This window comes from Streptomyces sp. NBC_00669 (assembly GCF_036226785.1).
Taxonomy (GTDB): Bacteria; Actinomycetota; Actinomycetes; order Streptomycetales; family Streptomycetaceae; genus Actinacidiphila.
The window spans coordinates 5293232-5350902 of record NZ_CP109018.1 but is presented as its reverse complement, the minus strand read 5'-3'; the positions used below and the strand labels follow the sequence as shown (position 1 = coordinate 5350902).

General features: G+C 72.4%; 44 protein-coding genes and 1 pseudogene (2 of these 45 running past the window's edge). 21 read left to right on the top strand and 24 right to left on the bottom strand.

What is annotated here, in order from left to right:
• From OG896_RS22405 to OG896_RS22390, 4 genes are all read left to right on the top strand, one after another.
• On the top strand, positions 1-494 hold the 3' portion of the coding sequence (locus OG896_RS22405; protein ID WP_328465403.1) for an MgtC/SapB family protein. Its footprint begins 226 nt before the window's first position; 494 of the gene's 720 nt are visible here — the last part of the coding sequence; its start codon lies beyond the left edge, outside the window; the stop codon is at positions 492-494.
• A 268-nt stretch (positions 495-762) separates the two neighbouring features.
• A complete protein-coding gene (locus OG896_RS22400; RefSeq protein ID WP_329368023.1) occupies positions 763-1395 on the top strand; it encodes a MarR family winged helix-turn-helix transcriptional regulator in 633 nt (210 codons plus the stop codon).
• Positions 1396-3084, top strand: a complete 1689-nt coding sequence (locus tag OG896_RS22395) for an MDR family MFS transporter (protein ID WP_329368022.1) — start codon at positions 1396-1398, stop codon at positions 3082-3084.
• A gap of 186 nt (positions 3085-3270) precedes the next feature.
• Entirely contained in the window at positions 3271-4098 is an 828-nt protein-coding gene (locus tag OG896_RS22390) for an SDR family NAD(P)-dependent oxidoreductase (protein ID WP_329368020.1), read from the top strand.
• Between the two features lie 74 nt (positions 4099-4172).
• Here the strand turns inward: OG896_RS22390 and OG896_RS22385 are convergent, their stop codons facing one another.
• A complete protein-coding gene (locus tag OG896_RS22385) occupies positions 4173-4958 on the bottom strand; it encodes a COG4705 family protein (RefSeq protein WP_329368019.1) in 786 nt (261 codons plus the stop codon).
• 232 nt (positions 4959-5190) lie between these two features.
• On the bottom strand, positions 5191-5715 hold the full coding sequence (locus OG896_RS22380; protein ID WP_328465408.1) for a hypothetical protein: 525 nt from the start codon (positions 5713-5715) through the stop codon (positions 5191-5193).
• Positions 5716-5905: 190 nt separating this feature from the next.
• On the opposite strand from OG896_RS22380, the gene OG896_RS22375 reads away from it, so the two are divergent.
• Positions 5906-6559, top strand: a complete 654-nt coding sequence (locus OG896_RS22375; RefSeq protein WP_329368017.1) for a TMEM175 family protein — start codon at positions 5906-5908, stop codon at positions 6557-6559.
• Positions 6560-6612: 53 nt separating this feature from the next.
• On the opposite strand, the gene OG896_RS22370 is transcribed toward OG896_RS22375, so the two are convergent.
• Positions 6613-7257 (bottom strand): RDD family protein, encoded by a 645-nt coding sequence (locus tag OG896_RS22370; protein WP_329368015.1) that lies wholly within the window; start codon positions 7255-7257, stop codon positions 6613-6615.
• 220 nt (positions 7258-7477) lie between these two features.
• On the opposite strand from OG896_RS22370, the gene OG896_RS40460 reads away from it, so the two are divergent.
• Both OG896_RS40460 and OG896_RS22365 read left to right on the top strand, forming a co-directional pair.
• Positions 7478-7729, top strand: a complete 252-nt coding sequence (locus tag OG896_RS40460) for a putative leader peptide (RefSeq protein WP_443057141.1) — start codon at positions 7478-7480, stop codon at positions 7727-7729.
• Positions 7730-7963: 234 nt separating this feature from the next.
• Positions 7964-9034: an LLM class flavin-dependent oxidoreductase gene (locus OG896_RS22365; RefSeq protein WP_329368013.1), complete on the top strand. Its 1071-nt coding sequence runs from the start codon at positions 7964-7966 to the stop codon at positions 9032-9034.
• Between the two features lie 61 nt (positions 9035-9095).
• On the opposite strand, the gene OG896_RS22360 is transcribed toward OG896_RS22365, so the two are convergent.
• Entirely contained in the window at positions 9096-9728 is a 633-nt protein-coding gene (locus OG896_RS22360; RefSeq protein WP_329374200.1) for a response regulator transcription factor, read from the bottom strand.
• Positions 9728-11026 carry a sensor histidine kinase gene (locus tag OG896_RS22355; RefSeq protein WP_329368011.1) on the bottom strand — a complete coding sequence of 433 codons (1299 nt, stop codon included), beginning with the start codon at positions 11024-11026 and terminating at the stop codon, positions 9728-9730. Before OG896_RS22355 ends, OG896_RS22360 begins: the two co-directional genes overlap by 1 nt.
• 265 nt (positions 11027-11291) lie before the next feature.
• Here OG896_RS22355 and OG896_RS22350 point away from each other — a divergent pair, with 265 nt between their 5' ends.
• The 3 genes from OG896_RS22350 (at position 11292) to OG896_RS22340 (ending at position 15430) form a co-directional block, all read left to right on the top strand.
• Entirely contained in the window at positions 11292-12029 is a 738-nt protein-coding gene (locus tag OG896_RS22350) for an ABC transporter ATP-binding protein (protein ID WP_329368009.1), read from the top strand.
• Positions 12023-14587 (top strand): ABC transporter permease, encoded by a 2565-nt coding sequence (locus tag OG896_RS22345; RefSeq protein ID WP_329368007.1) that lies wholly within the window; start codon positions 12023-12025, stop codon positions 14585-14587. The genes OG896_RS22350 and OG896_RS22345 overlap by 7 nt, the downstream gene beginning before the upstream one ends.
• Positions 14588-14752: 165 nt before the next feature.
• On the top strand, positions 14753-15430 hold the full coding sequence (locus OG896_RS22340; protein ID WP_329368005.1) for a GOLPH3/VPS74 family protein: 678 nt from the start codon (positions 14753-14755) through the stop codon (positions 15428-15430).
• A gap of 19 nt (positions 15431-15449) precedes the next feature.
• Here the strand turns inward: OG896_RS22340 and OG896_RS22335 are convergent, their stop codons facing one another.
• Positions 15450-16865, bottom strand: a complete 1416-nt coding sequence (locus OG896_RS22335) for an MFS transporter (RefSeq protein WP_329368003.1) — start codon at positions 16863-16865, stop codon at positions 15450-15452.
• 433 nt (positions 16866-17298) lie between these two features.
• On the opposite strand from OG896_RS22335, the gene OG896_RS22330 reads away from it, so the two are divergent.
• Positions 17299-18027, top strand: coding sequence for a GntR family transcriptional regulator (locus OG896_RS22330; RefSeq protein WP_329368001.1), 729 nt, complete (start codon positions 17299-17301; stop codon positions 18025-18027).
• A gap of 60 nt (positions 18028-18087) precedes the next feature.
• On the opposite strand, the gene OG896_RS22325 is transcribed toward OG896_RS22330, so the two are convergent.
• On the bottom strand, positions 18088-19146 hold the full coding sequence (locus tag OG896_RS22325) for a zinc-binding dehydrogenase (protein ID WP_329367999.1): 1059 nt from the start codon (positions 19144-19146) through the stop codon (positions 18088-18090).
• 350 nt (positions 19147-19496) lie between these two features.
• On the opposite strand from OG896_RS22325, the gene OG896_RS22320 reads away from it, so the two are divergent.
• Entirely contained in the window at positions 19497-21902 is a 2406-nt protein-coding gene (locus tag OG896_RS22320; RefSeq protein ID WP_329367997.1) for a phosphocholine-specific phospholipase C, read from the top strand.
• 146 nt (positions 21903-22048) lie between these two features.
• Here the strand turns inward: OG896_RS22320 and OG896_RS22315 are convergent, their stop codons facing one another.
• Both OG896_RS22315 and OG896_RS22310 read right to left on the bottom strand, forming a co-directional pair.
• The gene (locus tag OG896_RS22315; RefSeq protein ID WP_329367995.1) at positions 22049-23953 is read right to left on the bottom strand and encodes a protein kinase domain-containing protein; all 1905 of its coding nucleotides are present in this window, start codon (positions 23951-23953) and stop codon (positions 22049-22051) included.
• Between the two features lie 218 nt (positions 23954-24171).
• The gene (locus OG896_RS22310; RefSeq protein WP_329367993.1) at positions 24172-25488 is read right to left on the bottom strand and encodes an MFS transporter; all 1317 of its coding nucleotides are present in this window, start codon (positions 25486-25488) and stop codon (positions 24172-24174) included.
• A 115-nt stretch (positions 25489-25603) separates the two neighbouring features.
• Here OG896_RS22310 and OG896_RS22305 point away from each other — a divergent pair, with 115 nt between their 5' ends.
• The gene (locus tag OG896_RS22305) at positions 25604-26521 is read left to right on the top strand and encodes a LysR family transcriptional regulator (protein WP_329367992.1); all 918 of its coding nucleotides are present in this window, start codon (positions 25604-25606) and stop codon (positions 26519-26521) included.
• 81 nt (positions 26522-26602) lie between these two features.
• Here the strand turns inward: OG896_RS22305 and OG896_RS22300 are convergent, their stop codons facing one another.
• The 5 genes from OG896_RS22300 to OG896_RS22280 form a co-directional block, all read right to left on the bottom strand.
• A complete protein-coding gene (locus tag OG896_RS22300) occupies positions 26603-27184 on the bottom strand; it encodes an adenylate kinase (RefSeq protein ID WP_329367990.1) in 582 nt (193 codons plus the stop codon).
• A 105-nt stretch (positions 27185-27289) separates the two neighbouring features.
• Positions 27290-28525, bottom strand: coding sequence for a hypothetical protein (locus OG896_RS22295; protein ID WP_329367988.1), 1236 nt, complete (start codon positions 28523-28525; stop codon positions 27290-27292).
• A 64-nt stretch (positions 28526-28589) separates the two neighbouring features.
• Positions 28590-30275 (bottom strand): serine/threonine-protein kinase, encoded by a 1686-nt coding sequence (locus tag OG896_RS22290; protein ID WP_329367986.1) that lies wholly within the window; start codon positions 30273-30275, stop codon positions 28590-28592.
• A gap of 206 nt (positions 30276-30481) precedes the next feature.
• Positions 30482-33196, bottom strand: coding sequence for a glycosyl hydrolase family 95 catalytic domain-containing protein (locus OG896_RS22285; RefSeq protein WP_329367984.1), 2715 nt, complete (start codon positions 33194-33196; stop codon positions 30482-30484).
• Between the two features lie 76 nt (positions 33197-33272).
• A complete protein-coding gene (locus tag OG896_RS22280) occupies positions 33273-33425 on the bottom strand; it encodes a hypothetical protein (protein WP_329367982.1) in 153 nt (50 codons plus the stop codon).
• 374 nt (positions 33426-33799) lie between these two features.
• Here OG896_RS22280 and OG896_RS22275 point away from each other — a divergent pair.
• Positions 33800-33973: pseudogene (locus OG896_RS22275) on the top strand (VapC toxin family PIN domain ribonuclease); the annotation flags it as partial.
• Positions 33974-34043: 70 nt separating this feature from the next.
• On the top strand, positions 34044-35249 hold the full coding sequence (locus OG896_RS22270) for a damage-control phosphatase ARMT1 family protein (RefSeq protein WP_329367980.1): 1206 nt from the start codon (positions 34044-34046) through the stop codon (positions 35247-35249).
• Between the two features lie 103 nt (positions 35250-35352).
• Here OG896_RS22270 and OG896_RS22265 read toward each other — a convergent pair whose 3' ends face one another.
• The 10 genes from OG896_RS22265 to OG896_RS22220 form a co-directional block, all read right to left on the bottom strand.
• Positions 35353-36627 carry an alpha/beta fold hydrolase gene (locus tag OG896_RS22265; protein WP_329367978.1) on the bottom strand — a complete coding sequence of 425 codons (1275 nt, stop codon included), beginning with the start codon at positions 36625-36627 and terminating at the stop codon, positions 35353-35355.
• A 133-nt stretch (positions 36628-36760) separates the two neighbouring features.
• Complete coding sequence (locus OG896_RS22260; protein ID WP_443057264.1) at positions 36761-37417, bottom strand: response regulator; 657 nt, start codon at positions 37415-37417, stop codon at positions 36761-36763.
• Positions 37402-39408 (bottom strand): sensor histidine kinase, encoded by a 2007-nt coding sequence (locus tag OG896_RS22255; RefSeq protein ID WP_329367974.1) that lies wholly within the window; start codon positions 39406-39408, stop codon positions 37402-37404. Before OG896_RS22255 ends, OG896_RS22260 begins: the two co-directional genes overlap by 16 nt.
• 153 nt (positions 39409-39561) lie before the next feature.
• Positions 39562-39759, bottom strand: a complete 198-nt coding sequence (locus OG896_RS22250; RefSeq protein ID WP_328465455.1) for a hypothetical protein — start codon at positions 39757-39759, stop codon at positions 39562-39564.
• 54 nt (positions 39760-39813) lie between these two features.
• Positions 39814-41910: a radical SAM protein gene (locus OG896_RS22245; protein WP_329367971.1), complete on the bottom strand. Its 2097-nt coding sequence runs from the start codon at positions 41908-41910 to the stop codon at positions 39814-39816.
• Between the two features lie 115 nt (positions 41911-42025).
• On the bottom strand, positions 42026-42385 hold the full coding sequence (locus OG896_RS22240; protein WP_329367969.1) for a hypothetical protein: 360 nt from the start codon (positions 42383-42385) through the stop codon (positions 42026-42028).
• 127 nt (positions 42386-42512) lie between these two features.
• Positions 42513-43394 carry a hypothetical protein gene (locus OG896_RS22235; protein WP_329367967.1) on the bottom strand — a complete coding sequence of 294 codons (882 nt, stop codon included), beginning with the start codon at positions 43392-43394 and terminating at the stop codon, positions 42513-42515.
• 125 nt (positions 43395-43519) lie between these two features.
• The gene (locus OG896_RS22230) at positions 43520-44380 is read right to left on the bottom strand and encodes an ABC transporter permease (protein WP_329367965.1); all 861 of its coding nucleotides are present in this window, start codon (positions 44378-44380) and stop codon (positions 43520-43522) included.
• Positions 44377-45342: an ABC transporter ATP-binding protein gene (locus OG896_RS22225; protein WP_329367963.1), complete on the bottom strand. Its 966-nt coding sequence runs from the start codon at positions 45340-45342 to the stop codon at positions 44377-44379. Before OG896_RS22225 ends, OG896_RS22230 begins: the two co-directional genes overlap by 4 nt.
• A 181-nt stretch (positions 45343-45523) precedes the next feature.
• Positions 45524-45886 carry a hypothetical protein gene (locus OG896_RS22220; RefSeq protein ID WP_328465467.1) on the bottom strand — a complete coding sequence of 121 codons (363 nt, stop codon included), beginning with the start codon at positions 45884-45886 and terminating at the stop codon, positions 45524-45526.
• A 358-nt stretch (positions 45887-46244) separates the two neighbouring features.
• Between OG896_RS22220 and OG896_RS22215 the strand changes: the two genes are divergently transcribed.
• The 6 genes from OG896_RS22215 to OG896_RS22190 form a co-directional block, all read left to right on the top strand.
• Positions 46245-48518, top strand: a complete 2274-nt coding sequence (locus tag OG896_RS22215) for a TOMM precursor leader peptide-binding protein (protein ID WP_329367960.1) — start codon at positions 46245-46247, stop codon at positions 48516-48518.
• A gap of 223 nt (positions 48519-48741) precedes the next feature.
• On the top strand, positions 48742-50244 hold the full coding sequence (locus OG896_RS22210) for a SagB family peptide dehydrogenase (RefSeq protein ID WP_329367958.1): 1503 nt from the start codon (positions 48742-48744) through the stop codon (positions 50242-50244).
• Entirely contained in the window at positions 50228-51043 is an 816-nt protein-coding gene (locus OG896_RS22205; RefSeq protein ID WP_329367956.1) for an HlyD family efflux transporter periplasmic adaptor subunit, read from the top strand. The genes OG896_RS22210 and OG896_RS22205 overlap by 17 nt, the downstream gene beginning before the upstream one ends.
• Complete coding sequence (locus OG896_RS22200; RefSeq protein WP_443057140.1) at positions 51040-53412, top strand: NHLP family bacteriocin export ABC transporter peptidase/permease/ATPase subunit; 2373 nt, start codon at positions 51040-51042, stop codon at positions 53410-53412. The genes OG896_RS22205 and OG896_RS22200 overlap by 4 nt, the downstream gene beginning before the upstream one ends.
• A gap of 4 nt (positions 53413-53416) precedes the next feature.
• Entirely contained in the window at positions 53417-56533 is a 3117-nt protein-coding gene (locus tag OG896_RS22195; RefSeq protein WP_329367952.1) for an NHLP bacteriocin export ABC transporter permease/ATPase subunit, read from the top strand.
• Positions 56534-56709: 176 nt separating this feature from the next.
• Positions 56710-57671: the 5' portion of a cytochrome P450 gene (locus OG896_RS22190; RefSeq protein WP_329367950.1), read on the top strand. The gene runs 424 nt beyond the window's last position; 962 of the gene's 1386 nt are visible here — the first part of the coding sequence; it begins with the start codon at positions 56710-56712; its stop codon lies off the right edge, out of view.

The following is a 57671-nucleotide window of genomic DNA, read 5'->3' as shown; positions in this document are numbered from 1 at the left end:
CGTCGCGGGTGGCCGCGCAGATCGTCTCCGGGATCGGCTTCATCGGCGGCGGGTTGATCTTCGTACGCCAGGACGTGGTGCGCGGACTGACCACCGCGGCCGTGGTGTGGATGACGGCCGCGATCGGCATGGCGGCGGGCGCCGGACTGCCGGTGCTGGCCCTGGTGGTGGCCGGGGCGCACTTCCTGATCGTGCTCGGCTTCGCGCCGCTGGCCGCCCGTATCCCCGGCTCGACCCGCTCCCCCGCCTGGCTCCGGCTGGACTACGAGGACGGTCGGGGGGTGCTGCGATCCGCCCTGGAGTCCTGCACGAAGATGGGCTTCAACGTGGTCGACCTGTCGGCGGAGCACGACCACGAACCCGAACACCGCGGCACCGTCACGGTGCATCTGACCGTGCAGGGTCCGCGGCCGGTGGTGGAGCTCGCGTCGGCGCTCGCGGAGATCGACGGCGTGCACCGGGTGAGTACGACCCAGGACGACGCGATCGAGTAGCTTCCGCACGCCCCCGATATCAGTTGCTTGCCTCCAGCAAGTAATATAAGTTGCTGAAGGCAAACAACTGCTTATCGGACAACAGGGGGCGAGGGCGACGGACATCGAGGCCGTACCCGCGACCGACGGCGTCGCGCACGGGACTGACGCGACGCACGGGACGGACGGTACGCGCGTAACGCACCGGCCGGACGCGACGCACCCGGCGGACGCAGCGCACCCGGCACACCCGGCGGACACGACGCACGCCACGCACGAGACCGAGGTCGTGCTGGAGAGTGCCACCGTCGGCGACCAGTTGTCGCGGCTGATGCGGCTGGTCGGCGCGTGGAAGCACCGGGTGCGGGACGAGGGGTGGGGCGACCGGCTGCTGCTGGGACGGCTCGCCGAGGGCGGCCCGCGGCGGGCCACCGACCTCGCCGCCGACACCCTGCTCGACCTGTCCACGGTGAGCCGGCAGATCCGCTCGCTCGTCGAACGGGGCCTGGTCGAGCGGCGGCCGGACCCGGAGGACGGCCGCGGCACCCTGCTCTCCCCGACCGAGCAGGGGCTCGCCGCGGTGGAGCGCTACCGCGCGCAGCGCGACCAGAAGCTGGCCGACGCGCTCGCCGCCTGGCCCGGCCCGGACCGCCGGGACCTCGGCCGCCTGCTGGCCCGCTTCAACGACGACTTCGCCGAACGGCACGTGCGGCCGGTGTGCGCTCCCGCACAAGGACACGGCCACGCCCACGGGCACGCCCACGGCGACCCGCACGGCCACACCCACTCCGGCCCCTCGGGCCACGACCGCGACCCGGCAGCCGGACACGGCGCCGACGCACCGGGCGGCGCGACCGCCCCCCTCCCACTTCCGCACCACCGCCGGGCCCGCACCCCGGGTCAGATCCAGGAGACCACCTAAGTGAGCAGCAGCAGCCGGACCTCACCATCGTCAGGGGCCGCCCCGGAACCCGCGGCCCCCGCGGCCGACCTCGCACCGGGCGGCCTGACCCACCGTCAGATCCTGACCATCCTCAGCGGTCTGATGCTGGGCATGTTCCTGGCCGCGCTCGACCAGACCATCGTCAGCACCGCGATCCGGACCATAGCCGACGACCTGCACGGCCTGAACCAGCAGGCGTGGACCACCACCGCCTACCTGATCACGTCGACCATCGCCACCCCGCTGTACGGCAAGCTCTCCGACATCCACGGGCGCAAGCCGTACTTCATCGCCGCGATCAGCATCTTCATCGTCGGCTCGGTGCTGTGCACCTTCTCCACCTCGATGGTGGAACTGGCGGTCTTCCGCGCCTTCCAGGGCATCGGGGCCGGCGGTCTGATGTCACTGGCGCTGGCGATCATCGGCGACATCGTGCCGCCGCGCGAACGGGCCAGGTACCAGGGGTACATCCTCGCGGTCTTCGCCACCTCCAGCGTGGCCGGTCCGCTGATCGGCGGCTTCCTCGCCGGCCAGTCCACCATCCTGAGCATCGCCGGCTGGCGCTGGGTGTTCCTGGTCAACGTGCCGATCGGCATCATCGGGCTGTTCGTGGTCGCCCGGGTGCTCAACGTGCCGCACATCAAGCGCAACCACCGCATCGACTGGTGGGGCGCGGTGACCATCGTGATCGGCCTGGTGCCGCTGCTGCTCATCGCCGAGCAGGGCGAGGCGTGGGGCTGGCTCTCCGCGCGGGCGGTGCTCTGCTACGCGGTCGGCGTCATCGGGGTGGCCGCCTGGATCTTCGTCGAGCGCGGCATGGGCGACGAGGCGCTGATCCCGATGCGGCTGTTCCGCAACAACGTCTTCAGCCGCACCAGCCTGCTCAGCCTGATCGTCGGCATGGTGATGTTCGGCGGGCTGCTGATGATCCCGCAGTATCTCCAGATCGTGAAGGGCGCGAGCCCGACCAGGTCCGGCCTGGAGATGCTGCCGCTGATGCTCGGCATGATGGTCGCCTCCATCGCCGCCGGCCAGGCCACCTCCAGGACCGGGCGCTACAAGATCTTCCCGGTGGTCGGCACGGCGCTGATGTTCGTCACCATGCTGCTCTTCCACTACCAGGTGCAGTGGGACACCCCGCTGCCCAAGACCATGGCGTTCATGGCGCTGATGGGGGTCGGGCTCGGTCTGACCATGCAGACGCTGGTGATGTCCGTGCAGAACGCGGTGCCGCCGCAGGACATGGGCACCGCCACCGCGTCGGCGACGTTCTTCCGGCAGCTCGGCGGTACCGCCGGCACCGCGATCTTCCTGTCGGTGCTGTTCAGCACGGTCGGCGGCAAGATCACCACGGCGCTGGGCAAGGCGCAGTCGCACCCGGACTTCCAGAAGGCCGTCGCCGCGCATCCGCACGCGCTGTCGCCGCAGAGCGCGAAGTCCGTGGTCACCGACTCGTCCTTCCTCAAGCACCTCGACCCCGCGCTGGCCGCGCCCTTCAAGCAGGGGTTCGCCGACTCGATGCACCTGGTGTTCATCATCGTCGCCGGTGTGGCTCTGCTGGCGTTCCTGCTGATGCTCACCATCAAGGAGGTGCCGCTACGCAGCCTCTCGGGTGCGCAGGCCCGCGCGCAGGCCGAGGCGGAGTCGGCGGCGAGCACGGAGTTGTAGGCGTTCGGGCGTCCCGTCGTCCTGGTTCCCCGCGCACCCTTTCGGAAGGGGGCGCGGGGAACCGCACGTTCGCGGGGTGCCGCACGTTCGCGGAGTGCCGCGCGTTCGCGGGGCGCGCCCTCGGCCATCCGCACACCCCCGTAAATCCGAGACGGAAAGTCTCGTAACAAGAGTAGGCTCGGGACCATGCGGGCCATCGAACAGCAGACGATCATGATCACGGGGGCGACGGACGGCCTCGGCCGGGCGCTGGCCCGTGAACTCGCCGCGCGGGGCGCCACGCTGGTGCTGCACGGCAGGAGCGACCGGAAGGGCGAGGACCTCCTCGCGGAGCTGCGCGCGGCCACCGGCAACGACCGGCTGAGCTTCCTGCGCGCGGACTTCGCGAACCTCGCCGACGTCCACGCGCTGGCCGAACGGGCGGCCGGGCTCGACCGGCTGGACGCGCTGGTCAACAACGCCGGGATCGCCTCCCCCGACCGCCAGGTCAGCGCGGACGGCCACGAGTTGACGTTCCAGGTGGACTACCTGGCCGGCTACGTCCTCGCGGTGCGCCTCGCCCCGCTGCTGGCCCGCTCCGCCCCCGCCCGCATCGTGCACGTCAGTTCGGCCGGCCAGGCGCCGATCGACTTCGCCGACCCGATGCTGACCCGCGGCTACGACGTGATGCAGGCGTACTGCCAGGCGAAGTTGGCGCAGATCATGCTCACCGTGGACCTCGCGGAGGCGCTGGCGCCCCAGGGCGTGACGGCCAACGCGCTGCACCCCGCGACCTTCATGCCGACCAAGATCCTCATGGGCATCGCCCCGCACAGCACCCTCGAAGAGGGCATGCGCAACACGCTGCGCCTGATCACCGATCCGGCCCTGGACGGCGTCTCCGGCCAGTACTTCGACGGCGCCCGCCGTACCCGCGCCGCCCATGACGCCTACGACCCCGAAGCGCGGCGCCGGCTGCGCGAGTTGAGCGAACAGCTGACCGGCGCCCCGTTCCCGGCACCGCCGAGGAACTGACCCCCTGGCGAACCGTCCCGCGGCGCCGCGGCGCCGGTGCGCGTCCGGTTCGTCTCCGGCGCGCGGCCACCGCGCTAGCGGGTGGGAGCGGAGGCCGGGGCGGGGGTCTCGGTGGAGTGGTGGGGCTGGTCGGTGGGGGCGGTGGAGCGCTGGCGGGCGGCGAGCCACGCGACGAGGCCGGCGATGAGGACGGCGAGGACCAGGCTGACCGGGCCGGTGCCCCAACCGAGGCCGCCGTGGGCGGTGGAGGCGCCCATCCAGTCGGCGAAGGAGGCGCCGAGCGGGCGGGTCAGGACGTAGGCGGCCCAGAAGGTGGCGACCGGGTTGAGCCGGAAGCCGAGCCAGGCGACGGCGGGTACGGCGATCAGCGCCGCGAACATCACGCCGGAGGAGAAGTAGCCGAGGTGCAGACCGCCCGCGGTGAGGTCACCGACGGCGGTGCCAAGCGCGAAGGTGGCCAGCACGGTGCCCCAGTAGAACTTCTCGCGCCGCCGGGTGCGGATGCTGTGGATCGACAGGGTGCCCTCGCTGCGGTACCAGGCGATCAGCACGGCCGTGAGGATCACGGCGAAGGCCACGGTGGAGACCGCGTACGGGATGCCCACCACGACGTGCACGACGTCGGCGGCCATCGTGCCGAAGACGCTCACCATGACGATCGCCGACCAGTACGTCCAGGCCGAGTAGCGTGGCGCGCGGAACTGGAGCATCAGCGAGCCGACCAGCCCGAGCAGCCCGATCGCTCCGGCCCCGACCGGGCTCAGCACCCGGGCGAGGAAATCCGAGGTGGTCTCACCCATACCGGTGGTGAGCACCTTCGTCAGCCAGAACAGCACGGTCACTTCGGGTACCTTGCTCATGGCCGCGCCGGCCGCCCTCGCCGCGCCACCGCCGCCGTGTCGGGACCGCTTCACGAAGCCGCCGCCTTCCTGGCGCCACGCGGGCGCCGCCCTACGATCCATGTCTGACTACAGGACTGTAGACGGAAACGCCGCGGCGTTCGTTCCCGGGGGCCTCCCCGGAGCTCGCCGGACCCCCTTGCGCCGGTCGGGGGACCGGCCTGGTCGGTGAGCGGCCTGGTCGGTGAGCGGCCTAGATCCAGTCGAGCCAGAAGAGGAAGACGTTCGCCAGCGCGCCCGGGGCGCCCGCGCCGAAGGCGATCACCAGGGCCTGGCCGATCGCCACGTCGGTCGGGTCGATGCCGGGCTGCCAGCGCAGGCGGGCGTCGAGCCCGGGGATCTCCCGGAAGGGCGAGTACGACCGCAGGGTGCCGTGGGCGGCGGCGATGGGCGTGCCGTCGCGCAGGAGGAGGGCGCGGCGCAGGCCGGTGGGCCGCAGCTCGTAGCCGCGGTCGCCGACCAGGGCGGTGCGGGTACGGCTCGCGCGGCTCATCGACCAGGCCCGGCCGGCGCGTTGGAGGGGTATCGGCCGGCCGTCGAACGTCATGCCGCCGAGGTCGCGGCCGGGCAGCGTCGTCACCGTCGGCACGTTCGGCCCGTCGAGCACCGCGATGACCGACGGCCAGCCGTCGTAGCTGATCCGGAGCTGCCCGAACGGGCTGTCGACGGTGCGGTGCCGGGTGAGGCGGACCTTGCGGCGGCCGCGGAACAGGGACACGTACGCTCAACCCCCCGGTATGAAAAGTGCGGCTCAGTCTGGCACACGGGCCCCTCCCGCCGCAGGGTCCTCGCCGCCCCGCGCCGATCCGCGGTGACACGCCGCGTACGGACCAATGGGCCGGACCCGGGCCGCCCGCACGGGAAGCTCTGGTTCTCCCAGGTACCCGGTGTGCGAGCAAGGCGGTGGCGTGGCGCAGGACAGGCACTCCCTGGGCCGGCTCACGGCCCTGACCGACGGGGTCTTCGCGATCGCCCTGACCGTCCTGGTGCTCCAGATCCCCGTGCCGCGGCTCGCCGACAGCGGCTCCGCCCGGCAGATGCGCACCGCCCTGTCCCGTCTGGAGGGCCAGTTCCTCAGCTACGCGGCCACGTTCGTCATCATCGCCGCCTTCTGGCAGCAGCACCGCCGGCTCTTCCACCTCTCCGCCTGGCACGACGAATGGGTGGGCCGCCTCAACTCCTTCTTCCTGCTGCTGATCGCGTTCCTGCCGTTCCCCTCCGCCCTGGTCGGACGGTACGGCTCCAACGCGGCGGCCGTGGTCTTCTTCAACCTCGCCGTGCTCGCCGTGGCCGCGGTCTTCGTGCTGCTCTGGCTACGGCTGCGCCACGTCGGCCACTTCACCGACTACCTCCCCATCGCCTACGGCCGCTGGGTGCTCGCCCGCACCCTCGCGGTGTCCGCCGCGCTGGCCACGTCGGCCGCCCTCGCACCGTTCGACACCGATGCGGCGACCTACGTGTGGATCGGCATCGTGCCCCTGATGCTGGCGGTGAACCTCCGCTACCGGAAGGCGATCTCCATCGCCAACGCGGCCGAGGACGACGGGGATTCGGAGGGCTGAGCGGGTCGGCGGGCCGGGGGTTCGGCGGGCCGGGGGTTCAGCGGGCCGGGACTTCAGCGGGCCGGGCGGCGGGCTATGGCCGTACGGGCGGCGATGTCGATCACGCTGTGGTGGTAGGGGCGTTCGGTGAGGATGCGGAGGGGGCGGCTGAGGAACGCCACGAGGTTCACCAGCGGGACCAGCCAGCCCACGACCGCGAGGAGGCGCGCCCGCCGGAAGGACTGCTTCCAGGTCGGCCGCTCGTGGCCGTCCCAGAGCCGGACCACGCGCAGACCGGTCAGCAGCAGCCCGGGGGTGCCGCCCCACAGGGCCACGAACACGGCGCCGTAGAAGGTCAGCCAGACGCACCCGAGCAGCCAGAACGCGAGCAGGAAGTACCCCTGGCCGTCCGGGTCCACCGCGTACTGGATTCCGGACGCGAGCGTTCCCGGCGCGGCGAGCGAGATCGCGGCGATCGCCAGGTCGATCACCATGGCGGCGAACCGCCTTCCGGTGGACGCCAGTTCGACGGTCGCGACCTCGCCGCCGCCGACGGGTGCCCGGCCGGCCAGACCCGCGCAGGCGTACGCCGTCCGGGAGCCCTCCGGAGGCTCCGCCGTGAGCGGGTGCCTCATGCGCTGCCCCTCGCGGGCCCGTTCGCGCCGCGCGGCCCGGTCCATCGCGCCCGCGGCGGTGCGGCCGCCCTCCAACGTCTCCATCGTTTCCCGCCCTTGACGTGCACGGCAGTGCGCGCCTCGCACCGCGTTGTCGGCGGGGAGATCCTGACATGATCTTCGCAATGACCACACCATGAGTTCACCAAAGCTGCGCCAACTCGCCATCATCGGGGAACCAAAGAGGCGCCGCTGCCGTCACGGCGACCCGAGGACGCTGAGGCCGTGTTGAGGAAGTCCCTCCCCCTCCCTTCGGCGGGGGGATGTGCTGCGATCTGGGGGCACCTCCCCCGCCGAAGGCTGTCGGGGAGCACCGGACGCCGGTCCCTCACCCACGGAGATCCACACGACAGGCCCCAGCCGGGTGCCGCGCGCAGATGTCACACAGCCGTCACGCGTGCGCGCATTGCCAGCGGTCCGCGGGGCGCATAGCTTGGCGGGTGTGCGGCAAAGGACGAGGCTGGTGACCCGCGTGTACGTCGACCTGTTGCGGTCGGCAAGCGCGTTGTGTCGTTAGGCCCGCAGCCCCCTTCGCCCGTTCCGGGCCGTGCTCGCGCCCGCACCAGCACCCGCGCTTCCGAGATGTCCCCGTCCCCGGCAGCCGCGGTGCCCCCGCTGCGCAACGCACCCGCCCGCGCCCGGGCCGATTCCGGTGCCCCGTAGGGACTTTCCCGGAATCCCGCCGGCCCCGTCGCCGCCCACACGGAAACGCGCGGAAACGCACGATGACGCAACGAATCGGAGTCCCGCCGTGAGTTCGGAATTCCTCTGGTACATCCCCAACACCGTCGAACCCGGCCACCGTGGCGACGACACCACGACCGGCTGGGGCACGCTCGAATTCTCCACCGAACTCGCCCTCGCCGCCGAGGAGCACGGCTGGGGCGGCGCCCTCATCGGCGCGGGGTGGGGCCGGCCGGACACCTTCACCGTGGCCACCGCGCTGGCCGCCCGCACCACCACGTTCAAGCCGCTGGTGGCGGTGCGCCCCGGCTACTGGCAGCCCGCGCACTTCGCGAGTTCCGCGGCCACCTTGGACCGGCTCAGCGGCGGGCGGCTGCTGGTCAACATCGTCAGCGGCCTGGACAGCGCCGCCGCGTACGGCGACGGCGAGAGCGACCCGGCCCGCCGCTACGACCGCACCCGCGAGTTCCTGCGGCTCGTACGCCGGCTGTGGACCGAGGAGAACGTCACCTTCCGCGGCGAGTTCTTCGGCGTCGAGGACTCCACGGTGAGCCCGCCGCCGTACGGTGCCGAGGACGGCAGGACCCCGCGGCTGTACTTCGGCGGCGCCTCCGCGGCGGCGGAGCGGGTCTCGGCCGCCGAGGCCGACGTCCAGCTCTTCTGGGGCGAGCCGCTCGACGGCCTGGCCGAGCGGATCGACCGGCTCAAGGCACTGAGCGCCTCGCTCGAACGGCCGCACGCCCCGCTGGAGTTCGGGCTGCGGATCACCACGCTGATCCGGGACACGACCGAGCAGGCGTGGCACGACGCCGAGGCGAAGGTCGCCGCGATGGCGGACCGGCCCGACACCACGGCCGCCTACTGGCACAGCGCCGTCGGGCAGCGCCGGCTGCGCGAACTCACCGAGCGCGGCGAGGTGTTGGACTCCTGCCTGTACACCGCGCCCGGCCGCGTCGGCGGCGTCGGCGCGGGCAGCAGCTGGCTGGTCGGCTCGCCCGACGACGTGGCCGCGGCGCTGCGCAGGTACGGCGAACTCGGCATCACCCACTTCGTACTGTCCGACACCCCCTACCGCACGGAAGTGGCCCGGATCGGGGACCAGTTGCTCGGCCGGCTCCGGCAGCCCAGCGCGGTCTGACCCGTCCTGATCCGGTTCGGCGGTTCAGCGGCAGGCCGTCAGGACGGTGAGCGGAACGCCGTCAGGACTGGAGGAACGCCAGGACCGCCAGGACCCGGCGGTGGGTTTCCTCGGCCGGGGGCAGGTCGAGCTTGGCGAGGATGTTGCCGATGTGCTTGCCGACCGCGGCCTCGGAGACCACGAGCCCGCGGGCGATCGCGGCGTTGGAGCGGCCCTCGGCGACCAGCGCGAGGACCTCCCGTTCGCGCGGGGTGAGGCGTTCCAGGGGATCGCGGCGGTGGCGCAGCAGTTGGCGGACCACCTCGGGGTCCACCACGGTGCCGCCGTCGGCGACCTGGTGGAGGGCTGCCACGAACTCCTCGACCCGGCCGACCCGGTCCTTGAGCAGGTAGCCGACGCCGGTGCCGTCGCCGGTCTCCAACAGCTCGGTGACGTAGGAGCGTTGGACGTACTGGCTGAGCACGAGGACCGGGAGCGCGGGCGTCGCGCGGCGCAGGGCGACGGCGGCGCGCAGCCCCTCGTCGGTGAAGCCGGGCGGCATGCGGACGTCGGTCACCACGACGTCCGGGCGGTGCGCGGCGACGGCGGCGCGCAGCGCGTCGCCGTCGCCGACCGCGGCGACCACCTCGTGGCCGAAGCGCGCCAGCAGTCCGGTCAGCCCCTCGCGCAGCAGCACGCTGTCCTCGGCGAGCACTACCCGGAGCGGACGGTCGACGGCGTCATCTCGCACGGCAGCTCCACTCTCAGCAGCGTCGGTCCGCCGGGAGGGCTGGACAGTTCGAGTCTTCCATCCAGCACCGATACCCGGTCGGCGAGGCCGATCAGGCCCGAACCCCGGCCGGCCGAGGCGCCGCCGCGCCCGTTGTCGCCGACCTCGACCGTGAGGCGGCCCGCGGCGTACCTGCCCACCACGCCGGCCCGGGTCGCGCCGCTGTGCCGGGCGATGTTCGTGAGCGCCTCGCACACCACGAAGTACGCGGTGGCCTCGACCGCGTCGGGCAGCCGGCCCGGCAGGTCGAGGGAGACGTCCACCGGCACCGCCGACCGGTCGGCGACATCCGGGATCGCCGCCGGCAGGCCGTAGTCGGCCAGCACCTTGGGGTGGATGCCGCGGATCAACTCCCGCAGCGCGAGGAGGACTTCGCCGGCCTCGTCGTGTGCCTTCGCGATCAGGTCCGCGACCGGACCCGGCGGGGCGTCCAGGCGGGCGAGGCCGAGGGTCATGGTCAGTGCCACCAGCCGCTGCTGGGCGCCGTCGTGCAGATCGCGCTCGATACGGCGCCGCTCCGCCTCGAAGGCGTCCATCAACCGGCCCCGGGAGCTGGCGAGTTCCACGATCCGGCGGCCCAGCGCGTCGTCGCGCGGCGACGTGAGCAGCCGGGTGAGCCCGGCACGTGCGCCGGCCAGCGGGCCGAGCACGTATCCGACGACGCCGAGCAGCACCACCCCCAGCAGCGCCGCGCCGAGCGCCTCGGGATACGACGACACGCTCCACGTCTTGAGCACCCTGTACTGGCGTCCGTGGCCGACCGTCGCCACCAGGACGGGGGTGGCGATCAGGCCCAGCGCCACGGCCAGCGCGACGCCCGCGGCCAGCAGGTCCAGCGGCCACAGCACGACCGCGAACAGCAGCGTGTACGCCAGCTCCCGCCAGGTCGCCTGCTCCCGGTACCGGGTGCGCAGCAGCGCGACGACGCCCGGCCGGCCCGGCGGCCGGTGGCCGCTCGGCGCCGGGTCGGCGTCGATCAGCCGCAGCCGCCACCGTTCGACGGCCGCCACCGGGATGCCCACCAGGCCGAGCAGGGCCAGCAGCGGCAGCCCGACCAGCACCAGGGTCAGCCCGCCGGCGACCACCGCGTACCCGGCGATCACCACCAGCGCGGCCAGCCCCACCGGAGCGCTGCTCAGCAGGTAGCCCGCCGCCCGCCAGGGCCACGAGGTCAGCAGGTAGTCGGGCCGGGCCAGGGCCTGCCAGACGTTGCGGGAGCGCATCCGCCCACCGTAGAAGAGCGGTTCGGGGCCAGGCGATCCCGCTGGACCGAACTCCGCGGTAGTGCCTGCCCTACCCCGAACCCGTCCCGCCCGCACGCCGCGTGGCCGCCGTGACCGTCAACTTCCCCTTGTTCAGGGCTTGTCCATCCCACCCCCCACCAGCCGTACTACCAGCCGTACGGCCTTGTCCGGTGGGTCTGGGCCCACCCCAGGACTCGGTCCTGCCCTCCTGCGCCCCGCCGCGCCCGGCGCTTGGGTGAGAGGCATGGCGAACGAAGCGGTCCAACTGCGCTCGGTGAGCAGGACATACGGGTCGAGGGACGCGCGGGTCACCGCGCTCGACGACGTGACACTGGGCTTTCCGGCCGGAACCTTCACCGCGGTGATGGGCCCGTCGGGGTCGGGCAAGTCGACGCTGCTGCAGTGCGCGGCGGGGCTCGACCGGCCGACGTCCGGGGCGGTGCTGCTCGGCGGTACCGACCTGACCGGGCTGAGCGAGACGGAGTTGACGCTGCTGCGCCGCCGGCGGGTCGGCTTCGTCTTCCAGTCGTTCAACCTGCTGCCCGCGCTGACCGCGGAGCAGAACGTCGCGCTGCCGCTGCGGCTTTCCGGGCGGCGCCCGGCGAAGGGCGCCGTGCCGGAGGCGCTGGCCCGGGTCGGCCTCGCCGAGCGGGCCCGGCACCGCCCGGCCGAGCTGTCCGGCGGCCAGCAGCAACGGGTCGCGCTGGCAAGGGCGTTGATCACCCGGCCCGAGGTGCTGTTCGGCGACGAGCCGACCGGCGCGCTGGACTCCGCGGCGAGCCGCCAGGTGCTGGCCATGCTGCGGGCCATGGTCGACGACGACGGCCGGACCGTCGTCATGGTCACCCACGACCCGGTCGCGGCCTCCTTCGCGGACCGGGTGCTGTTCCTCACCGACGGCCGGCCGAGCGGCGAACTGGACTCCCCCACCGCCGAGTCGGTCGCCGCCCGCATGGCCCGGCTGGAGGCGGCGGCGTGTTGAGCACCGCGCTGCGGACCCTGCGGGCCCGCTGGGTCACCTTCGCCGGCAGTTTCGTCGCCCTCGCAATCGGGGTGGGCCTGATCACGACGACGGGCCTGGCGCTCGCGTCCGGTGCGCACGCCCCGCACCGCGGCCCGGAGCGGTTCGCGTCCCCCTCGGCGCCGGTGGTCGTGCACGGCGCCGACACCCTGCGGGTGCCGACGCCGATCGGGGTACGGACCGCGGAACTGTCGCAGCCCCGGCCGGTGCCGCCCGGCCTGGTCGCCGCGCTGGCGAAGCTCGGCAGGGTCACCGCGGACCGGTCGTTCGCGGTGAGCGCCGCGAGCGGCCGGGCCGGTGCCGACCGCCTCGTCCTCCCTGACGACTCCGGCAGCCCTGACAGCCCCGAGAGAGCTGACAGCGCTGACGGCCCGACCGAACTGACCGGCCACCCCTGGGCGTCCGCCGGCTTCGCCGGTTACCGGCTCACCGCGGGCCGCGCGCCGGCCGCGCCGGACGAGGTCGTCGTCTCCGGCGCCTGGGCCCGCCCGGGGCAGCGGATCGCGATGCGCGCGGCCGGGAGCGTACGGACCAGGACCGTGGTCGGCACGGTCGCCGCTCTTCCCTTCGAGCGGGCGGTGTTCTTCACCGGCGCCGAGGCGGCCCGGCTCTCGCCGCGCGTCCACGACGTGGTGGTGGCGGCGCCCGCCCGCGCGGTGGCCTCCGCGGTCGCCGCGGACCCGGCGGCCGCCGGCGTCCAGGTGCTGACCGGCGACCGGCGGCGGCTGGCCGACCCCGACCGGAACGGCGACCACGAGGCGATGGTCGCCGTCTACGCCCTGCTCGGCACCGCGGGCGGGGTCACCGGCTTCGTGTCGGTGTTCGTGGTGGCGTCGACGTTCGCGTTCTCCGTCGCCCTGCGCAGGCGGGAGTTCGGCCTGCTGCGGACCGCGGGGGCGACCCCGCGGCAGGTCCGCCGGATGGTGTGCGCCGAGGCGTTCGCGGTCGGGGTGCCGGCGTCGGCGGCGGGCTGCGTGCTCGGCGGATACGGCGCTCCGTGGCTGGCCCGGACGCTGGTGAGGCAGCGGGTCGCGCCGCGGTGGTTCGCGATCGGCGGGGCGGCCTGGCCGTACGGGGCGGCGTTCGGCACCGGTCTGCTGGTCGTCCTGGCGGGGGTGTGGGCGGCCGGCCGGCGGGCGGGACGGGTCGCGCCCACCGAGGCGCTGCGGGACGCGGCCCTCGACCACCGGGTCATGGCGCCCGGCCGCCTGGTCGCGGGCGGCGCGATGCTGCTGGGCGGCGGCTGGCTCCTGGTGTCGGGCCTGGTGGCCGACCCGGGCGGGGCGCTGCACCGCAAGGCGTACACCGTGCAGCCGATGGTGCTGATCACCGCGGTCGCGCTGCTCGCGCCGGCGGTGGTGCGACCGCTGGTCCGGCTGCTGGCGTGGCTGCCGGCCAGGCTGCCCGGCGCGACCTGGATGCTCGCCGGGGAGAGCGCCGCGGCGGCCGTCCGCCGCAGCGCGGCCCTCGCGGCGCCGGTGCTGATGTCGGTGGCGCTGGCCGGGTCGCTGCTGGGCGCGGCCGCGACCGTCGACGCGGCCAAGGCGGCGGAGGCGCGCGGGCAGAGCGCCGCCGACTTCGTGGTCACCGCCGCCGACGGCGCGGGGTTCGCCCCGGCGACCGTCGCCCGGGTCGCCGCGGTGCCCGGCGCCGACGCGGCCGCGTTCGCCCCGTCCACCGTGCACACCCTGGAGGACGGGGTGGCCCTGGTCGCGGACCAGGCCGAGGCGGTCTCCCCGGCGGGGCTGGCGGCGGTGGCGCGTCCGCCCGTCGTCGCGGGCCGGTTGGCGGCGCTCGACGACGACTCGATCGTCGTCAACGAGGAGTGGGCCGACCACACGGTGGGTCACCGCGTGCGGGTGTGGCTGGGCGACGGCACGCGCAGGTCGCTGCGGATCGCGGCGGTGCTGCGGCAGGGCACCGGCGACAACGGCGTGTACGTCACGCCCGCGAACGGTGCGGGCTCCGCCGTGCGGCGGATCGACGTGCGGCTGCGGCCCGGCGCGGACCGCGCCACCGTCGTGACGGCGCTGCGGGACGCGGTGGCGCCGGCCGGCGGGCTGGTACGGACGGCGGACCGGTGGATGTCGGCGCGGTACCCGCGGACCGGCCGGCAGACCCTGACCGGCTTCTGGCTGGTGCTCGGCATCGCCCTGCTCTACACGGGCATCGCGCTGGCGAACACGACGGTGATGGCGACCGCCGACCGCTTCCGCGACCTCGCGGCGCTGCGGCTCGCGGGCGCGACCGTACGGCAGGTGCTGTGGCTTCTGGCCGCGGAGTCGCTGCTGGTGGTCGCCGTCGGCGTGCTGCTGGGCGGCCTGGTGACGGGCCTGGACCTCGCCGGTGTCCGGGTGGCCCTCGCGCTGCTGTCGGTACGGTCCGCCGTGGTGGTGCCGTGGGGCACGGTCGGCGCGGTGGCCGGGGCGTGCGCGGTGCTCGCCGTGGCGTCCGCGCTGGTCCCGGCGGCGGTCCTGCTGCGCCGCGGCCCGCTCGGGGCGGCCGGGACCCGCGAGTGATCCGGCGCCGGTCCGCGGGGCCTCGCGGGGCCGAAGCGGGTGCGGTGTACCGGGTGCCGGTGCCGGGTACGCCGGATACGCCGGGTACGGCGAAACGGATGCCGTGCGCGGCGAACCGGGCGCCCCGCGGACGGCGTCCAAGCTATTCCAGGGGAGGCGGAACAGATGGAACTGACGTTGGCGGAAGAGCTGTTGCTCCTCTCCAGGAACGAGCAGTCCGGTCGGCTCGCCGCGGGCGAGGCGGTGTCGTTCGGCGTGGCGGGGGCCGTGCTGATGGAACTGGCGCTGGACGGGCGGATCGGGGTGCGCGACAACCGGCTGGTCGCGCTCGACGGCGGGTCCGGCGCGCTCGCCGTACGCCAGGCCGGGCCGGCCGCGGAGGAGTTGTGGAAGCGCATCCGCGAGCAGCGGCGCCCGCGGCGGGCCGCACGGTGGGTGGGCTCCGCCAGGAACGACAAGGCGTACCAGAAAGTGCGGACCGGGCTCCGCGACCGCGGCATCGTGCACGCCGAACGCCACCGCGTCCTCGGCCTGTTCCCCGCCACGCGCTGGACCGAGGCGGACCCCGTGCCGGGCGTCGAGATCCGCGACCGCGTCGCCCGGGCGGTGAGCGGCGGCGACGCCGACGAACGCACCGTCGCCCTCGTCCTGCTCGTCGACGCCTCCGAACTGTCCACGCGGGTCTTCCCGCGGATCGACCGGCGCACCCGCAAGGACCGGTTGCGGAAGTTCGCCGCGGGTCCCTGGGCGAGCGAACCGGTCGGGGAGGCCGTCCGGGCGGTCACGAAGGGCGTCACCGGCGCCCTCTCCTCGGCCCGCGCCGCCCAGGCGGCGAACAACTGACGTGCGCCGGCCGCCCGGCTCAGCTCGGTACGGGCTCGGGTTCGGGACGGCCCGAGGGCGTCTCGTCGAGGTCGCTGAGGGCCAGGTCCTTCGATTCGCGCAGCACCAGGGTGGTCGCGATGCCGAGGACGAAGCAGATGCCGGCGATCAGGGTGACCACCCGCAGCCCGTAGTGGTCGAGTGCGATCGGGGTGATGAGCGCGCCCAGGAACGCGCCGATCTTGGCGATGCCCGCGGACAGGCCGTGGCCGGTGGAGCGGACGGCGGTGGGGTAGGTCTCGGCGGCGAGCAGCATGGTGGTGTAGTTCGGGCCGAGCGCGATGCCGAACAGGGAGATCCCGAAGACGAGGGCGAACGGGACGACGGTGTGGGTGAGCCCGCCGATGGCGGAGATCAGCAGCATCGACAGGGCGCTGCATCCGAAACCGATGATCTGGAGCCGGCGCCGGGGTATCCGGTCGAGCAGCGCGAGGCCGACGATCGCTGCGGTGAGGCTGAAGCAGACCACGAGGACCGCGTTGATGGCGATGTTGCGGATGGTGGTGGCCTGCGGCGTGATGCTGGCGATCAGCAGCGGCTGGCTGACCGAGTTGCCGTAGACGGCGACGTTGAAGAAGAACCAGGCGCCGGCGGTGCCGAGCAGGGCGAGCAGGAAGCGCCGGCCGCGCAGTACCGAGGTCAGGGACGGGCGCGGCGTGCCGGAGTTCCGGGTCTCGCGGGCCACGGTGTGCCCGGAGTAGTCGGCGAGGTCGTCGGCGGCCCGCGCCGCGTCGCCGGCCACGTTCAGGGTCCAGCGGGGCGACTCGGGCATGTGCCTGCGGTTCCACAGGACGAAGAGCGAGGGCAGCGCGCCCAGCCCCAGCACGATCCGCCAGGCCATGTGGTCGGGGGTGCCGACCGCGAGGATCAGCAGCGCCACCAGGTAGGCGGCGACCTGGCCGAGCACGTAGAACAGGAAGGTCGTGCCGACCAGCCGGCCCCGGTTGCGACGGTTGGCGAACTCGGTCATGATCACGCCGCTCGCGGGGTAGTCGCCGCCGATGCCCAGGCCGAGGATCAGCCGTCCGGCCAGCAGGATCGCGAAGTTCGGGGCGAACGCCGACACCAGGGCGCCGACGATCATCAGCACCGCTTCGAGCCCGTAGATCCGGCGCCGGCCGAGGAGGTCGCCGAGGCGGCCGAAGACGAGGGCGCCGACCGCGACCGCCAGCAGGGTGGAGCTGGTGACCAGCGAGACCTGGCCGGAGTCGAGCCCGAACTGCGGCTTGACCAGCAACATCACGGTGCCGATCACGTTCAGGTCGTAGGAGTCGGTGAAGAAGCCGGCGCCGGCGACGACGGCGGCCTTCAGGTGGAAGGTGCTGAGCGGGGCGTCGTCCAGGGTCTTCTGGACGCCGGCGGGGCGGGCGATGGTCGTGGTGGCGGCGGCGGTCACAGCGTGTCCCCCAGGTCATGAGCGTCCATGAGCGCGGGCAGGGCCGCCACGCTGTCGCGGAGGTGGGTGCGGGTGCGGTCGGGGCAGGCCGATGGGAGCGGAGTTCGCACAGTCGTCCTTCGTGGTGGTGTGCGCGAGGTGGTGGGTTCGCGTGCGGAGGCCGCGGACTGCGGGCGGGGACGGTCACGGGGTGCGCCGGCTCGCGGTTGAGTAGGACTGTCGCAGCGGCCCAGAAGGGCGTCAACGTCTTGTACTTACAAGTCATCGACTGTTCACCTGGAACCAACGCGATGAATCCGGACCAATCGACCCCATCGGCCCCTTGGATCACACCGATCACACACGACGCCTCGCCCTATGATGACAAGATCGGTTACCCCGGCGATCCGGGGCCACGGATCGGGAGAATTCGCCCGCCTGTAGGGTCAGGCGTGTGAAGGAGTCTCTGCACAGCGCCATGGCAGCCGAGTTGCGTCGGCGCATCCGAAGCGGCGAGATCGGGGTCGGGGAGTCACTGCCCTCGGAGGCCGACCTCTGCGAGGAGTTCTCCGCCTCGCGCACCCCGGTACGGCAGGCGCTGGCGACGCTGCGCGAGGAGGGCCTGATCAGCGGCGGCCAGGGGAAGCGCTCCATGGTCCTGGACGCCGTGCCGTCCCAGCCGTTCGGGTCGTTCCTGTCCTTCACCATGCGCGCCGAGCTGACCGGACACGTCCCGGGCCAGCGCCTCCAGGAGATCGCCCTGCGCCGCCCCGACCCGGCGGTGGCCGCCGCCCTCCAGATCGGCGCCGACGACCTGGTGGTCCAGCTCCTGCGGCTGCGCCTGCTCAACGGCCGCCCGGCCATGCTGGAGCGGATGACCTACACCGAGTCGGTCGGACGGCCGCTGATGAGCGCCGATCTCGACGCGGGCTCGATCTACGCGCTGCTCACCGAACTGGGTACGGATCTCGCCTCGGCCCGGCACACCTTCGACGCGGTGGCCGCCGACGCCACCGACGCCGAACTGCTCGACGTGGCACCGGGGTCGGCGCTGCTGCGGGAGCGGCGTCTGACCACCGACTCCCAGGGCGTGCCGATCGAGTGGTCCGACGACCGCTACCGGCCGGACGTGGCCACCGTGACGGTGACCAACACCCGTAGTACGCGCACCGCGAGGCTCTGACCGCGCGGGGCCCCGGCTTCGGCGCCGGGGCCCCGGTTCACCGGCAAGGCGCGAACCGCCTCAAAGGCGCGGCGCCACGGCCTGCCGCGGCGCCGCGGCTCCGCGGGCGGCCGCGAGCGCGGCGTCCATCCGGTCCAGCCCGTACGTTCCCCCCACCAGGTCGGCGAACGGATAGCCGCGGTGGTGTGCGGCGAGGAACCGTACGGCGGCCGCGAGGTCCACCGGGCGGTAGTTGTGCACGCCGACCACGGTGTGCAGCCCGCGGACCACCCGCTCGGGGTCGAGCGCCACGGTCGCGCCCGGTGACACCGAACCGACCAGCACCGCCGTACCGCCCACCGCGAGGGCGTCCAAACACCGCTGCACCGCGGTCGAATGGCCGGAGAACTCCATCGCGACATCGGCCTCCCCCGGGGTGGACGAGCCGTCGTGCACCTCGGCCGCGCCGAAGGTGAGGGCCTGGTCGCGCCGGGCCGGATCGGGGTCCACCGCGGCCACCCGCGCGCCCGCCGTGGTGGCCATGGCCACCGCCGTCAGACCGAGCATCCCGGCTCCCGTCACCAGCACCCGCCGGCCCTCCAGCGGGCCCGCGGCGGCGATCGCCGCGGCGACGGTCGCGGTCGCGCAGGACGCCGGACTGGCCACCTCGTCCGGCAGGTCGGCGGGCACCGCGACGACCGCCGTGCCCGGCAGCACGACGCAGTGGGTGGCGAACCCGCCGGTCAACGGCGCGCTCTCGACCAGCGGTTCGTGCCCGTATTTCCGCAGACCCAGGCACTTGTGCGGCAGTCCCCGCGCGCAGCGTTCGCAGCCGCCGCAGGACGCGGTGACCGACCAGACCACCCTCGTGCCGGGCGTCACCGGCGACCCGTCCACGCAGCGCACGCCGCCCGCGCCCACCCCGAGCACCGTGCCCACCTGCTCGTGGCCGAGCAGCGCGGGCACCGGGGAGGGACGCCGGCCCGACACCGTATGGAGGTCGCTGCCGCAGACCGTGGCCAGGTCGATCCGCACCAGCAGCTCTCCGGACCCCGGAACGACGGAGGTGCGGTCCGAGACCACGGAGAACGGGCTCCCCACCCCGTCCCAGCGGGCATAGCGGACCGGGACGGTATCCATCGAAGACGTCATGGACTGAACTTGTCATGACGGCAGGCAGAAATCAAAGACCTATAGCTACAGCTTGGCTTATTATTCACCCTGTCAGCACCGGACCGCCTCGATCCCCCGCTCGCCCACCATGCGCCGCCATGCACCGCCGAGCCCCCGCCGCACCGCGCCCTATGGGGGAAAACCGCGCCCAGCAACGGAATTGACGCCGATCATGGCGGCCATCCGCTCGACAGCCGTTCACCTGCCGGACAGCCAATGTGTCATGACAGGTGAAGGTGTGATGCGCCAAGTTCTGCATAGCCAGATCCCAGCAGCCGCGGGACCCCACCCCGCGCTGCCCGACGAAAGGTCTGTCCATGTCCCCGATCACCCGCAGAACCCTGCTCGGCTCGGCCGCCGCCGTCGGCGCGGGCACCGCGCTGGGCGGGCTGCCCCTCGGCGTCCAGAAGGCCATGGCGGCCTCCACCGGATCGGGTTCGCTCTCCTCGGTCGAGCACGTCGTGATCCTGATGCAGGAGAACCGCTCGTTCGACCACTACTACGGAACCCTCCGAGGCGTACGCGGCTTCGGCGACACCTCGCCGCTGCGCTTCCCGAGCGGCTCGAACGTCTGGAACCAGGACACCAAGGGCTCGGCGGGCGGCGGCGGCATCCTCCAGCCCTGGCACCTCGACACCTCGGTCTGCGACGCCCAGCAGGTCAAGGACCTCGACCACTCCTGGTCCGGCACCCACGCGGCCTGGAACAACGGCCTGAACAACAACTGGGTCCCGAACAAGTCCGGTTACGCCATGGGCTACTACACCCGCGCCGACGTGCCCTTCCACCACGCGCTGGCCGACGCCTTCACCATCTGCGACCAGTACTTCTGCTCGGTCCAGGGCCCCACCCACCCCAACCGGCTCTACCTGTGGACCGGGATGATCGACCCGGCGGGCACGGCCGGCGGCCCGGTCACCGTCAACGTCGAGAGCGGCTGCTCCTGGACCACCTACCCGGAGATGCTCCAGGACGCCGGCGTCTCCTGGCGGGTCTACCAGGAGGCGGACAACTACGACTGCAACCCGCTCGCCTGGTTCACCCAGTTCGTGAACGCCCCCACCACCTCCCCGCTGTACACCCGCGGCATGGCAAGGGTCGCGAGCATCACCTCCGCGATCAGCGCCGACATCGCGGCCGGCACCTTCCCCACCGTCTCCTGGGTGGTCGCCCCCACCGCCAAGTCCGAACACCCCGCCTACCGCCCGGCCGACGGCGCCGACTTCGTCAGCGGCGTGCTCTCCGCCATCGCCGCCGACCAGGCCACCTGGGACTCCACCGTCGTCTTCTACAACTACGACGAGAACGACGGCTTCTTCGACCACGTCGCGCCGCCCGTCCCCGCCCCCGGCACCGCCGCGGAGTTCGTCGGCAGCACCCCGATCGGGATGGGCCCGCGCGTCCCGATGACCGTCATCTCCCCCTGGTCCACCGGCGGCCGGGTCTGCTCCCAGGTGTTCGACCATACCTCCCCCGTGCGGTTCGCCGAACTGGTCACCGGCGTGCGCTGCGTCAACATCTCCGACTGGCGGCGCGCGGTCAGCGGCGACCTCACCAGCGCCTTCACCTTCGGCACCGGTCCCGTCGCGTTCCCGACCGACCTGCCCGACACCGCGGCCCTGGTCGCCGCCGCCGACCGGCAGAAGTCGCTGCCGGCCCCCACGCTGCCCGCCACCGGCGCGCTGCCCGCGCAGGAGTCCGGCGACCGCCCCGCGCAGCCGCTGGGCTACGTCTTCGACACCGCGTCCTGGACCGACACCTCGACGAACCGCGTCTGGTTCGAGACCGACAACGCGGGCACCCTGGCCGGGAGCTTCACGGCCTACACGGTCAACCACCGCACCTTCCAGGCGTGGAACCTGAACTGCCCGGTCGGCGGGAGCCTCACCGACTACTTCTCCGCGAAGACCTACGGCGGCGGCCCCTACGACATCGACCTGCACGGCCCCGACGGCTACCTCCGCGGTTTCCAGGGCAACGTCCTGACCTGGACGGACACCACCAAGGCCCACCCCGAGGCCCGTGTCGTCGACAACCAGGACGGCGCCACGCTGACCCTGACCGTCAGCAACGCCGGTTCGGTCCCCACCGACTTCACCGTCCAGCCCAACGCCGCCTACCTCGCCCCTGCCGGCGCCGCCGCCACCACCCTCACCGTGGCGGCCGGCGGAAGCTCCCGGACCACGCTGAAGGCCACCTCGGCCGGCCGTTACGACTACACCGTCACCGCCTCCACCGGCGACGGCTTCGCCCGCCGCTTCGCCGGCCGCCTCTACGCGACGTCGGGATCACCCGCGCCCGCCGCCACCCATGTGCTGGTCAACCGCAACAGCGGCCTGGCCATCGACGACCCCTCCGCCTCCAAGGCCGCCGGCACCGCGCTCATCCAGTGGCCGGTCGACGGCGGCGCGAACCAGAGCTGGAGGTTCGTCCCGCTGCCCGGCGGCGTCCACAACCTCGTCAACGTGTCCTCCGGCCTCGGCATGAACGTCGCCGGTGGCAGCAGGTCGCCCGGTGCCGCGATCATCCAGTACCCGCTCCAGGGCAGCACCAACGAGCAGTGGACCACCGCCCCCGTGGGCAACGGCTACGTCACCCTCACCAGCGTCAGAAGCGGCCTCGTCCTCGGCGTCACCGGCGCCTCCACCAGCCGGAGCGCCACGCTCCAGCAGCAGGGCAACACCGGGAGCACCTCGCAGCAGTGGCTGCTGTCACCCGTGTAGGCCCCACCTCGGCGGCGCGGAACGCACGCACGCCGTTCCGTTCGCGTTCCCGTCGCCATCGCCGCCCGCCGTGCGGTCGGGCTCCGACGGCGGCGGGGCGTTCGGGCGGGGGGGTTCGGGCGGGGCGGTGGCGCGGGGGCGGACGGTCAGTCGTTGGACCAGAGGAGGTCAGCGGAGCTGCCGCAGGCGGTGGTGGTCGCGTACGCGCCGACGGTGGTGTCGTTCTGCAGGCACTGGCCGGCCGAGACGTTCTGGAGGGTGGTGCCGGAGGAGGTCGAGCGGCCGAGCTTCCACCGGTCGGCGTCGGAACTGCCGCAGGAGACCACGTAGCTGAAGTTGTCCCCGCTGCCGGCAAGGCAGTTGCCGCTGCCGGCGTTCCGCAGTTCGAAGGTGCCGCCGGACACCGCGGCGTAGGTCCACTTGAAGGGGCCGCTGGAGCCGCAGCTCGCCAGGTAGGCGGAGGTGCTGTGGTTGACGTCGTAGGCGAGGCAGTGCCCGTCCAGGGCGGACACCAGCCGGTGGGTGCCGCTCGCGGTGATGGTGGAGCCCGAGCCGGACGAGCCGGTGGAACCCGAGGAACCGCCGGCCGAACCGCCGGAGCTGCCCGAACCGCCGGAGCTGCCCGAGGTCTTCGAGCCGCCGGACCCGCCCGAGCCCGACGAGGACCCGCCGGTACGGCCGGCCGAACCCGAGCCGGCCCGCGTGCCCGAGGTCCCGGTGCCGGCCGCGCCGGCGTGCGTGCCGCCCGAGGTGGACGTCGCGCCCTTGGAGGGCGAAGGCCCCCTCCTGACAGCGGAGTTGGACCCGGAGGGCGTCGCGGAGCCGGTCGACGTGCCGGTGCTGGGCAGGGCGGCCGCCGTGCCGCCGCCACCGGACGGTGAGTGCGCGTCGTGGTCCTTCGGCGTGAGCAGGTACGGGGTGAGCGCCACCGCACCGCCGGTCGCGACGACCACCAGGGGAATCACCAGGACGCGCGGCAGCCGCAACCTGCGCCGCTCGGGCTCGGGCTCGGGCACGGGCGCGGGCGCGAGTTCGGGCGCGGGCTCCGGATCAGGCTGGGGTCCGGGCTTCGGGCCCGAGGGGCCGGGTCCGGGCTCGGAACCCGGGGGCAGTTCAACGGCGGCCTCCGTCGCCCGCTCCCCCGCCTCCGGTTCGGGGACCCGCTTCGCCGACTCGCGGCGCGTGGCCAGCAGTTCGCGCACGCGCGGCGGCCAGGGCGGCACGCCGGCGGCGACGTGCGACGCGGCCCGCGCCGCCAACTCCGCTGCGGTGGGCCGGTCTTGAGGCTCGCGCGCGAGGCAGTCGGCGACCACCGTCGCCAGTTCCGCGTCGACCGCACGAAGCGGCGCGAGGTCCGGCTCCTGGTGGATGATGCGGTAGAGCATCTGCACGCCGCCGCCGTCCCCGTACGGCGGCTGCCCGGTCGCCGCGTACCCCAGCAGGCAGCCCAGGGCGAACACGTCCGTGGCACCCGTCAAATCCCGTTGGCTGGAAGCCTGTTCCGGCGACATGTACGCGGGGGTGCCGATCACCATCCCGGACTGGGTCAACCGGCTCTGCTCCAGCGCCATCGCCACCCCGAAGTCGATCAGGGTGAGCCCGTCCGCGCGCAGCATCACGTTCGACGGCTTGAGATCCCGGTGCACGATGCCGACCTCGTTCACCACCGCCAGGCCCGCCGCGGCCTCCCGCAGCAGCAGCCAGACGTCCGCGACGGGCATCGGTCCGCCGTTGACCCGCAGCGCCTCGTCCAGGGTGATACCGGGAATGTGCGCGGTGGCCAGCCAGGGTGGCCGCGACTCCCGGTCGCTGTCCAGGAGTTCGGCGCTGACTCCCGCGGGCAGGCGGGCCAGGTTGTCGAGTTCGTGGCCGAAGCGCCGCCGGAACCCCTCGTCGTCGGTCAGATGCGGGTGCACCTGCTTGACCGCGGCGAACCGCCCGCCGGCCAGGCCCAGGTAGACCCGCCCCATCCCGCCCGACCCGAGCCGGCCCAGCAGGGTGAAGGGGCCGATCCGGCTCGGGTCGTTCTCGGCGAGTGGCTCGGCTCCCATCCCACTCGGGCCACTTCCGTCTCCCCCGTACGCAGTCATGCGCAGCAGGCTAGTCAAGCCCGTACGCCGTGTCATGCCGGAGCCGGTGGGGCGCGGCCCCATGTCCCGTACGGCCCAGGCGCGTTCGCCGTGCGCTCGGACCGCTCCGGGACGGACGTGATCGGGACGCCCGGGCTCCCCCGTAGGGCGGCGGGTCAGGCGGCTGGTCAGGCGGCGGGTCAGGCGCCCGCGGCGGTACGGCGGGCCGTACCGGCCAGGGCGGCGGCCCCGGTCATGACGGCCAGGAGCGCACCGGTGAACCAGAGCATCGCCGTGGTGACCGGCAGGGAGCGGGTCGCGACGCCGAGGCCGACGACGGGGACGATCAGCCCGAGGTAGGCGATCAGGAAGAGCCCGGCCAGGGCGGAACCGCGCTGCGCGGGAGCGGACTTGGCGATCACGGTCCCGATCGCGGACTTGAACAGCACGCCCGCGCCCGCGCCGGCCAGCGCGCCGCCGGCCAGGAACGCGGCGAGGTCGGCCCGCTCCATGCCGGCGGCCAGGACGACCAGCCCGGCGGCCTCGCCGAGGAGGCCGACGGCCAGCCGTATGCCCGCCGTCACACGGGTGGTGGCGGACTGGGCGAGCGCCGCGGTGCCGAAGACCATGAAGACGACGACCCCGGCGAGCAGGCGGCTGGGGTGATGCAGCGGGCCGGCGACGAAGGCCGGGGCGAGCGAGGAGAACATGCCGAACACCGCGAAGGCGCTGAACGCGGAGACGACGGCGGCGAGATAGCCGGTCCGGCCGCCGGAGGGGACCGAGACGGTCTGCGGCCGCCAGGCCGGCCGCTGCGGCAACTCCTCGACGGTCTCGGGGGCGGCGGCCACGGCGACGATGCCCAGGAGCAGCAGGATCGCGAAGACCAGGTACGGGGTGCGGAGCGGCTCGGTGACGAACTGGGCGAGGAAGCCGGCCACCAGCGGGCCGACCCCGAGACCGCCGATGTTCGCGGCCGTCGAGACCACCTCGAAGCGCCCGCGGCCGGCACCGGGACGGCCGGCCGCGTGCAGTTCGTGCAGGTGGGCGGTGGCCGTGGCGGTGATCATGCCGACGCCCAGTCCGGTGACGAACCGCGCCACGATCAGGCCGGGCAGCGCCGGCCAGGACAGGAACAGCACGGCGGCGACGGCTTCGAGGGCCAGCGCCGGGATCAGCACCCTCTTGCGGCCCACCCAGTCCGAGATGTGCCCGGCCAGCATCAGGCTCGCGACCACACCGACCGCGTAGACCGCGAACACGACGGTGATCGTGAAGGTCGAGAAGCCGTCGCGCCGCTGGTAGAGCGGATAGAGCGGGGTCGGCACCGTCGAGAAGGCCATCGAGGTCAGGAACACGGCGGCGATGAGCCAGAAGCCGACGGAGTGCCGGCGGGAGCCGCGGCCGGCCGGATCGGCTTCGGGGTACGCCTCCGGTGAGGGGGCGGGGCCGGGCGCCTTGCCGGTCGTGCCGGTCTTCGTCTCGGATGCCGTCTGGGGTGCCGTCTCGGTCGTCATGTCTGTCCTCCGTGGCTCGACGACACCACGGTGCGCCTCGCGGGTCCATCACGTCCAACAATCGTTTCTGCTGGCAATCAGCACGTCGAATGATGAATATGAGAGGATCGCGGCCATGGAGCTCAGGCATCTGGAGTACTTCGTGGCCGTCGCGGAGGAGCTCAGCTTCACCCGGGCCGCCGAGCGCCTGCACGTGGTGCAGTCCGGGGTGTCCGCGACCGTGAAGGCACTGGAGAGGGAACTCGGCGTCCCGCTGCTCGACCGCACCTCGCGCCGGGTGGAGCTGACCGACGCCGGGACCGCGCTCCTGCCCAAGGCCCGGGACGCGCTCGACGCCGTCGAGGACGCCCGCGACACCGTGGGCGAGGTGACCGGGGGCCTGCGCGGCACCGTGCGGATCGGCACACTGACATCCGTCGCGCTGATCGACCTGCCCGGCCTGCTCGGGCAGTTCCACCGCCGCCACCCGGACGTGGCACTGCGGCTGACGGCGGCCCCGACCGGCTCGGGCGGTCTGGTCGCCTCGCTCGCCGAAGGAGCCCTCGACCTCGCCTTCGTCTCCCTGCCCGGGCCGCCCCCGGCGGGCGTGCGCCTGCACGAACTGACCTTCGCCCCGCTGGACCTGGTCGTGCCGGCCGGGCACCGGCTCACCGAGCGGGCGTCGGTGGCGATGGCCGAACTGGCCGACGAGCGGTTCGTGGACTTCCCCCTCGGCTACGGCAACCGCAGCGTCACCGACCGGGCGTTCGCCACCGCCGGGCTGAGCCGGCAGGTGGCCATCGAGATCACCGACATCTCCACCGGCGCGGCCTTCGTCCGGCAGGGCCTGGGCATCGCCCTGCTGCCGCGGTTCGTCATCCCCGCGCGCGACGACATACGGCAGCTGGCGGTCACGGACGCCGACCTGCGCTGGCCGGTGTCGCTGGCCGTCTCCGACACCCGACGGCTCGGGTCCGCCGCTCGGGCCCTGGCCGCGATGGCGACCGTAGCCGCCGCGGTGGACCCGCCACCGCAGCGGACGACGGCCGGCTGAGCGGACGGCGGGCGGCTCCGTTCGGACGGCCGCCTCGACGATCGAGAAGACGGTCGAGAGGACGATCGGGGTGGGGGCGCCTCAACCCGCCTGCGGCACGCGCCCGTTGCCTTCCGCCGGTCCGGCGCGTGAGGCGCCGCCCGGTCGGAGCGACGCCAGCCAGGCCGCGGTGTCCTTGGGGTGGCCGAGGCGAATGACGTCGAGAGGCGCGAAGCGGGGATCGCGGGCACGGCGCCCGATCTCGCGCCGCCGGGGCGCGTGTTGGGACCACGCCCACCACGCCGGGTGCTCCCGGCTCAACCAGCCCGCCCACGTCTCCCTGTTGCCGCCGAAGAGCACCTCGCGCGTGACCGTACGCCGCAACGAACGCCACAGGACGCGGGGCATGACGACCCGCCGGGGATAGTCCAGCCACACCACGGTGCCGGCCCGGTCCCACAGCAGATCGCGGACCTCCGGATAGCCGAGCGAGTCGAAGACCCAGCCCGGCTCGGCGACAAGGCTCGACACGTCCTCGGCCAACCTGCCGTTGACCGCCCAGCCGGGTCCGTTGAAGTACAGCGCGTCCATCTCGTGCCAGGGCAGCCCGAGTCGGCCGCCCAGGGCCCGCGCGAGCGTCGTCTTCCCGGCACCGGTGACCCCCACCACCAAGATCCGCCTCACGACGCCATCGTCCCCCTTCTCCCCGAAGTCTTCGCGCCGGTAACCGGGTTGCCCAACCCGTTCCTCAACTCGGCACCCTGAAGCGGCACTCCCGGGTCCCGCGGGTCATCCGGGGACGACGGGCGTGGCGAGTTCCGGGCAGCAGAGGTGGACCGTGCCGGCGGGGCGGGCCGGGAAGGAGTGGTCGAGCCGCCATCCCTGCTCCGCCGCCACGCGCAGGACGGCGTGCGCGCCCGCGCCGCGGAAGTGCCAGGGCCGTACCGCGATCCGGCGCAGGACGCGGCCGGACTCGTCGGCCTGGTAGCCCCTGGCGGGGTTCCTCTCGGTCTCGGTGCGGATCTGCTCGGGCAGGTACGCCCGCAGGTGGGCGAGGTAGGCGTCGGCGCTGCCCCGCAGTTCCAGGGCGCGCAGCCGCGGCAGGAAGACGAAGGTGAGCAGCGGCATCGCGAACCGGCGCGGCAGCGGCCCCCACGGCGTTCCCGGGTACGGCGCGGGCCCGTACGGGTCCGGCACACCGGTGTGCTGCGGTGGCGGGATCAGCCGGAAGAAGTGCACCGCCTCGGCCGGCTTCTTGGTGGCGTCCCAGTCCATCGACCAGCCGCGTCGCCGGGCGAGTTGGTCGAGCGCGGCCGAGTCCAGGCCGCGGTAGTGCTCCACCGGCAGTTCGCACTTCGCGCGCCGTACGCCGCTGGGCGGGAGTTCGGAGACGGCCCAGCCGCTGCTCTTCTCCGCCTTCGTGAAGCGCTCCGCGAGGCGGGAGTCGGTGAACGGCGCCCAGCTCTCGACCCGGCCGCTCCACTCCGCGCGCAGCCGCCGCCAGGAGATCCCGGTCTTCGTGAAACCGAACACCCCTTCCGACAGGCCGACGTTGGCGCTGGAGCCGGTGTCGATCCAGATCACCAGGGCAAGCAGGGCGAGCGCGATCAGCGCCCACACCGGTATGTAGAGGAACTGGAACACGAACTGGGCCACCAGCCCGAACCGCGAGCGGCGCGGCGCGGCGTCGAACTGCCGTATGGCGGGCGGCTCTTGCTTGCGGTACGCCTCGGCGCCGCGCGGCTGCCAGCCACCGCTCCCGGGTGTACGGCCGTCGTCCTGCGGAAGCGCCCCGCCCTGCCCCGGCCCCTGCCCCGGCCCCGGCCCCTGGGGCGGGTATCCGGTGGTAGGCGGCGGCCCGTACCCGCCGGGTTGGGCGCCATACCCGCCCGGTGGGGCACCGTATCCACCGGACTGGGGCCCGTAGCCGCCGGGTTGAGGCCCGTAGCCGCCGGCGACCCGGGGGTCGGCTCCGGCGCCTCCGGGGTTGCCGTAGGGCCCCGGTCCTCCGGGAGGTGTGGTCATGACTCTCCTTCTCGCCTGCCGGGACGATCCTTCGGTGCGCGGCCGCCACGGGCGACGGGCGCACTCACAAGGTGTGGATCGTCAGATGCTTCTTGACCTGGTCGAAGATGCGCTGCCCCTGCGCGGACTGGGTGGCGGCGGCCGGCATCACCACATCCAGCGTGTACAGGTCGCCGTCCCCGCTGACCACGTCCAGTTCGAGTTCGCGCGCGGCCGTGTGCGCGTCGACCGACAGGTCGGTGTAGTGGACGTCGAGCCGGGCCGCGGTCTGGCCCTGCTGCGTCGCCTCGACGACCCGGCCGTCGGCGTCCTGCACCGTGTCGGAGTACTTGATCTGGCCGCCGTCCTTGTACCACTGCAGGTTGGCGTTGGCGACGCCCGCCGCGCTGTCCTTCTCGCCCTGCTTCTTGGACAGCGTCACCGTGAAGACCCCGTGCGGGTCGGTGTACGTCACCTTCTTGTCGGCGATGCTGCGCACGTAGTCGCCGGGCACCGCGACCGTGGCGTCCACGCCCCGCTCCTGGTACGACTTCCAGCCCTTGGGCAGGCCACCGCCGAACGGGGAGACGATCGCGATCACCGCCCCCGCCACCGCGACCGCGACCACCACCGCGGTGACCGCCTGCGCGCGGCGGCTGCGGCGCAGTGCCCGTACCGCCCGGCCGGCGGCGGGCTCGACGGCGCCTCCCCCGCCGGCCGAACCGGCCCCGACCACCGCGCCGGCTCCGCCGATCCCGCCGACCGCGGTGGCCACGGCCGTGCCGCCGGCCTGGGACGGAACGCGCGGCGGGTCGAGGACGGAGCGCAGCTCGTCGCCGAACCGCGCCGCGGTCGTACGCGCCGACGACTCCTTGCGCAGCACCCCCAGGATCGGCCCGGCGAGCGGCCCCGCCGCGCGCGGCGGCGGCAACTCCGCGAGCAGGACGGCCTGGAAGGTCGACGGTGTGGCCTGCCGGCGGAACGGCGACACGCCCTCCACCGCCTGGTAGAGCACGACCCCGAGCGACCACAGGTCGGACTCGGGCCCCGGCCGCTGCCCCAGCACCCGCTCGGGGGCGATGTACTCCGGCGACCCGATGAACGCCCCGGTCTCCGTCAGCGGCTCCTCGCCCTCGACATGGGCGATGCCGAAGTCGGTGAGCACCACCCGGCCGTGCCGGCCGAGCAGGATGTTCGCGGGCTTCACGTCGCGGTGCAGCACTCCGGCCTCGTGCGCGGCGACGAGGGCGCCGAGGACCGCCAGCCCGATCCTGGCCGCCTCCCGCGCCGGGACCGTCCCCTCGGCGAGCACCTCCGCCAGCGACCGGCCGCGCACCAACTCCATGACGATCCAGGGCCGGTCGTCCTCGACGACCACGTCGTGCACGGTGACCACGGAGGGATGGTCGATCCGGGCGGCGGCACGCGCCTCGCGCTGCATCCGCAGATACGCGGTCTGCCGCTGGGCGTCGGTCATGTGCTCGGGGACCCGCGGCTCCTTCACGGCCACGTCGCGGTCCACGACCTCGTCGTGCGCCCGCCACACGGTGCCCATGCCGCCGAAGCCGAGCCGCTCGACGAGGCGGTAGCGCTCACCGACCAGCCGCCCGCCGCCCGTACCACCGGCACCGGTCGGGGCGGGGGCGGACGGGGCTCCCACGGGTGGCGTGGCCGCGGCCTCCGACGCCCCCGGCGGGCTGAGTTCGTAGCTCGTCACGGTCCGTGTGGCCTCGTCTTCGGGCTGCCCGCCCGTGCCCCCGTTGGTTGCCATACCCGCATCATCCCAGCCCCGCCACCCCCCGATACGGGTCCTCCCGCGCCCGTGGCAAAGGTGTGACCGACCCGCCGCGCCGCTCCTGTCGCACCACCTCCACCAGGCGGCCCTCCTGCTCCACGCGACACGTGGAGCAGGAGGTGCACGCGACCCCTACAGCGCTGACCGGCCTTCGGCCGTTCGCCGGGCTCGCCCCGGGACGATCACCCCGCCGCACTTCCGGTGATCTTGAACGAGGAGATCGTGTCGTTGGCACCCAGGCCCGTCAGGTCCGCGTTGTCCGCCGTGAACGTCCACGAGGCGCCGGTGAAATCGCCGTCGGCGTAGGCCACCACCGTGAATCCGGCCGGCACCCGGATCGAGGAGATCGCGTCGTTGGTGATGCCCGCGGCCTCCATCTGGGAGATCGTGTAACTGCCGTCGCCCAACTTCACGCCGGTTCCGCCGTAGTTGGTGTTCGGGTAGAACGTCGGCCCGGCCACGCCGCCGGCGCCGTCCAGCCCGATCTTCACCCCGCCCAGGTGCTTGGCGGTGGTCGCGGCGGTTCCGGTCACCTGGGCGTAGGGCAACGACGTGGTGAGGGCCGAAGGCTGCTCCACCAGGTAGCTCTGGCCGGCGGTGACCGGGACGCTGAGGGTGCCGGCCGTCGTGGCGGCCACCACCACGGCGCCGGTCGACCCGTTGACGACCTCGGCCGACTTCCCGGACCACGGGTTGCGCACCTTCATGGTCTCGGTGGTGCCGGCGTGGATCGCGGCCGTGGCGAGCGTGCCGCCCTCCATCTGGACGTCGACCTTGCCGCCGTCCTGGATGAACACGGTGCCGGCGGCGTCCCAGCCGCTCGGCCAGGCGGGAGCGAACCGGAGCAGGCCGTCGTAGTCCTGCACCAGGGCCTCGTCGACCCCGGCCGCCACCCCGGCCGCCTGCTCGATGTACGACTCGGTGCCGACGGTGCTGCCCAGGTCGGCCATTCCGGAGATGTACACCTGGTGCGACTCGGTGATCCCGACCAGCCGGTTCTGCACCTCGCCGGCCAGGCCGAGTCGGGCCGCCTGGATGGCGTCCAGGCTCCAGTCGTTCCCGCCGGTGACCGGCCGGTACGTGTACGTCCGCTTGGCCAGCGCCAGCATGCTGGAGGTGTCGCTGATCACGTTCCAGGGCCAGACCGGCTCCAGCCCGATGTTCTCCGAGTTCCTGATCGTCGCCGCCGGCTGGTACGAGTCGGCGATCACGTCCGCGCCGGCCGCGTCGTCCGCGGGGGTGAGCAGTTGGGTCCTGGTCGCCTCGTCCGTGCGGGCGTAGGGCGGCAGTTCACCGAGGGCGGTCTGCAGTTGGGACACCAGCGAGGCGTCGGTGCCCAGCTTCTGCGCCGCGCTGATCACCGCCGGGAAGAGCGCCTGGTCCGCGACGATGTCGGTGGTCGGGTCGGTGACCGCCCACTGCGTCTCGTGCGCGTTCGCGGTGGCGTGCAGCAGGCCGTCGGAGCCCTTGGTCTGGTAGCCGAGCAGGAAGATCGCCGACTGCTGCATCAGCGGGTAGTACTTGGTGAGGAACGCGGTGTCACCGGTCGCCTGGTACTGCTGCCACACGTACAGCGAGATCTCCGCCCCGCTGGTGATGTCCAGGGCGTTCCAGTTCGGGCTGCCCGGCTCGCTGCAGGCGGCGTTGGCTCCCGCGGACGGGTCCCCGCCGTTGCCGTTGAAGCGCATGACCTCCGGCACGCAGGCACCGGCGTGCCCGCTCATCTGCGCCTTCGTCCAGGTCTCGATCGCCGCGAGGTTGTTCAGGTAGAGGTCGAAGATCGGGGTGTTGAGGGCGTAGTTGCCCGACGTCATGTTGGCCGATATCTGGGTGCGCAGGTTCCACAACCAGGTCGACGACGGAGTCCAGTTCTGCTGGTCCTGGCCGAAGTTGAACATGTCCGTGACGCCGGCCTGGCTGCCCGGGTAGGTGCCCCGCATCGAGGCCGCCTCGGTGTAGAGGTAGATCGTCCGCAGCGCCTCCATGTACTGGGCGGAGCCGTCCGAGGAGTTCAGCTCGATCAGGCCGCTCTTCGCCCAGAACCCGTTCCACCAAGTGGACTGGCTGCTCAGCAGGGTTGACTCGGCCGCGGTCGCGTCGCCGCCCAGCAGAGCGGCCGCCGTCGTGGCGGCGTTGCCCCCGGTCCAGCTGGGCGCGCCGACCACGATCCGGTACGACCCGTCCGCGTTGGGCTTGAAACTGACCTGCACCGTCGTGGAGTTCACCACCGAGGTGCTGACTCCCTGCCCGCCGGCGGTGATCGCGGCCAGCGAGCCGAAGGTCCGACCCGACGGCTCCTGCTCGGCGTTGTCCACCCAGGTCTCCGCCAGGGTGCCGATCGTGCCGGACGTGGCGGCGGTCGGGTTGCGGCCCGACCACAGGTGCACGTCGGCGGTCTGCGTGGTGTTCGGGTTCGCGCCCGTCACGTCCACGATCAACTCGTCCTTGCCCGAAGGCACCCACGCCTTCAGGGTCTGGCCGCCGCCGGACTCCGTGAGCACCCCGTTGTAGAGGTCCAGCCGGCCGGTGAAGTCGGACGCCGAGGTCATCGTGCTCAACCCCGGGATCTGCACCTGCCCGGGCGACTTGCGGTCCGGCATGGTGTCGGTGCGGTTCAGCTGGGCGGTGAACCCGCCCGCCGCCCAAGCGGCCACCCCCAGCGAACCGTTGCCCAGGCCGAGCGACTGCGCGGCCTGCGTGTTCGGCGTGCCGAGCACGATGTCGGAGCGGCTGACGACCCCGCCGGGGTCCAGGTTGAAGTTGCCGTTCTGCCATGCCGTCGTGGTGGTGGCCGCCGACGCGGTCGGCGGATCGACGAGCACGGACAGGAACAGAGAGATCAGGGAGAGCACCGCGACGAGCGGCGTCCACCTCAGGATGATCGGACGTGACGACACAAGACCTCCTCGGCCGGGCCAACGTGACCCTGATTTCGGGCGGTGCTGTCCTCGTTCAGCGCTCGGCGCTCAGCGCTCAGCGCGGGCGCGCCGGCGGCGCGCAGAGCCGGCCGCCGATACGGCGCTCGGCGCGGTCGGGGAAGTGGTCGGCGAAGTCGGCGCCGATCGTGGCGACGGCGCCGACCGCCGTCGCCCCTGGGTGCCGTGAGCCTCTGGGGAACCCGTGCATTCGAATGCTCCTGGGACGTGGGGGGGGTGTGTTCGGCGCTCCGTGGGGGCCGGCATGCGGGTTGACGCATACATGACGCGAGCGCGAATCGCACCGACCGTACAGAGCCGGATACCTGATCGCAAGGTTCGACTTTGCACAAGAAAAAACAAAAACACTCACCGCAAGAGAGCGTTCCCAGGTCGGCGGGCTGCGGTGATAGATCCTACGAATCTCCCCTCATTTTCCAGCCGACCAGACTCCTGCGCCACATCTGGACACGGAGACGCTCGCGCGCTAAAAAGACATCCGACCTATCCACCGACGCCCACATCCCTCGACGCAAGCCTTGCGGCCGGCAGGCGCCACGCCCCTTCGCGACCCCGTCCTCATGAGCTCTCAACGCCGGCTTCCATCGGGCCCGGTCCCTCCCGGACCTGCTGATCGCCGCCACCGCCGAAGTCAACCGGCGGACCGTCCTCCACTACGACGGCGGCTTCGACATGATCGCCTCGCGCACCGGCCAGCCCACCGAATGGGTCGTCCCGCCCGGCAACGCCGATCGGTGAACATGCGGGCAGGACGGCACCGGCGCCACACTGTCGTGGGGGTACGCCGAGGAGAGGGACGAGCCTGAACATGCCCACCGCACCCACCATCTTGAGCAACACCCCCGGCTCCTTCGCCTGGGGTGTCTTCCACGAGCGGCACCCGAAGCTCGTCCGGCAGGTGCTCGACGCCCTGCCGTACGGGCCGGTCGAGCGGGCGGCGGTCGAGGAACTCCTCGTCGAGAGCACCGACGGCGTGCTGGAGCCGCTCGGCACGGGCGCCCACGATCAGCGGCAGTGGCGGGAGTGGGGCGAGGGCCTGTTCGGGCGGCCGTGGGACGAGGCGCCGTTCCTGTGGGCCGAGAGCTACTTCTACCGCAGGCTGCTCGAAGCCACCGGCTACTTCCGGCCCGGGACCTGGCAGGGCATCGACCCGTTCGCACCGTTCAAGAACGCCGAACTGTCCGGCCCGGCAGTCACCGACGAGCTGGCGGCTCTCGACCAACTGCCCTCCCTGCCCGCCGAGAAGCGGGCCGAGGTACTGCTCTCCTCAGCGCTCTGGGGCAACCGGGCGGACCTGGGCTTCCAGATCACCGGCTCGGCCGGGGACGCCGGGGACGCCGGGGACGCCCACCCCGCCGCCCTGGTCGCGGACGACAGCCCGCTCCTGTGGTCGACGCTCGCCGCTTCGAGCAACCCGAGGGTCTGCGTCCTCGCGGACAACGCCGGCCGGGAGCTGCTGCCCGACCTCGTCCTGATCGACCACCTGCTGACCAGCGGGTTGGCCGCCGAGGTCGTCCTGTACGTCAAGCCCGCCCCGTACTACGTGTCGGACGCGACCACCGCCGACGTCCTCGCGACGCTCGACCGCCTCCGCAACCAGGCGGGCCAGGAGGCGGAACGGATCGGCCGCCGGCTCTGGCGGGCGATGAACAGCGGCACCCTCGCGATCCGCACGCACCCGTTCCTCTGCGCACCGCTGCCCTTCCACGACATGCCGGCCGACCTCGTGGCCGGGTTCTCCGGTGCCACGATGACGATCGTCAAGGGCGACCTCAACTACCGCCGTCTCGTGGGCGACCGGCGCTGGGCCGCCACGTCATCGTTCGCCGAGAGGGTCAGCCACTTCCCGTCCCCCGTGGCGGCCCTGCGCACCTTGAAGTCGGACGTCGTCGTCGGCCTCGACCGACCGGTGGTCGCCAGGCTCGACGCCACGGGCGAGCGATGGCGCACCAGCGGCACGTACGGCCTCGTCCAGGTCCACGCCACGCGGCCGATCCGAAAGACGGCGATCTGAAGGACAACCCCGCGGCGTCCTCGGTTCGGGTCTCGCTCGCGTCGGCACCGCCGTCCGGCACGACCGTTCGGGCGCACGCGCGACGGCCGGCCGGGCAGCGGGTTCACGACGCGGGTGCCGGCAGGGGGCGGTCGAGGAGGAAGGACCGCAGGAGGGCGGTGTAGAGGGCGGGTCGGCTGTGGGAGATGGCGTGGCCGGCGTCCTTGACGTGGACGATGCGGGAGTCCGGAAGGGTCTGCCGGTATTCCTGGGTCACGGCGGGCTTGATGAAGTCGCAGTCCCCTCGCATGATCAGGGCGGGGACGTGGACCGCGCGCAGCCGGGGGCGCGGGTCGGGGAGCCGCTCGAAGTCCTTGACGGTCATCTGGTTGCTGTAGAAGCCCTGGGGGTTGGCGTGCGCCTCGGTGGGCGCCGCGTCTGCGCACGAGGTGGTGTCCTTGCCGAGCAGGGCCATCTCGTGCATCCAGTGGTCGACTTCGCGGTCGCCCACCAGGGCGTGCGCGGCGTTCGGGTTGACCTGGAGCAGGAGGTCGGCGGCGATCAGCCGCGGCTTGCTGTCGAGCCGGTCACGGTCCGAGCGCTGAGCCGCCGTCAGGTGCTGCCAGGGGTCTCCTGCCGCGGAGCCGGGGTATTCGTGGCCCCACAGCGCGCCCGGCGAGGTGAACACGGCCTTGGCGACGTGCGTGCCGTGCGCCAGCAGGTACTGGGCGGCCAGCGAACCGCCCCACGACTGGCCGACGACGATGATCCGGTCCGCGCCGATCGTGCGGCGGATCGCGTCGAGGTCGGCGACCTGGCGGGCCACGGTGTACTGCGTGATGTCGGAGAGCCGGGTGGAGCGTCCGGCGCCCACCTGGTCGTACGAGTAGACGTCGAAGCCGGCCGCGGCCAGTTCCCTGCCGCCCGTGGGGATGCCCTCGGTCGGGGTGCCGGGGCCGCCGTGCAGGAAGACGACCGGGGTCGGCTTCGGGGTGCCGACGGCGGGCGCGTGCACGTAGGCGATCCGTGAGCCGGTCGGCAGGTTCCAGAAGCTGACGCCCGGCGGGGCCGGGGCCGCGGCAGAGGTCGGCATCGGGCGCAGGATCGTACCGGCGGCGAGCGCCGAGACGGCGAGGAGCAGCACGCCCGTGAGCACGCATGTCGCCCGCACGCCGCCCTTGCCGAGCAGGGCGAACGCGCCGCGGCCGAGCAGCGCGGCCGTCCCCGCGGCAACCACCAGGCCGCACAGGGCGAGCAGGGGTATGTTCGCGGTCGCGAACGCCGCCGCGAGGAATCCGGCCGCGGCGGTGACGGGCGTCAGCACCACCGTGCCGACGAGGAGGACGCCGCCGAGTACGCGGCGCGCGAGCGCGGGAAGCGCGGGAAGTCTCAGTGCCATGCCGCTGAGGCTAGGTACGCCTCGGTCACCGGGTCGTCGTGCGACCGGACGACCGGCCCGCGCCGGAATCCGCTGGTCGGCGGGGTGTCGACCCCCGCCGCACGGCGGGGGTGCCCGGCCGCGGGCCGGGGATTCAGCCGACCCCGGGGCGGATCAGACCCGTCTCGTACGCGGTGATCGTCGCCTGGACCCGGTCGCGGACGCCCAACTTGCCGAGGACCACCGCGACGTGGTCCTTGACGGTGGCCGGGCTGATGCCCAGCGTCGCGGCGATCTCCGCGTTGGCCAGGCCGCGGGCGACGTGCCGCAGCACCTCGGTCTCGCGCGGGGTGAGCCGCGCCAGCCGCGCCGGGTCGGCCGGGACGGGCCCGGCGGCGTACCGCTCGATCAGCCGCCCGGTCACCGCGGGGTCGAGGAGGGCGGCCCCACCGGCGACCACCCGTACGGCGTCGACCACCCGTTCCGGCTCGGCGTCCTTGAGCAGGAAGCCGACGGCCCCGGCGCGCAGCGCCGCGAACACGTACTCGTCGAGGTCGAAGGTGGTGAGGACGATGACGCGGGTGGCGGGGGCCGCCGCGGTGATCCGGGCGGTGGCGGCCAGACCGCCGGTGCCGGGCATCCTGATGTCCATCAGCGCGACGTCCGGGCGCAGTTCCAGGGCGAGCGCCACGGCCGACTCCCCGTCGCCGGCCTGGCCGACGACCGCAAGGCCCGGCTCCGCGTCGACGATCGCCGCGATGCCCGCGCGTACGACCGCCTGGTCGTCGGCGACAGTCACCCTGATGGTGATGGGAACACCTCCGGCAGCCAGACGCGTACCGCGTCGTCGTCGGTCCTGGTGAGCGTACCGCCCACGGCATCGGCCACCGCCCGTACCTGCCGCAGGGCGCCGGGGCTCCCGGGTGGCGGCGCGGTGAGTTCGACTCCCGCGTCCAGGCGCAGCACGGTGAGCGTGATGTCCTCGGCGAGCAGCAGCGCGGCGATCCGGTACGCGGCCACGCCCACGACGACGGTCACCGCCCGGTGCGGCCCGCGGTAGCGGACGGTCGCGCCGTACCGGCCGGCCAGCGCGGCGATCCCGGCCACCGTGGGCGGCGGGGTGCTCGCGCCGTCCGGGCCGCGCAGGTCGCGGAGGAGTTCGCGGAGCGCGCCCAGGGCCGCACGCGCTTCGTCGAGAACGGCGTCGAGCCGTCCCGCGTCCGCCGCGTCCGCCACGTTCGCCGCGTGCTGCCGGGCGGTACGCAGCAGGCCCGCCGCGATCAGCCGGCGCTGGTCGCGTACGGCCGCGTCGGCGTCCCGTTCGAGCAGTTCCCGCCCCCGCGCGGCGGCGGCCGCGCGCCGCTCCCGCCGCCGCGCGGTGACCAGGCCCAGCCACCACAGCGCGAACGACGGCACCGCCAGCAGCCCGGTCAGTGCCGCCCAGGCCGCCGCCCTGCTCCCGGTGATGCCGTCGGCGCTGGCCAGCGCGAGACCCCCGGTCGCGGCCACCGCCACCGGAGCCACCACGCCGCGCCGCACCGTGAGATACGCGCCCGCGCTGTAGAGAAACGTCAGCTCGACCCACCAGTAGACCAGGAAGATGTCGCTGACCGGCGGCCTCGTCCACCCGGCCCGGTCGCAGCCCCACCACAGCACCAGCGCCGACAGCACCGCCACCAGCCCCGCGCCGGGTGCCCGCGACCGCCAGCCCAACGGCACCGCGTGCAGCCCGGACAGCACCACCACCGGCACGCTCGGCAGCACCCCGCGAAACGCGTCGGGCACGTCGTCCGACAGCAGACTCGCGCCGAGCGACAGCGCGACGGCGAGGACCACCAGCGCCCAGTCGAGCGCGGTGGGCCCCCGCCACAGCGGACGGCGACGGGGGCCGGGTGTCCCGCCCGGTGTCCTGCCGGGCGGGTCCGGTGGGAAGGGGAGTTCGGCCCGGACGGTCCAGCCGGGGCCGTGGGGACTGTCGGCGCCGTCGGGGCCGTAGCTGAGGACGCCCCCGGCCGCGGCGACGGTCGTACGGAGGCCGAGCAGGCCGTGGCCCGTGCCGAGGTGGGGTTCGAGCGCGGTGCCGCCGCTGTCGCCGACCGTGACGGTGAGCAGGCCGGGCGCGGCCTCGACGGTCACGCGCGTCGCCGAACCCCGGGCGTAGCGGGCCGCGTTGGTCAGGGCTTCGCGCACGACGCGGTGGGCGAGGGCGGCGGTCGACGGGGGGACCGCGGTCGCGGTGGAGCGGTAACGGGCACCGGACTCGGCGGCCAGGGCGGCGATGACGTCGAGGTCAGCGTCGTCGCGGTCGGTGAGGACGTCGAGTTCGGTGATGGCCTGGCGGGCGGCGGTCGCCGCGTGGCTCAGCGCGGCGGCCCCGCGCCCGGGGTCGGCGAGGCGTCGCGCCGCCGCGGCGGAGACGACGATCGCTGTCAGGCGGTGGGCGGCCACATCATGCAACTCGACGGCGAGCCGGTCCCGTTCCGCGAGCGCCGCGAACCGCGGGATCTCGGGCGCGCCCGTACGGTACGCGGCCAGCGCGGACCGCTCGGCGCGCCTGCGCCGCCGGGACCGGCCCAGGACCCACGCGACGGCGGCGGCGCCCGCCGCCACCAGTGCGGTGCCCGCGACGTTCCACGGCCGCAGGCCCGCCGCCGCGGCGGTCGCGGCGGCCACCGAGACGGCCAGGGCCGCCCCCGCGGCGGCCAGACCCGCGGTGCGCCGCAGCGCCAGCACGTACAGCCCGATCAGCGCCGCTCCCGACGCGGCGACACCCCCGACCGCACCGAGCGGCACGGCGGTCACCGTCCCGGTCGGTACGTGTACGGGCCCGCCGCCCCGCGGCGCACCTCGTCCCCGGTCCCCCCTCGCATGGCGGCAGGATAGCGAACGGGGGCAGCCGGACCGGGCCCCCCGAACCCGCCCTTGCCGGCTGCCGACCGCACCGCCCCCGCGGGCTCAGCGGCGGTTGCGCTGCCGCGGAGCCCGGCGCGGCGTGCCCTCGGCGCCACCGCCCCTGGCCATGGTGTACACCATGCTGGTGAGCACGCCGCCGACGATGATCACGGCGATCCCGACGGTGGTGTTGATGAGGAAGCCCCCGAGGATGAGCAAGGCGTAGATCGGCGGGGTGGCGTTGCGGACGTTTCGGTTCACGGCAGGGGTCCTTCTTGGGGGGGTGGGCTCGGGGGGCGGAGTCGACGGGGGTGGCTAGGCAGTGTGGGGAACCGCGATCGGCTGAACCGTCTCGCGTTGCGGCAGGCGTTGGACATCGAGGCGCATGCCGACGTCGTGGAGAGGGCGTCCGCTGCCGTGCCAGACCGAGAGCGAGTACGGGCTGAAGGGGTAGCGGGTCCTCGACTCGGGTACCTCGATCCGGCCGTGCACCAGACTCTCGCCGGAAACGGCGGCGGGGGCGCCGCCCGGCACGTCGCCGTACGACCTCAGCAGGTCGAACAGCGCTTCCGGCAGGGCGAAGTCGTGTTGCTCCGCCTTCCCGTGGATTCCCGCGCGGAAGACCGCCGCCGCCGCCAGGTCCAGGCCGGTGACCATGTCGAGGTCGCTGCGGTCCGGCAACGGGCGCCCCTGGGAGGTGAGCTCTTCGTACAGGAAGTCCACGGCACTTCGAGCATAGCGGGCGGCGCGGTCCGCATCGCCGACCATGCGCCGCAGGATCGCCTGGTAGTGGAGCTCCTCGTGGATCACGGGACGCCCGATGTTCCGGTACAGCAGGTCGCGGTCGAAGCTCTCGGGCTCCCGCCAGACACGGTCGTAGTCGGCCATCAGGAAGGAGATCAGCGGGTCTTCCACCGCCCCCTCGCGCAGGAACGTGCCGAGCAGTTCGATGAGGTCCACCGTGCGCGCACCCGAGGTCTCGGCGAGGACGCGGATCGTCGAGCGGAGCAGGCACTTGTGGAAGAGCGTCAGCGGAATCCGGAAGGCCATGCCGCTCAGCCAGTCGTCGAACGTCACCCGGGAGTGCTCGGTGACGACGTCGGCCATCAGGTCCGTGTTGCCGGGGTCGCAGGGCAGGTGCCTGGTGCGCAGGCCGTGATCGTCCCGGAAGCGGTCATGCGTGTAGTCGGTGTTGTTGAGCAGCAGCAGCGGGTAGATGACCGGTGAGCCGCCCGAGGTGATCGCCTCCTCGATCCCGGTCATGTGGGTGGCGCGGGACTCGCCGGGCAGACCCCAGATGAGGTCGGTGTAGGTGGGGATGTTCTGGGCCCGGAACTGGGTCTGCATACGGCGGTAGTTGTCGACGCGGATGTTGCGGCGGTTGGCGATCTGCAGGACATCCGGGTCGAAGGACTGTGCCGACAGGGTGATCGCCCCGGTCAGCCCGGCCCGGTACAGGATTCCCGCGATCTCCACCACCCGGCCGTTGGTGTTCTTCGCCCAGTTCGTCATCACCAGCAGACGCTTGTTGTGGCGCCGGCACAGCTCCACGATGTGGCGCGCGATGTCGACGTCGCGCGCGACGATGCCGAAGTTGGCGTCGGCGATGAACAGTTGCGTGCCGTTGGCGGCGACCCGGACGATCCGATCCAGCTCGCTCAGGATGCGGTCCATGGGGAACTGGCGGATCTTGGAGTTGGTGGCCCCGCCCCAGTAGCAGAAGGCGCAGGAGTAGGGGCAGCCCCGGTTGGTCTCGTACACCAGCATCCGGGACTGCGCGATGTCCTCGTCGGCCCAGGTGTTCCCGAGCAGCGGCGAGGGCAGCTCGGCGAGTTCCTCGATCCGGGGGGCCGCGGCGGTGGTGACCACCTCGCCGTCGGCGCAGCGGTAGCTGATGCCGGGCAGGTCGCCCAACTCGCTCTCCGCGCTGGCCGGTTCCTCGTGGCGCAGGAAGACGCGCAGCAGGTCGCGGAAGCGCATCTCGCCCTCGCCGTGGACGAGGACGTCCACCCAGGGCGCCTCGTCGAACACCACCGGCTGGTGCGTCACGTCGTTGCCGCCCACCACGATGCGGCAGCGCGGCCAGCGCTCCTTGATCCGGCGGGCCAGTTCGAGCGTGCCGGGCCGGTTCCAGAAGTAGACGGTGAACGCGACCGCCAGGGGATCGTCCAGCGCGTCCAGCACCTTGGCGCAGGCGGTCTCGAAGGCGTCCCCGCCCTGCATGTACACGTGTTTGGCGAAGGAACAGGCTTCGGCGAGGTCCGGGGCCGCCTCGGCGGCGGCCTGCAGGTAGCCCAGTACGGCGCTGTAGCGGACACCGGGCATCACGGTCAGCTCGACCAGGTGCACTTGGCGCCGTGCAGCCGCGGCAGGGGGCGCACCGGGCCCGGCAGACAGGTCGGCTGACGTCATTTCTCGAACCCTTCTCGACGTTCGGTTGCGTTGACCGGCACCGCCGGAATCAGCCGGCCGGACCGACGAGGAACTCGTCCGTCGCGGCCGACTGATTCCGGCAACCACCTTCGGATCAGGTGCAGGTGCAGCAGGGCGAGCAGCAGCAGCAGTAGCTGTCGCCGCCGGCCACGGCCTCAAGGTCGGCCTCGGACAGCTCGCGGTCCTCGATCTGGGGCGAGGTCGGCACCCGCAGCTCGTACACACCGGTCACCTTGCCGGCGCCCCAGAGGTCCACCTGGGCCTCCAGGTCGGGGTCGCCCCCGATGTCCCGGACGATGCGCACGGTGGCGTCCGCCGGCAGCTCCAGGCCCTGCTCGGCAAGCGCCGTACGCGGGTTCGCCTCCAGCCGGTTCACGTAGTCCTCGTCCGACCACGCAACCGTCAGCACCTTGGTGTAGGCGCTGACGAACGCTGACCTTTCTCGCGGTTCCATGGATCTCCTTCTTGATCAACTACCGGGCGTCACAGTCGACGTCCGGGGCGTCCCTGCCGGTGAGGCCGGGACGATCCCTGCCGGGAAGGCCGGGAATTCTGGGGTGCGGGCCGCAAGGGCGGGGAACCTATCCGTCGACCGACAGCAGGTAGTCGCTGAAGCCGAGGAGTTGGACCCCGGGGCCCGGTGTGGAGGCGGGCGGGATGACGCTGAGGTACACCTCGAGCCGGTCGATCACGTACTGCGAGGAGTGCGCGCCCTGGGGGCTGCCCGCCATGGCCGCCTCCGGGCTGCCCGGGTCGAGGGCGACCGTCCCGTAGCCGGAGGAGGAGGTCATGGTGTCCTGCACCTTGACCGCGCTGAACGCCAGTACCCCTCCGTCCCGGGTGCGCAGCATGTACGACGGGTACTCGTGCGACAGCAGGACGCGGTTCAGCACGCCGCCGCGGGACTTCAACTCCTGTGCGTTGGCGTTGAAGGTGCCGGCGAGATCGACGGTGAGCGCCTGACTCGGAGCCAGCGGCACGTCGGCGTCCTTATGGCCCTGCGCGAAGTCGTTGTATGCCTTGGCCAGTTCGCTGGGCGATGCCAGCAGGCCGTCGCTGCTGGTGACTTCCGGCGCGCCGTCGGCGCTGTCCTCTTCCAGCGTCGGCGGCCCGGTGGTGGTGTCGGTGGCCAACGGGTAGTAGGCGACCTTGTACTTCGCCGACGGCTGGTCCTGGACGAACAGCGTGTACACCGGCTCCGGGGTGACCCGGTCGGACTGGAGCATCGGGGCGATCGCCAGGAAGTAGTGCGGGTAGCTGGTGACTCGCGGGAAGACGAACCTGGGCGTGACGAAGCTCCGGTCCGTCACCTGGATCTTCTGCGCCTTCGCGACCGTCAGAGCGGCCTTGCTCGCCACGGAAGCCGGCGGCTCCTCGATGGTGGACAGCGTCTTGACGTTCTTGAGGGTGATCGCGTTGCTGGTCGATGAGTACTGCTCCAGCAACTTGGTCGCCAGAGGCACTCCGACCGGCGGGGGGGCCGCGGGAGAAGCGGTTGCCTTGGGCGTGGACGATCCGCTGCCGCATCCGGCGACGAGCACCGCGAGACCTGCCACGGCCGTCCACGTTCTTATCCTGCCGAGTGCGTTCACTTTCTGGCCCGCCCCCACTTGAAGGTCGCCAGGCTCAGCAGGAGCCCGGCCAGGCACCACCCGCCGAGAACCAGGGCCGTACGCCCGTGCTCCCAGCTGCCGGCCGCCTCGGATTGCTGGAAGGAGTCGGACAGGAACGCCGACCGCAGTCCCTGGGCCATCCATTTGAGCGGGAAGCATCCCGCTATCACCTGCATGAAGCCGGGGAGGGAGGTGAACACGAAGAACACGCCCGAGATGAGCTGCAGCCCGAGATAGGGCAGTTGCACCACCGGTGCTGCGGCACGCGCGTTGGGGGCCACCCGGCTGTAGGCGATGCCGAGGAAGGAGCAGGCGACGATACCCAGGACCACCACCCACACGAAGGTGAACCAGCGCGCCCCGGTGTCCGGAAGGTGCAGGCCGAACAGGCCCACGCCGACCGCCAGCAGCACCACGGTCTCGAGCACCCCGATGACGAACGCCTGGACGACCTTGCCCAGGAAGTACGACACCGGCGACATCGGCGTCGCGGCCAGCCGGCGCAGCGTGCCGTCGTCGCGCTCGACCGCGATGGCGACGGCGAGGCTGGAGAAGGTGGTGCTCATGATGCCGGAGGCGATGATCCCGGCGATCAGCACCTGCTTCATGGGGGTGTGGGTACCGGGGGCGTTGCCCGAGTAGATGGCGCCGAAGATCAGCAGCAGCACGAGCGGCAGGGCGAAGGTGAAGACCACCGCTTGCCGGTTGCGGAAGTAGCTCCTCAGCTCGATGCCGGCGCGGGCCGCCGCCACCCTGCCGATCGAAGGCGTCCGCCGCTCGCGCGCGCGGGGCTCGGACCGGTACTCCAGGGCCGTGGTTTCCGTTCCACCGGTCATGCGACGTGCTCCAGTTCGGGTTCGGGCGCCGGGGTCGCGGTGTCGGCCGCGATCATCCGGAGATAGACGTCCTCCAGCGTGGGCCTGGTGACGGTCAGTCCCGGCAGGTCGTCGCTCCCCAGCCGGGCCGCCCAGTCGAGCAGGACCCGCAAGGTGGCGGCCGGTGCGGCCGTGCCGATCCGGACCTGGCCCTCCGCCCGTCCGAGCGGTGCCGCGCCGGCCGGTTGGACGGCCGGCAGTTCGACTCCGTGCAGGGCGCCCGCCGCGTGGAACTCGATGACGGCCTCGCCGTCGGCGCGCCCGCCGATGTCCGCGGGTGCGCCCTCTTCGGCGACCTTTCCGCGCAGCAGGATGGCGACCCGGTCGCAGAGCACCTCGACCTCGTCGAGGTAGTGGGTGGTGAGCATCAGCGTGGTGCCGTCCGCCGCCAGGGCCCGGATCAGGTCCCAGGTGACGCGCCGGGCCTGCGGGTCCAGGCCCGTGGTGGGTTCGTCGAGGAAGACCAGTTCGGGGCGTCCGACGATGCCGAGCGCGATGTCCAGGCGGCGCTGCTGGCCGCCGGAGAGCCGGCCGGTGCGTTCGTTCGCCTTCTCGCCGAGTCCCGTCCGCTCGATCACGCTGCCGACGGGCAAGGGGTCGGGGTACAGGGAGGCGAAGTGGGAGACGACCTCCTTGACGGTGAGCTGGTCGAACGAGCCCATGTCCTGGGGGACGATGCCGATCCGGGCGCGCCACTGCGGCCCCGCGCCTGCGGGGTCCTGGCCGAGGACGCTGACCGACCCCGCGCTGCGGCTGCTGAAGCCCGTGAGGATCTCCTGCGTGGTGGTCTTCCCCGCGCCGTTCGGGCCGAGCAGACCGAAGATCTCGCCGCGTCCCACGTGGAGGTCGACCCCGTGCAGCACGGGTACGGCTCCGTAGGACTTGCGTAGTCCGGACACCCCGATCACTTCCGGTCCGGGCATGGGTATCACCTCGAGGTTCCGCGGGTCTGCTCTGTCTGGTGCTGTGCGCGATCGAAGACCGAAGGTGGATCAAAGGCCGAAGGTGGATCGAAGGCCGGGGGTGGATCGAAGGCCGGGGGTGGATCGAAGGCCGAAGGTGGAGAGCGCCGCGGCTCCACCGGTCGCCGCGACGCCCAACCTGTCAGGTGCAGGTGCAGCAGGGGCAGCAGCAGCAGCAGTAGGTGTTGTCGCCGCCGGAGACCGCTTCCAGGTCCGCCTCAGACAGTTCGCGGTCCTCGATCTGGGGCGAGGCGGGCACCCTCAGCTCGTAGACGCCGGTCGCCTTGCCGGCGCCCCAGAGCGAAACCTGGGCCTCCAGGTCGGGATCGCCGCCGACATCCCGGACCACGTGCACCGTGGCATTCGCGGGCAGTTCCAGACCCTGTTCGGCCAGCGCGGTACGCGGGTCCGCCTGCAGCCGCGACACGTAGTCCTCGTTCGACCAGGCAGCTGTCAGCACCTTGGTGTAGGCACTGACGAATGCCGACCTTTCCCTGGGCTCCATGAGCACCCCTTACTTGTCGATTTCGGTATCAAACCAGCTTCGGGTTGATGCGGAAATCATCCAGAGCTGACCCCCCGCAAGTCAACTGCGCTCTTCTGCATTTCGACCCGATTCTTTTTGCGGCCTTCCCCGCACCCGCAGAACCCGCCACCTCGTACGGTTGCCGCAGCTCAGAGTGGTCTGAAGTAGGGGACCCTTAGGACTAGTAGGGGACCCCCCTACAGATAAGAAGACCCCCCGGCGGGGGGAAGTCGCGAGCACCGAAAAGATAGCCGACGGTCGTCTCGACTTCCTTGCTCTACCCATCCCGGCGGGTATTAAAGTGTCCGATCAAGTCGAATAATTTTTGGAGGTCGCGGTGGATCTGCCCCGCTTCAAGGCACACCTTGTCCCGCAGGCCGTCGGCTCGGACCGGGTCTTTCTCGTTTCGGAGGAAGGCCACTACCTGGTCCAGGGAAAGGCCGTGGCCGAGGTCGTGCCTTTCCTGGACGGAACCCACACGATCGCCGAGATAGCCCAGAAGCTCTCCGACCGATTCACGCTGGGTGAAGTCGTCTTCGCCATCAGCAAGTTCCAGCGGTTCAACCACCTCGCGGAGGGCCCGGTCGGGACCGACCGCGCCGCGGTGGCCGTCTGGGAGTCCCGGGGAGTGGACGCCGCCGAGGCCGCCCGTCGACTGGACGAGGCCCAGGTGGAGATCACCTCGGTGGGCGCGGTGGACGAGGCGGAGGTGGTGTCCGCGCTGCGGACCACCGGCATCAAGGTGCGGCCGGTCACCGCCGCCAAGGCCGGTGCCGCCGCTCCCACCATGGTCGTCGTACTCGCCGACGACTACTGCAACCCCGAACTCGAGGCCGTGGACGCCCGCCTGCGCGAAGCCGGCATCCCCTGGCTGCTGGCCAAGCCCAACGGCGCCGATGTCTGGACCGGTCCGTACATGGTGCCGGAGGCCACCGGATGCTGGCGCTGCCTGGCCCAACGCCTCGACGGCAACCGGCAGGTGGAGGCGTACCTCAAGCGCAAGCGCGGCGACGACGCTCCGCTCCTCACCTCGCTGGCGGCCTCCCCCTGGTCGGTGGGGCTCTCGGCGCAGCTGGTCGCCAGCGCCGTGGCCAACATCATCGGGGCCGAAGCGTCCGACCACCAGGGCGTCCTGGTCTCGGTGCACGTCCCGACCATGCGCACCGAGCGCCACCAGCTGATCCGGCAGCCGCAGTGTCCCGGCTGCGGTGACCCCGCGGTCCTGCACATCGACCCCCGGATCGAACTGACCGAGCAGACCGTGCAGTTCAGCGCGGACGGCGGGCACCGGACGATGCGCCCCGACGACACCTACAAGCGGCTGGAGAAGCACATCAGCCGGCTGACCGGCGCGGTCAGCTCGCTGCGGCTGCTCAACGACGTCGACAACGGCGTCACCTACAGCTACTCGGCCGGCCACAACTTCGCGATGCCCGGCGACAACCTGGCCATGCTGCGCCGCAACCTGCGCGGCCAGAGCGGCGGCAAGGGCCGCAGCGACATCCAGGCGCGCGTCAGCGGAGTGTGCGAGGCCATCGAGCGGTACTCGGGCGTGTGGCGCGGTGACCGCCGCACCCGCCGGGCCAGCTTCGACGCGCTCGGTCCCGACCTGGCGGTGCACGCCAACGACCTGCTGCAGTACTCCGAGGCGCAGTACGCCGGCCGGGAGGTGTGGAACCACACCGGCGCGGGCCGGCTGCACATCGTGCCGGACCCGTTCGACACCAGCCGCGAGATCGAGTGGACGTCGGCCTGGTCGCTGACGCACGACCGGGAGCGCCTGGTGCCGGCGGGATACGCCTGGTTCGGCCACCCCGACCTGGTGGACAACTTCTACTGCTTCAGCGACGGCAACGGCAACGCCGCCGGGAACACCCTGGAGGAGGCGATCCTGCAGGCGTTCTACGAGATCTCCGAGCGCGACGCGGTCGCCCTGTGGTGGTACAACCGGGTGCTGCGACCCGGGTTCGACCTCGACAGCCTGGGCGAGCCGTACATCGACACCCTGCGCGACTTCTACACTGGCATGAACCGCAGCCTTGAGGTGGTGGACATCACCACCGACCTGGGCATTCCCACCTTCGCCGCGGTCTCGCGCCGGACCGACCACCCGGTGGAGGACGTGCTCCTGGGCTTCGGGGCACACCTCGACGTGCGGATCGCCGTCCTGCGGGCCCTGACCGAGGTCAACCAGTTCCTTCCGGCGGTGATCAACCGCAACGCGGACGGTTCCACGGACTACTGGGAGGACGACCCGGACACCCTCGCGTGGCTGAAGGAGGTGACGGTCGCCCAGGACCCGTGGGTCGCTCCGGCCGCGAACCTCACCCCCACGTCGGCCAGTACCTACGCCGGCCTGTTCTCCGGCGACCTGGCCAAGGACATCCGCAACGGTGTCGAGCGGGTCGAGAAGGCCGGCCTCGAAGTGATCGTCCTCGACCAGAGCCTGCCCGACCTGGAGTTGAAGGTCGCCAAGGTCATGGTCCCGGGCATGCGCCACTTCTGGCGCCGGCTGGCTCCGGGCCGACTCTACGACGTGCCGGTGAAGCTGGGCTGGCTGTCCGAGCCGACCGCCGAGGACCAGATGAACCCGCGCAGCGTCTTCTTCTGATCGGTCGGTCCGTCGATCAGCCGGTCCACCGTTCCTTCGATCCGTTGATCCGCTGATCCGCCGGTCTCCCGGTCCGCCGGTCCGCCGCTCTGCCGGCCCGCCGGTCCGTTGATCCGTCTCTCATGCCGTCGTCCCGAGCGGACCCCCGCCGGGGCGGCGGCCTGAACGTCATGGCCTTGCCCAGTGACAGGGCTTTCCCCACCGCAGTCTCCCTGGAGATGACATGACTGGTCCCGACGCTTCCGGCGTCATCAGCAACCACCCACCCGCACCCGGTCCGGTGCGGGTCGGTGAACTCCTGCGGCTCCACCCGGGCGCTCGGGTCGTCCCCGTCCCCAGCGGCGCGACCCAGATCTTCATCGGGCAACGCGGCACCTCGCTGGGTGCCCTGTCACCGGGACTGGCGGCGGCCGTCGAACTGCTCGGCACCAAGCCGGTCGACAACGACGAGCTGCTGGAGGTCGTCCGGAGCCACGAGGGCGAGCTCGGCATGCTCAAGACGCCCAAGCTGCTGCAGCGGCTGCGCGCGGGCGGCTGGCTCGCGGTCACCCTGGAGGCCGCGGGGAAGCCGCTGTTGACGTTCCGGCCGCTCGGCCCTGCCGTTCCGCCCGTTCTCAAGCACGACGGTGACCCGGCCGAGCTGCGGATGTCGCGCTTCGCCGTCCTGCGCGCCGAGGGCACCGGCATGGTGCTGGAGTCGCCGCTGGCGCACGTCGCCGTCGAACTGCACGATCCCGCACTCGCCGGGCTGCTGGCCTCGCTGCCCGCGCGGCAGGACCCGGGGCAGGCTCCCCAGGACACCGAGAGCGCGCGGACCCACCTGCCGGAGCAGCCGGAAGTGGTCTCCGCGCTGCTGAGCGCCCTGGCCCGGCACGGCTTCCTGGTGCCGCGCAGCGGCGCCGCCGAGGAGGACTTCCGCTTCGCCCAGTGGTCGCCGCACGAGCTGTGGTTCCACAGCCGTACCCGCGTCGGACGCCACGACATGCCGTACGGCGGCACGTACTGGGCCAAGGGCACCGCCGAGCCGCTGCCCGCGGTCCGGCCGTCCTTCGAGGGCGTCTCGGTGGAGCTGCCCCGGGTGGACCTGGAGGCGTTGCGCGCGAGCGACCGGACCCTCACCGAGGTACTGGAGGACCGGCACTCGCTGCGGCTGCACGACAGCTCCTCGCCGCTCACCGCCGCGCAGTTGGGCGAGTTCCTGTACCGGAGCGCACGCAACCGGGCCCAGTACGACGACGGCTCCCAGCAACTCGGCGACCGGCCCTACCCGTCCGGCGGCCGGGCGTACGAGCTGGAGATCTATCCGCTGATCGACCAGGTGGACGGTGTGGCACCGGGCCTGTACCACTACGACCCCGAGGGGCACCGGCTGGAACTCGTCGCCGAGCCCGGGCCGGCGCTGACCCGCCTCACCGAGATGTCCCGCGCGACCGCGCAGATGTCCGCCGCCCCGCAGGTGACGCTGCTGATCACGGCCCGCTTCGGGCGGGTGATGTGGAAGTACTCCACGATGGGTTACGCCCTGGTGCTCAAGCACGTGGGGGTGCTGTACCAGGTGATGTACAGCGTCGCCACCGCGATGGGGCTCGCGGGCTGCGGGCTCGGCGGCGGCGACTCCGACGCGTTCGCCGCTGCTTCCGGGGTGGCCTGGGAGAGCGAGTCGACCGTCGGCGAGTTCCTGCTCGGCAGCCGTGGAGAGGAGGACGGCAGTGGAGTTCCGGCGTAAGGCACTGGAGAACCTGCGCGCACCCGACGACCTGGACAGCCCCCTGCGCCTGGCCCGGCCGCGGGCCTGGGCGGTGCTGGCACTCGTGGCGGTGCTCATCGCGGGCGGCCTGGTGTGGTCCTTCAACGGCTCCCTGGCCCGCAACGTGAACATACCGGGCATCCTCACCCACCCGCTGGGGGTCTCCAAGGTCGAGAGTCCGCAGAGCGGACTGGTCTCCGACGTCTTCGCCCAGACCGGGAACCCGGTGACCAAGGGCGCCCCGGTGCTGTCGCTGGTCGACGCCCACGGTGCCACCCAGATCGTCCGGGCCCCCTTCTCCGGCCGGACCATCGCCCTGCTGGTCGACAACGGGCAGTACGTCAACGCGGGCGCGACGTTCATGACGGTGGAGCGCACCGACAGCAAGAACGACCGGCTGGTGGCCGTCCTGTTCGCCCCCGCGGACAAGGCGGGCCAGCTGCAGATCGGCGACGACGTGGACATGGACGTGTCGTCGGCTCCCGCGCAGGCGTTCGGCCTGATGCGCGGCCATGTCACCGCCGTGGACGCGTTCCCGCAGACCGAGCAGCAGGTGCTGGACTTCCTGGGCGGGAACCAGCTGCTGTCCAACCAGCTCCTGAAAAAGGGCGGTCCGGTCCGCATCACCGTCGACCTGGAAACCGACTCCAAGGTCTCCAGCGGCTACCGCTGGACCTCGGCTTCGGGCCCCCCGTTCCGGATCAACTCGTGGACCCAGGTGACCGGTTACGGCCGGCTGCCCGGTGAGCGTCCCATCGATTGGCTGTTGCCGAAATGACGACTCAATCCACGCCCCCACTGCCCGCACCCGGCCGGAGGGCCGACTCGAAGGCGCCGGGCGGACCGTCCCGTGGCCGCGGTCGCCGGCGCGATCGCAGCGAACGCGCCAGGAACCGGATGCGCGTCAAGACCCCCACCGTGATCCAGCTGGAGGCCGTCGAATGCGGCGCGGCCTCGCTGAGCATGGTGCTGGGCTTCTTCGGGCGCTTCGTCCAGCTGGAGGAGCTGCGGACCGCCTGCGGCGTCTCCCGTGACGGCGCCAAGGCCGTCAACCTGCTGCGAGCGGCCCGGAGTTACGGACTGCTGGCCAGCGGCCGGCAGATGGAGGTGGAGAAGCTCAAGAAGCTGCGGCCGCCGACGATCCTGTTCTGGAACTTCAACCACTTCGTGGTCTACGAGGGCATGGGCACGCGGCTCGGGCGCCCGGTGGTCCACCTCAACGACCCGGCCTCCGGCAAGCGCACGGTCAGCATGGAGGAGTTCGACAAGAGCTTCACCGGCGTCGTCCTCACCTTCGAGCGCGGGCCCGACTTCAGGCGCGGCGGACGCCCCCCGCGCATCTCCACCGACCTGTACTCCCGCTACCGCCGCAACGGCGGGGCGCTGATGCTCGCGCTCCTGGCCAGCATCCTGCTGATCATCCCCGGCGTGGCGGTTCCCGCGTTCACCCGGGCCTTCATCGACCGGGTGCTGAACAACGGCGACCACTCCTTCATCACCCCGCTGATCGGCGCGATGGCCGCGGCCTCGGTGCTGACAGTGGTGCTGACCCTGCTCCAACAGACGCATCTGCTGCGGGTGGAGTCGTCGACGGCGATCCGAAGTTCCGCCCGCGTCGTGCGGCACCTGCTACGACTACCCGTGGTCTTCTTCACCCAGCGCAACCCGGCGGAGATCTCCCAACGGGTCGCCTCCAACGACCGGATCGCCGAGATCCTGTCCCGGGACGTGGCGACCGCGGCGGTCAGCGCGCTGCTCGTGGTCTTCTACGCGATCCTGTTGTGGACCTACGACGTCCAACTGACCCTGATCGGCGTCGGGGTGGCCCTGCTGAACATCGTGGTGCTGCGCCTGGTGGCCCGGCTCCGCAGCGACGCGGTGTCCAAACTCCGGGCGGACCGCGCGCGGTTGACCGCCGCGTCGTTCAACGGCCTGCAACTCATCGAGACGATGAAGGCGTCGGGCTCGGAGAACGACTACTTCGGCCGCTGGGCCGGCTTCCAGGCCAAGGTGGCCTCGGGATCGCAGGTCCTGGGCACTCCCACCGCGCTGCTCGCCGTCGTACCACCGTTCCTGGCGGCGGTGGACAGCGGCTGCATCCTGCTGATCGGCGGGACCAAGGCGATCGACGGGCACATCTCGATCGGTCTGCTGGTCGCCTTCCAGACGCTGGTGACGAACTTCACCCGCCCCGTCTCCCAGTTGAGCAACCTGGGGCCGCGGGTGCAGGACGTGGCCGCCGACATCAACCGGCTCAAGGACATCGAACGGTTCCCGCTGGCCTCCGACTTCACCAACAAGGTGATCGACACCGGCTCGGCCGCCGCGCCGGCCGGCGCGCCCGGCCAGCCGCCGGTGCCGCAGGACCCGCACGGGCAGCCCGGCACGGGCCGGCCCTCCTCCCGCAAGTCCTCCCGTCGGCCCACCAGCGTGGCCAGCGTGAAGATGATCGATGTCACCTTCGGCTACAGCCCGTTGGGTGAACCGCTGCTGCGCGACTTCGACCTGACCGTGCTGCCCGGCCAGCGGGTGGCGCTGGTGGGCGGCTCGGGCAGCGGAAAGTCCACGGTGAGCCGGCTCATCGCCGGCCTGTACGAGCCGCGGTCCGGTCAGATCCTCTTCGACGGCCGGGAACGCCGGACCTACACCCGTGACACCCTCGGCAACTCGGTGGCCTTCGTCGACCAGGACATCTTCCTCTTCGAGGGAACCGTCCGGGAGAACGTCACCTTGTGGGACACCTCCATCCCCGACGAGAGGATCGTCGCGGCGCTGCGCGACGCGGCCGTCTACGACGTCGTGGCCTCCCGGCCGGGCACCCTCAACAGCCTTGTCTCCGAGGGCGGCACCAACTTCTCGGGCGGTCAGCGGCAGCGTCTGGAGATTGCCCGCGCCCTGGTGCGCGGGCCCAGCGTCATGGTGCTCGACGAGGCCACGAGCGCCCTCGACGCGGAGACCGAGAAACGCATCGACGACAACCTCCGCCGGCTCGGCTGCGCTTGCGTGATCATCGCCCACCGGCTGTCGACGATCCGGGACAGCGACGAGATCCTCGTGCTCGATCACGGCCGGGTCGTGCAGCGCGGCACGCACCACGCCCTTGTCAAGGCAGAGGGACTGTACGCCGACCTGATCCGGGAGCAGTGAAGCCGTGAGCACATCCCACTTCTCGATCAACTACGGCCCGGACGCGATGGATCTGTCCGAGCTCGCAACGGTCCTCAGCCCCCGGACCGACGGCGTCTTCGCGCTGGCCGACCCCGGGCGCATCTGGTTCGTCACCGAGGGCATGCTCGACCTCTTCGCCGCCAGCGAGGAGGAGGGCGGACGCTGGACCTTCCTGTGCCGGGTCGGGACCGGCAGCGTACTGTGCGGCGCCCGGCTGGACGGGCCGACCCTGGTCGGCAAACCGCTGCCCGGGGGCGCCGTGCAGTCCTGCACGCTGGGCGAGGCGCTCAACGTCGCGCTCCCGCGGGTCGGATACGGTGCCGGCGCGCCGGCGAGCCGGCTGGCGAAGCTGCTGGCGGACGGACTGGACGCCGGGTTCGTGGCACTGGCCGACGCGGTGCGGACCGAACTGCCGCCGCGGGAGTTCGTCCCGCTGGAGACGGACAACGCCGACGGGTCGCGCCGCGCCCTGCTGCCGCCCGGTGCCATGGCACGCTCGGTCGACGGTGTGGTGTGGATCGAGGTGATCCGCGGTTCCGTCGCACTGGCGCTGACCGACTTCGACGAGTCCGGCGGGTCCGCCCGGCCCGCCCCTGCCCCCGCCCCGGCTCCCGCCCCCGCACAGCCCCCCGCGCAGCCCGCACCGCCCGCCCATGACCCGTTCGCCACCATGGGCTGGCCCGGCCGGGGCGTCACCAAGCGGTTCCTGGTCACCGAGTCGGACTGGGTGCGCTCCGCGGACGGCGCGACGGTGGGCGTACTGCGCACCCCGGAGGTCATGGCAGACCCGGGCTTCGCCGAGGAGGTGCTGTCCCAGCAGCGCCTTCTCATGCGCCGGTTGACCGATCGGATGCACAGCCGGCGGTCCACGGCCCGCCGGGAGATGAACCAGCGGCGGAGGCTGGACGCCGAGACGCTCCAGCGTTCCTCGCAGGCTCTGGCATCGGTGCTCGACCCGTTCCGCCTGTCGGGGAGCGGCGACTTCGACCCGGCCGACCAGGACACCTATCTGGCGGTGGCCCGCGTCGTCGGGCACGCCTCGGGCGTCGAGGTCACCCGCACCTCCACGTCGGAGGCATCCGACTCCCGGCTGGGCCCCGTGGAGCGGATCGCGGTGTCCTCGCGCTTCCGCACCCGCGAGGTCCGCCTGGACGGCGACTGGTGGAAAACCGACCTGGGGCCGCTCTTCGCCCACCTCGGTTCGGATGCCACCGAAGGGCCGGGCGGCCCGTCGGACATCAACGTCAGCAAGCGCACCCCGGTGGCACTGATCTGGCACCGTGGCCGGTACCAGGTCCGCGAGCCGGGCGGCAGGACCACGAGGGTCGGCCGCTCCTACGCCGCCCGGTTGGAGCCGATCGCGTGGATGTTCTACCCGCCGCTGCCGGACGAACCCCTGGACCGGAACGCGTTGATCCGCTTCGGGCTGCGCGGCAGCGCCCGCGACGCGGCGATGATGATCGGGCTCGGACTGGGCGCGGCGCTGCTGGGCCTGCTGGTCCCGGTGCTCACCGGTAAGGTGCTCGGCGTCCTGGTGCCCCATGCGGACCGGGGGCCCCTGACGCAGGTGTGCGTGGTGCTGTTCGCCGCGGCCCTGCTCTCGGCGGTCCTGTCGGCGGTACAGAACCTGTCGCTGCTCCGGCTGGAGGGGCGCTTCGAGGCGCGGGCCCAAGCCGCGGTGTGGGACCGGCTGTTGCGGCTTCCCACCTCCTTCTTCAACAAGACCTCCACCGGCGAGTTGAGCAACTCCGCGATGGGCATCAGCACCATCCGGGACGTGCTGTCCGGCATCACCACCCAAGTGGTGCTGGGCTGCCTGATGTTCATCACCAACATGAGCCTGCTGTTCTTCTACAGCGTCCCGCTGGCCCTGATGGCGCTGGCCCTGGCACTCGGCGGCGGCCTGATCTGCCTGATCGTGGGGATCAAGCAGACCAAGTGGCAGAAGCTGCTGACCGAGCACGACCACAAGTTGGCCGGCATCCTCTTCCAGATGCTCGGCGGCCTGTCCAAGCTGCGCGTCGCCGTGGCGGAGGACCGGGCGTTCTCCCACTGGGCGCTGGGATTCGCCGGATCGAGGCGGCTGTCCTCCCGTGCCCGCCGCCTGCAGAACGTGGTCACGATCTTCAACTCCGGCTATCTGCTGGTGTGCTCGTTGCTGCTGTTCGCGCTCGTCGGCGGCCCGGCCAGCCACCAGCTGTCCACCAGCGGGTTCCTGACCTTCAACAGCGCCTACGGCATGATGCTGGCGGCCTGCATCCAGATCACCGGAAGCGTCACCATGGCATCGGCCGTGGGACCGCTCTTCGACGGCCTGCAACCGGTGATCTCCGAGGTGCCGGAGGTGTCGGCGGCCAAGGAGTCGCCCGGCGACCTCTACGGCGAGATCGAGGTCAGCAACGTCAGTTTCCGCTACCACGACGACACGCCGCCGGTGCTGCACGATGTCAGCTTCCAGGCTCGGCCCGGGGAGTTCGTCGCCATCGTCGGTCCGACGGGGTGCGGGAAGTCGACGCTGCTGCGGCTGCTGATCGGTTTCGACGAGCCCACCACCGGAGCGGTCCTCTACGACGGCATGGACCTGTCGTCGCTCGACGTGACGGCCGTCCGCCGGCAGTGCGGTGTCGTGCTGCAGAACGGGCAGCTGTTCGCCGGCAGCATCCTGTCCAACATCTGCGGCATGGGCAACTACTCGCTCGACGAAGCCTGGGAGGCCGCCGAGATGGCCGGCCTCGACGAGGACCTCGGACGGATGCCGATGGGCATGCACACCGTCCTGTCCGAAGGGGCGACGACGCTGTCGGCCGGCCAGCGACAGCGGCTCATGATCGCCCGTGCGCTGATCGGCCGGCCCCGCATCCTCTTCTTCGACGAGGCCACCAGCGCGCTGGACAACCGCACGCAGGAGATCGTCACCCAGAGCATGCGGCGGCTGAACGCGAGCCGCATCGTGATCGCCCACCGGCTGTCGACGGTGATGCGGGCCGACCGGGTGCTGGTCCTGGACGCCGGCCGGCTCGTGCAGTCCGGCAGCCCGGACGAGCTGCTTCAGGACAAGGACGGCATGTTCTACCGCCTCGTCCAGCGGCAGATGTCCTGACCCGCTGCCACCTGCGGCCTGCCCGGCCCCGCCGGCCCGGCCCGCCGGTGCGACGGGCGCCGGCATGCGGCCTCCGAGCCGTCATGCCGGCGCCCGGCACCGCCCGGTGCCGTGGCCGGTGGCCGGTCGTGCCGGGCGCGTGATCCCCGACCTGCCCGTTCCGAAGGAGATTTGTCATGCCCCGCCCCTCCACGTCCGGCGTCATCCCGGCAGCCGGCTCCGACGATCGTCCCCCAGGACCGGCAGAGGACCTGGAGCTGGCCGGCATCCGCGCGGACCCGCTCGCCTTTCTGCAGGACCTGGTCAGCGAGTACGGCGACCTGTGCAGCCATCGCACCCGCGGCCAGAACGTGTGGTTCGCCAACTCGCCCGAACTCGTCCAGCACATTCTCAAGGACAACTACACCAACTACACCAAGGCCGGCACGCCGGACGACTTCATGCTGACCCCCCTGCTCGGAAAGGGGCTGCTCACCAGCAACGGCGCGCAGTGGGAACGCCAGCGGCGGCTGTCCGCGCCGTCCTTCCGCCGCGTGGCGGTGGAGTCGTTCGACGGCCTGATGGTCGAGGCGGCCGTCGATCTGGCCACCGCCTGGGGCGAGGCGGCCGACCGGGGCGAGGCCGTTCGCGTGGACCACGACTTCACGGCGCTGACGCTGCGGGTGGTGGCCTCCGCGCTGCTCGGCTCCGAACTGACCGCGGCCGGGCGCGGGTTCGGGCAGGCCGTCGACGACATCAACCGGTTCATCGGCCACTTCGACGGGACCCCGCCCCAGGACGCGGACTTCCGGGCCCGGCTCCGGGCGTACACGGGCGCGAAGGGCTTCCTGGACCGGGTGGTCGGCACCATGATCGGAGCCCGGCGGCTGACCGGCCCCGACGAGCACCCCGGGGACCTGCTGGACGCCATGCTGGGCGCCCGGGACGAGCACGCCAACGCCTTCTCCGACCAGGAGTTGCACGACCAGGTCCTGACCATGGTGATGGCCGGTCACGAGACGACCGCCAAGGCCCTCAGCTGGACGCTCCACCTCCTCGACCGGCACCCCGAGCACGCGGCGCGGGTCCGGGAGGAGATCGACCGGGTGGTGGGTACGCGGCTGCCGACCGCCGCGGACCTGTCCGGACTGGTCTACAC

What these genes read in the sequence shown, in the direction of transcription:
- OG896_RS22390 (WP_329368020.1), top strand. Translation starts at nt 3,271, where the DNA reads ATGCGGGCCATCGAACAGCAGACGATCATGATCACGGGGGCGACGGAC.
- OG896_RS22385 (WP_329368019.1), bottom strand. Translation starts at nt 4,958, where the DNA reads ATGAGCAAGGTACCCGAAGTGACCGTGCTGTTCTGGCTGACGAAGGTG.
- OG896_RS22370 (WP_329368015.1), bottom strand. Translation starts at nt 7,257, where the DNA reads ATGGAGACGTTGGAGGGCGGCCGCACCGCCGCGGGCGCGATGGACCGG.
- OG896_RS22355 (WP_329368011.1), bottom strand. Translation starts at nt 11,026, where the DNA reads ATGCGCTCCCGCAACGTCTGGCAGGCCCTGGCCCGGCCCGACTACCTG.
- OG896_RS22350 (WP_329368009.1), top strand. Translation starts at nt 11,292, where the DNA reads ATGGCGAACGAAGCGGTCCAACTGCGCTCGGTGAGCAGGACATACGGG.
- OG896_RS22340 (WP_329368005.1), top strand. Translation starts at nt 14,753, where the DNA reads ATGGAACTGACGTTGGCGGAAGAGCTGTTGCTCCTCTCCAGGAACGAG.
- OG896_RS22325 (WP_329367999.1), bottom strand. Translation starts at nt 19,146, where the DNA reads ATGGATACCGTCCCGGTCCGCTATGCCCGCTGGGACGGGGTGGGGAGC.
- OG896_RS22320 (WP_329367997.1), top strand. Translation starts at nt 19,497, where the DNA reads ATGTCCCCGATCACCCGCAGAACCCTGCTCGGCTCGGCCGCCGCCGTC.
- OG896_RS22315 (WP_329367995.1), bottom strand. Translation starts at nt 23,953, where the DNA reads ATGGGAGCCGAGCCACTCGCCGAGAACGACCCGAGCCGGATCGGCCCC.
- OG896_RS22310 (WP_329367993.1), bottom strand. Translation starts at nt 25,488, where the DNA reads ATGACGACCGAGACGGCACCCCAGACGGCATCCGAGACGAAGACCGGC.
- OG896_RS22305 (WP_329367992.1), top strand. Translation starts at nt 25,604, where the DNA reads ATGGAGCTCAGGCATCTGGAGTACTTCGTGGCCGTCGCGGAGGAGCTC.
- OG896_RS22295 (WP_329367988.1), bottom strand. Translation starts at nt 28,525, where the DNA reads ATGACCACACCTCCCGGAGGACCGGGGCCCTACGGCAACCCCGGAGGC.
- OG896_RS22290 (WP_329367986.1), bottom strand. Translation starts at nt 30,275, where the DNA reads ATGGCAACCAACGGGGGCACGGGCGGGCAGCCCGAAGACGAGGCCACA.
- OG896_RS22280 (WP_329367982.1), bottom strand. Translation starts at nt 33,425, where the DNA reads ATGCACGGGTTCCCCAGAGGCTCACGGCACCCAGGGGCGACGGCGGTC.
- OG896_RS22270 (WP_329367980.1), top strand. Translation starts at nt 34,044, where the DNA reads ATGCCCACCGCACCCACCATCTTGAGCAACACCCCCGGCTCCTTCGCC.
- OG896_RS22265 (WP_329367978.1), bottom strand. Translation starts at nt 36,627, where the DNA reads ATGGCACTGAGACTTCCCGCGCTTCCCGCGCTCGCGCGCCGCGTACTC.
- OG896_RS22245 (WP_329367971.1), bottom strand. Translation starts at nt 41,910, where the DNA reads ATGACGTCAGCCGACCTGTCTGCCGGGCCCGGTGCGCCCCCTGCCGCG.
- OG896_RS22240 (WP_329367969.1), bottom strand. Translation starts at nt 42,385, where the DNA reads ATGGAACCGCGAGAAAGGTCAGCGTTCGTCAGCGCCTACACCAAGGTG.
- OG896_RS22230 (WP_329367965.1), bottom strand. Translation starts at nt 44,380, where the DNA reads ATGACCGGTGGAACGGAAACCACGGCCCTGGAGTACCGGTCCGAGCCC.
- OG896_RS22225 (WP_329367963.1), bottom strand. Translation starts at nt 45,342, where the DNA reads ATGCCCGGACCGGAAGTGATCGGGGTGTCCGGACTACGCAAGTCCTAC.
- OG896_RS22220 (WP_328465467.1), bottom strand. Translation starts at nt 45,886, where the DNA reads ATGGAGCCCAGGGAAAGGTCGGCATTCGTCAGTGCCTACACCAAGGTG.
- OG896_RS22210 (WP_329367958.1), top strand. Translation starts at nt 48,742, where the DNA reads ATGACTGGTCCCGACGCTTCCGGCGTCATCAGCAACCACCCACCCGCA.
- OG896_RS22200 (WP_443057140.1), top strand. Translation starts at nt 51,040, where the DNA reads ATGACGACTCAATCCACGCCCCCACTGCCCGCACCCGGCCGGAGGGCC.